Annotated in this window: 37 protein-coding genes; 29 read left to right on the top strand and 8 right to left on the bottom strand. The window is 55.1% G+C overall.

Going from position 1 to position 42,766, the window contains the following annotated elements:
* Nucleotides 1-99: 99 nt before the first annotated feature.
* Nucleotides 100-1,002 (bottom strand): 1,4-dihydroxy-2-naphthoate polyprenyltransferase, encoded by a 903-nt coding sequence (locus AAC01S_RS10570; protein ID WP_067621835.1) that lies wholly within the window; start codon nt 1,000-1,002, stop codon nt 100-102.
* A gap of 188 nt (nt 1,003-1,190) precedes the next feature.
* On the opposite strand from AAC01S_RS10570, the gene menB reads away from it, so the two are divergent.
* The 13 genes from menB to AAC01S_RS10635 all read left to right on the top strand — a co-directional run bounded on the left by menB (nt 1,191) and on the right by AAC01S_RS10635 (nt 15,889).
* Complete coding sequence (gene menB / locus AAC01S_RS10575; protein ID WP_067621770.1) at nt 1,191-2,009, top strand: 1,4-dihydroxy-2-naphthoyl-CoA synthase; 819 nt, start codon at nt 1,191-1,193, stop codon at nt 2,007-2,009.
* Nucleotides 2,010-2,045: 36 nt separating this feature from the next.
* Nucleotides 2,046-3,590, top strand: a complete 1,545-nt coding sequence (gene menE / locus AAC01S_RS10580; protein ID WP_067621772.1) for an o-succinylbenzoate--CoA ligase — start codon at nt 2,046-2,048, stop codon at nt 3,588-3,590.
* A complete protein-coding gene (locus AAC01S_RS10585) occupies nt 3,587-4,990 on the top strand; it encodes an isochorismate synthase (RefSeq protein ID WP_067621774.1) in 1,404 nt (467 codons plus the stop codon). The genes menE and AAC01S_RS10585 overlap by 4 nt, the downstream gene beginning before the upstream one ends.
* Nucleotides 4,991-5,002: 12 nt before the next feature.
* Complete coding sequence (menD, locus tag AAC01S_RS10590) at nt 5,003-6,721, top strand: 2-succinyl-5-enolpyruvyl-6-hydroxy-3-cyclohexene-1-carboxylic-acid synthase (protein ID WP_067621776.1); 1,719 nt, start codon at nt 5,003-5,005, stop codon at nt 6,719-6,721.
* Nucleotides 6,718-7,560, top strand: a complete 843-nt coding sequence (menH, locus tag AAC01S_RS10595; RefSeq protein WP_067621778.1) for a 2-succinyl-6-hydroxy-2,4-cyclohexadiene-1-carboxylate synthase — start codon at nt 6,718-6,720, stop codon at nt 7,558-7,560. The genes menD and menH overlap by 4 nt, the downstream gene beginning before the upstream one ends.
* Nucleotides 7,561-7,595: 35 nt before the next feature.
* A complete protein-coding gene (locus AAC01S_RS10600) occupies nt 7,596-8,831 on the top strand; it encodes a cation:proton antiporter (protein WP_245630176.1) in 1,236 nt (411 codons plus the stop codon).
* A 176-nt stretch (nt 8,832-9,007) separates the two neighbouring features.
* Nucleotides 9,008-10,156, top strand: coding sequence for a phosphate ABC transporter substrate-binding protein PstS (gene pstS, locus AAC01S_RS10605; protein ID WP_067621782.1), 1,149 nt, complete (start codon nt 9,008-9,010; stop codon nt 10,154-10,156).
* Between the two features lie 26 nt (nt 10,157-10,182).
* On the top strand, nt 10,183-11,187 hold the full coding sequence (pstC, locus tag AAC01S_RS10610; RefSeq protein WP_067621784.1) for a phosphate ABC transporter permease subunit PstC: 1,005 nt from the start codon (nt 10,183-10,185) through the stop codon (nt 11,185-11,187).
* Entirely contained in the window at nt 11,184-12,038 is an 855-nt protein-coding gene (gene pstA / locus AAC01S_RS10615) for a phosphate ABC transporter permease PstA (RefSeq protein ID WP_067621786.1), read from the top strand. The genes pstC and pstA overlap by 4 nt, the downstream gene beginning before the upstream one ends.
* Nucleotides 12,039-12,234: 196 nt before the next feature.
* Entirely contained in the window at nt 12,235-13,407 is a 1,173-nt protein-coding gene (locus AAC01S_RS10620) for an MGDG synthase family glycosyltransferase (protein ID WP_067621788.1), read from the top strand.
* Nucleotides 13,408-13,421: 14 nt separating this feature from the next.
* The gene (locus AAC01S_RS10625) at nt 13,422-14,123 is read left to right on the top strand and encodes a polysaccharide deacetylase family protein (protein ID WP_067621790.1); all 702 of its coding nucleotides are present in this window, start codon (nt 13,422-13,424) and stop codon (nt 14,121-14,123) included.
* A gap of 12 nt (nt 14,124-14,135) precedes the next feature.
* Nucleotides 14,136-14,774 carry a YkoP family protein gene (locus AAC01S_RS10630; RefSeq protein WP_067621792.1) on the top strand — a complete coding sequence of 213 codons (639 nt, stop codon included), beginning with the start codon at nt 14,136-14,138 and terminating at the stop codon, nt 14,772-14,774.
* A gap of 44 nt (nt 14,775-14,818) precedes the next feature.
* A complete protein-coding gene (locus tag AAC01S_RS10635; RefSeq protein WP_245630177.1) occupies nt 14,819-15,889 on the top strand; it encodes an MGDG synthase family glycosyltransferase in 1,071 nt (356 codons plus the stop codon).
* A gap of 57 nt (nt 15,890-15,946) precedes the next feature.
* Here the strand turns inward: AAC01S_RS10635 and AAC01S_RS10640 are convergent, their stop codons facing one another.
* A complete protein-coding gene (locus tag AAC01S_RS10640; RefSeq protein ID WP_067621796.1) occupies nt 15,947-16,429 on the bottom strand; it encodes a flavin reductase family protein in 483 nt (160 codons plus the stop codon).
* Nucleotides 16,430-16,661: 232 nt separating this feature from the next.
* Between AAC01S_RS10640 and AAC01S_RS10645 the strand changes: the two genes are divergently transcribed.
* Nucleotides 16,662-17,507 (top strand): C40 family peptidase, encoded by an 846-nt coding sequence (locus tag AAC01S_RS10645; protein ID WP_067621798.1) that lies wholly within the window; start codon nt 16,662-16,664, stop codon nt 17,505-17,507.
* Nucleotides 17,508-17,656: 149 nt separating this feature from the next.
* Here AAC01S_RS10645 and AAC01S_RS19265 read toward each other — a convergent pair whose 3' ends face one another.
* The 3 genes from AAC01S_RS19265 to pstB form a co-directional block, all read right to left on the bottom strand.
* Nucleotides 17,657-17,809, bottom strand: coding sequence for a hypothetical protein (locus AAC01S_RS19265; RefSeq protein ID WP_157071134.1), 153 nt, complete (start codon nt 17,807-17,809; stop codon nt 17,657-17,659).
* A 198-nt stretch (nt 17,810-18,007) separates the two neighbouring features.
* Nucleotides 18,008-18,664 carry a phosphate signaling complex protein PhoU gene (phoU, locus tag AAC01S_RS10650; RefSeq protein WP_067621800.1) on the bottom strand — a complete coding sequence of 219 codons (657 nt, stop codon included), beginning with the start codon at nt 18,662-18,664 and terminating at the stop codon, nt 18,008-18,010.
* A 25-nt stretch (nt 18,665-18,689) separates the two neighbouring features.
* Complete coding sequence (pstB, locus tag AAC01S_RS10655) at nt 18,690-19,442, bottom strand: phosphate ABC transporter ATP-binding protein PstB (RefSeq protein WP_067621802.1); 753 nt, start codon at nt 19,440-19,442, stop codon at nt 18,690-18,692.
* A gap of 676 nt (nt 19,443-20,118) precedes the next feature.
* On the opposite strand from pstB, the gene AAC01S_RS10660 reads away from it, so the two are divergent.
* Both AAC01S_RS10660 and AAC01S_RS10665 read left to right on the top strand, forming a co-directional pair.
* Nucleotides 20,119-20,355 (top strand): ferredoxin family protein, encoded by a 237-nt coding sequence (locus AAC01S_RS10660; protein WP_067621804.1) that lies wholly within the window; start codon nt 20,119-20,121, stop codon nt 20,353-20,355.
* Nucleotides 20,356-20,555: 200 nt separating this feature from the next.
* Nucleotides 20,556-20,975, top strand: a complete 420-nt coding sequence (locus AAC01S_RS10665; protein ID WP_067621806.1) for a hypothetical protein — start codon at nt 20,556-20,558, stop codon at nt 20,973-20,975.
* 74 nt (nt 20,976-21,049) lie between these two features.
* Here the strand turns inward: AAC01S_RS10665 and AAC01S_RS10670 are convergent, their stop codons facing one another.
* A complete protein-coding gene (locus AAC01S_RS10670; RefSeq protein WP_067621808.1) occupies nt 21,050-23,593 on the bottom strand; it encodes a beta-mannosidase in 2,544 nt (847 codons plus the stop codon).
* Between the two features lie 534 nt (nt 23,594-24,127).
* Here AAC01S_RS10670 and AAC01S_RS10675 point away from each other — a divergent pair.
* The 6 genes from AAC01S_RS10675 to AAC01S_RS10700 all read left to right on the top strand — a co-directional run bounded on the left by AAC01S_RS10675 (nt 24,128) and on the right by AAC01S_RS10700 (nt 31,288).
* Nucleotides 24,128-25,849, top strand: coding sequence for an ABC transporter substrate-binding protein (locus AAC01S_RS10675; protein WP_157071135.1), 1,722 nt, complete (start codon nt 24,128-24,130; stop codon nt 25,847-25,849).
* A gap of 109 nt (nt 25,850-25,958) precedes the next feature.
* Entirely contained in the window at nt 25,959-26,948 is a 990-nt protein-coding gene (locus AAC01S_RS10680) for an ABC transporter permease (RefSeq protein ID WP_067621812.1), read from the top strand.
* A complete protein-coding gene (locus AAC01S_RS10685; RefSeq protein ID WP_067621813.1) occupies nt 26,945-27,901 on the top strand; it encodes an ABC transporter permease in 957 nt (318 codons plus the stop codon). The genes AAC01S_RS10680 and AAC01S_RS10685 overlap by 4 nt, the downstream gene beginning before the upstream one ends.
* The gene (locus AAC01S_RS10690; protein ID WP_067621814.1) at nt 27,901-28,896 is read left to right on the top strand and encodes an ABC transporter ATP-binding protein; all 996 of its coding nucleotides are present in this window, start codon (nt 27,901-27,903) and stop codon (nt 28,894-28,896) included. The genes AAC01S_RS10685 and AAC01S_RS10690 overlap by 1 nt, the downstream gene beginning before the upstream one ends.
* Nucleotides 28,889-29,842 (top strand): ABC transporter ATP-binding protein, encoded by a 954-nt coding sequence (locus AAC01S_RS10695; protein WP_067621815.1) that lies wholly within the window; start codon nt 28,889-28,891, stop codon nt 29,840-29,842. The genes AAC01S_RS10690 and AAC01S_RS10695 overlap by 8 nt, the downstream gene beginning before the upstream one ends.
* A 96-nt stretch (nt 29,843-29,938) precedes the next feature.
* Complete coding sequence (locus tag AAC01S_RS10700) at nt 29,939-31,288, top strand: GH1 family beta-glucosidase (protein WP_067621817.1); 1,350 nt, start codon at nt 29,939-29,941, stop codon at nt 31,286-31,288.
* Nucleotides 31,289-31,388: 100 nt separating this feature from the next.
* Here AAC01S_RS10700 and AAC01S_RS10705 read toward each other — a convergent pair whose 3' ends face one another.
* Both AAC01S_RS10705 and AAC01S_RS10710 read right to left on the bottom strand, forming a co-directional pair.
* Nucleotides 31,389-32,414 (bottom strand): MFS transporter, encoded by a 1,026-nt coding sequence (locus tag AAC01S_RS10705; protein ID WP_067621819.1) that lies wholly within the window; start codon nt 32,412-32,414, stop codon nt 31,389-31,391.
* 218 nt (nt 32,415-32,632) lie between these two features.
* Nucleotides 32,633-33,529 carry a phytanoyl-CoA dioxygenase family protein gene (locus AAC01S_RS10710; protein ID WP_067621821.1) on the bottom strand — a complete coding sequence of 299 codons (897 nt, stop codon included), beginning with the start codon at nt 33,527-33,529 and terminating at the stop codon, nt 32,633-32,635.
* A 173-nt stretch (nt 33,530-33,702) separates the two neighbouring features.
* On the opposite strand from AAC01S_RS10710, the gene AAC01S_RS10715 reads away from it, so the two are divergent.
* From AAC01S_RS10715 to AAC01S_RS19720, 7 genes are all read left to right on the top strand, one after another.
* A complete protein-coding gene (locus AAC01S_RS10715; protein ID WP_067621823.1) occupies nt 33,703-34,536 on the top strand; it encodes an AraC family transcriptional regulator in 834 nt (277 codons plus the stop codon).
* A 253-nt stretch (nt 34,537-34,789) separates the two neighbouring features.
* A complete protein-coding gene (locus tag AAC01S_RS10720; RefSeq protein ID WP_245630178.1) occupies nt 34,790-35,788 on the top strand; it encodes a LacI family DNA-binding transcriptional regulator in 999 nt (332 codons plus the stop codon).
* A 192-nt stretch (nt 35,789-35,980) separates the two neighbouring features.
* On the top strand, nt 35,981-37,393 hold the full coding sequence (locus tag AAC01S_RS10725) for a sugar porter family MFS transporter (protein ID WP_067621825.1): 1,413 nt from the start codon (nt 35,981-35,983) through the stop codon (nt 37,391-37,393).
* Nucleotides 37,394-37,551: 158 nt separating this feature from the next.
* Nucleotides 37,552-39,054 carry a UxaA family hydrolase gene (locus AAC01S_RS10730; RefSeq protein WP_157071136.1) on the top strand — a complete coding sequence of 501 codons (1,503 nt, stop codon included), beginning with the start codon at nt 37,552-37,554 and terminating at the stop codon, nt 39,052-39,054.
* Nucleotides 39,051-40,547 carry a tagaturonate reductase gene (locus AAC01S_RS10735; RefSeq protein WP_067621829.1) on the top strand — a complete coding sequence of 499 codons (1,497 nt, stop codon included), beginning with the start codon at nt 39,051-39,053 and terminating at the stop codon, nt 40,545-40,547. The genes AAC01S_RS10730 and AAC01S_RS10735 overlap by 4 nt, the downstream gene beginning before the upstream one ends.
* Before the next feature lie 134 nt (nt 40,548-40,681).
* On the top strand, nt 40,682-42,085 hold the full coding sequence (uxaC, locus tag AAC01S_RS10740; RefSeq protein WP_067621832.1) for a glucuronate isomerase: 1,404 nt from the start codon (nt 40,682-40,684) through the stop codon (nt 42,083-42,085).
* A gap of 499 nt (nt 42,086-42,584) precedes the next feature.
* The coding region (locus AAC01S_RS19720; protein ID WP_217997829.1) for a hypothetical protein at nt 42,585-42,766 on the top strand (182 nt) is incomplete at its 3' end.

Genomic DNA, 42,766 nt, shown 5'->3' on the forward strand with positions numbered 1-42,766 from the left:
TTTTCATATCCAGACCACCTGTGGGAAGTGTCCGACAGCCCATCTGGCAAGGCGTCGTGATCGGACAACCAGAATCGGACACCTGTCATAGTTGGCATGTCAGCCAAATTTGATCGTCGAAACGAGCATTGCGCAGAACATCAGAATGCCGAAGCGAAAGAGCAGATTGGACGTCCCTTTCACCGCGGCGTGCAGCTTGGCTGGCTCAGTGTGCTCGTAATACAGCCGCGTGACGTAGACGGCCGTCGGGATCGTCGCGAGCACCGCCAAGGCCCAAAACGTCAGCAAGTGGAACACCACCAAGACGACGACCAGCAAATAGGTCGTGGCAAAGACGCTGCCGAAGAGAATGCGGCCGCGTTCCCGTCCGAGCAGGATCGCAATGGTTCTGCGGCCTCCTTCTTTATCCTGGACCATGTCGCGGATGTTGTTGGCGAGCAGAATGGCTCCGATGAGGAGGCCAATCGGAATGGACAACACCGCCGCGTGCCATGTCACGACGCCGCTCTGCAAATAGAACGATATAAGTACGATCACGGGGCCCATCGCCGTGGCAGCCGCCAGTTCGCCAAACGGCGTGTAAGCCAACGGCCACGGTCCGCCTGAGTAAAGATAACCAATGCTCATCGACACGATACCGATGACGGCAAGCCACCAACTGGTTGTGGCGCAGAGATAGACGCCAAGCGCCAAGGAGATGGCAATCGAGAGCCAACCGAGCCCCAGGACCACGGAGGGACGCACACCGTCGCGAACGATGGTGCCGGCGATCCCGACCATGCGCTCGTCGTCAAGGCCGCGCTTATAATCGAAGTATTCGTTAAACATGTTGGTAGCCGATTGGATCAGCATGGATGCGAAGAGCATCGCGATGAATCGCCACACGTGAAAAGGGTAATATGGAACTGCGATGCCTGCGCCCACGAGGACGGGCACGATGCTCGCAGTCAATGTGAACGGGCGAAACAGCCGCCACCATACCCCGAATTTCGTCGTTGTCATCTTGTCACCTCGATCTCCATCGTCAGATGGCGATGATTCTATCATTCTAGGAATCCACCCGTAATCCTAGCATGCGACGGCGGCCGGGGCAATTCGGATTGTAGTGGGATTTTTGGCTCCTCCTTTTTTGATTCTCTATTGGACACGCTCTATAATTGAATTCGAACTTATGTGAAGGAGATGGTCGGATGACATTGCAATGGGAACGTGTCAAGGAATATACCGACATTATTTACGAGCGAGCGGAAGGAATTGCCCGCGTTACGATAAATCGCCCGGAAGTGCGCAATGCCTTCAGGCCGGAAACGGTCAGTGAGATGATCGACGCTTTCCAACATATTCGCGACGACTCCTCGACCGGCGTGGTACTGTTCCGCGGGGCTGGCGACCTAGCGTTTTGCTCAGGCGGCGACCAGCGCGTGCGCGGACATGGCGGGTATGTCGGCGGCGACCAGGTCCCACGTCTCAATGTGCTCGATCTTCAACGGCTCATTCGCACCTTGCCAAAACCGGTGATTGCAGTCGTCGCGGGTTACGCCATTGGCGGCGGCCATGTCCTGCATGTCTGCTGTGATCTCACGATTGCCGCGGACAACGCCGTCTTCGGCCAGACCGGGCCAAAGGTGGGCAGCTTTGACGCTGGTTACGGCATCGCGCTGCTCTCCCGGCTGGTGGGGCAAAAGAAAGCGAAGGAGATTTGGTTCCTCTGCCGCCAGTACAATGCGCAAGAGGCTTTGGACATGGGACTCGTCAATGCCGTTGTGCCTTTGGAACAACTGGAAGAAGAAAGCATCAAATGGGCGAAAGAGATTCTCGAAAAGAGCCCAATCGCAATCCGGTTCCTCAAAGCTGCGTTCAACGCGGACACGGACGGCGCGGCTGGTTTGCAGCAGTTGGCCGGTGACGCGACGATGCTGTTCTATATGACCGACGAAGCAAAAGAGGGCAAAAACGCGTTCCTCGAACGCCGCAAACCTGACTTCAGCAAGTTTGAACGATTGCCGTAAGCCGAAGCGTTGTTCGTGTGATTGGGGTTGTGTTTGATGTTGACAACTGAATCGAATTTTGCCATCGCCTTGCCAGATTGGCTCCAATCTCAGGCGAATCGGCGTCCACATCAACAGGCCATCGTGTCCCCCGATGGTGCGATGACGTATGACGAACTGATGCATGCCGCGTCCAATTGCGCGGCATCGCTTTATGATCGGGGCATTCGCGCAGGCCACCGCGTGGCCGTCGCGGCAAAGTCGTCGCTGCTTCATACGCTGGCGCTGCACGCGCTGATCCAGTTGGGTGCCGTGATCGTCCCGCTCAATTGGCGGCTCAGTCCAGAAGAATTGGCATTTCAACTCGGCGATTCGCAGGCTCGTGCACTGATGTACGACGATGGCGCGCGAGAGCTTGCGGATCGGATCATCAAGGCCTTCGGTCGGGATATCGGCGCGATCGCGATCGACGAACATCGGCGCTCCCAGACGACCGCCCTGGCGTCCGGCCCACTGGCTTCGGCGCCTTGGCGGCGCGAGTCGATACAACTCTCCGAGACCCATGCCATCGTTTACACGAGCGGCACGACAGGCAGGCCGAAAGGCGCGATGATTACCTATGGGAATCACTGGTTCAGCGCCATGGCGTCGGTTTTGCAGCTGGGGTTTGATTTGGAGGAGCGGTGGCTCGTCCCGATGCCGCTGTTCCACGTGGGCGGCATGGGTGTGTTGATGCGGAGTCTCATCTATGGAACGACGGTCGTCGCGCACAACGGATTTGACGTCGAACGGGTGAATCGAGCCTTGGACGAGGACGGAATTACCATCGCGTCGCTTGTGCCTGCGATGCTCAGCCGGCTGCTCGAACATCGCGAGGTCCCCTATCCAAAGACGTTGCGGTCCATTCTCCTTGGCGGCAGCGCTGCGCCGCGAGGCTTGCTGGAACGGGCGCTAACGCTTGGCGTGCCTGTCAATCAGAGTTACGGGATGACGGAAACCAACACGCAGGTCGTCACGTTGATGTCTCACGACGCATTGCGCAAGCTCGGCAGTTCCGGTAAGCCATTGGCCAATGTGTCCATCGCGATCGCGGACAAGGATGGTGTTCCAACGACGGAACCGGACATCGAAGGGGAGATTCTGGTCAGGGGCCCCAGCGTGATCGCAGGATACTTGAATCGGCCGGACGCGAATGAGCAGGCATTCCGGGGAGGCTGGTTCCACACGGGGGACATTGGCCGCCTGGACGACGAGGGCTATCTCTATGTGTTGGATCGCCGGAGCGACCTGATTGTTTCGGGGGGAGAGAATATCTACCCTGCCGAAGTCGAATCCGCCATAGGGAAACTTGAGGCGGTTGTCGAAGCCGCCGTTGTCGCGCGCGATGACGACACATGGGGGCAGGTGCCCGTGGCGTTTGTGGTGATTCGGGGGGATCGACCGCTGGATCTCGACGCGTTAAAGATGTCGTGGACGAAACAATTGCGGGAGAGACTGGCACACTACAAAGTGCCAAAGGCGTTTTTCATTGTCGACGAGTTGCCGCGAAACGCTTCGGGTAAGCTGTTGCGACGGGAACTGAGGGAGTTGGTGAAGCGTTGACTACGCTGCAAACGAGACACGCGGCCGTAAGAGACATCGAAGAAGCCGTCGCGTCGGAGTGGGCTGGCTCGGATGGGCGGCGGTTCAGTGGATACCGGCTCGTTCATGGCCAGGTTGCCTTCCCGCAGCGATTGTGCGAACTGTTGCGGTGGGAGACAACCCAGACCACCGTCTATTCGGCACTGCCGGACTCGGACGAGGAGACGTTTGGCGTTGGGGAGTTTCAGTTGGTGACAGCTCCGTTCGGAGAGCCGTGGGACAAGGTGAAATCAGAGATGATGGAGTGCCCGCTCCCGGAACCTCTGCGCTGGTTCGGCGCGTTCGCCTTCGGTGACAACGCCGCGCCCGGCGTGTGGTCGGAGTGGCCGCGGGCGTTCTGGTTTGTGCCTGCATTGACCTTGATCAAAACGACGGGCAGCGATGTCGCGGATGTATACTACGTGGCTGCGGAAACGGACTCTGAAGCGGATTGCAGGCAGGAACTCCGGCATCTCTTGGCCGGACTGGACGGGATCGAAAGAAATTCCGAATTTCAAGGCGGCTTGCCGCAGTCCGGTTCAGCCAGTGTGCGGCGTTTTGACACGCGCATCGGCGATGTCGACGACGAAGCGGCTTGGTCTGCCAAGGTCGATTCCATTTTGGACGCGATTGGAAAAGGCGGCGTGAGCAAGATTGTCCTCGCTCGCCAAGCTCTCGAACAGGTCGAACTGCCGTTGTCCGAAGCGGTGGAACGGTTGTCGCAGCGCTACGCGTCGAGTCACGTCTTCGCGTTGTTTCGGGGGAGTACCTGGTTTTTGGCGGCAAGTCCGGAACAACTGGTGCAGACGAAACAAGGGCGTGTGTATGTCGATTGCCTCGCCGGGACCACGCTGCGCGGCGATACGAGGGAAGAAGACGAGGCGTACGCCGCGGAACTGTTCGAGAGTCCTAAGAATAGGCGGGAGCACAAAGCCGTCGTGGATTTCGTGCGGGAACGGCTGGAGACCATCGCGGATCAACTGACGATTCCCGCCGAGCCCATCGTCAAACGCCTGCAAAATGTTCAACATTTATACACGCCTGTCGAGGGAACGCTCAAAGCAGGTTGTCACCTGTTCGACGCGGCGATGCTTTTACACCCGACGCCGGCTGTGGCCGGAGTGCCTAGAGATGTGGCTATCCAATGGATTGAAGCGACCGAAGGCTGGAACCGCGGGTATTACGCTGGCGCGTTTGGATCCGTGGACGCAAACGGCGATGGGCGGCTGCACGTGTCGCTGCGTTCCGCCTGCATCGCTTATCCAGACGCGGTCCTGTTTGCCGGGTGCGGGATTGTCGAGGGGTCTGATCCTCGGCAGGAGTGGGAAGAAAGTGAACTGAAACTGAAGCCGATGCGTTGGGCTATCCGCCGTCGGAGCTAGAGAGGGATATTTGTGAACCAAGACCTTTGGATTGTTCACGCCTTCGTCGACGGCCTGGTGGCATCCGGTGTTCGAAAAGCGGTGGTGTCGCCGGGATCGCGCAACACACCGCTGACGATCGCGCTGGCCGAACATCCTGATATCGCAGTGTATTCGCACTTGGACGAGCGTTCCGCCGCGTTCTTCGCGCTTGGCTTGGCGAAAGCGTCGGGGGAACCCGTCGCCATTGAATGCACATCGGGCACGGCCGCCGGCAATTACGTTCCGGCTGTCATTGAAGCTTACGAATCTCGCGTGCCCCTTCTGGTGATCACGGCGGATCGGCCGCATCAGCTGCGGGGCATTGGGGCGAATCAGGCGATTCAGCAACCAGGCATGTACGGCGAACACGTGAAGCGGGCGATTGAGCTTCCGGTGCCGGATGGGACGCCGCAAGGCGCGCGGTACGCGGTGAGCATGGCGGTGCGCGCCGTGTCGTTGGCCTGCGCTGAGCCTGCAGGTCCTGTACATATCAACTATCCGTTCGTCGAACCGCTGCTGCCGCCGCCTCGAAACGCGAGCGGGTTGAGGGATTCGGTGAAGATCGCGGATGTCCATATGCCCATGAAGCAAATTGCTTCACCAGCGGCGCGCGCAGTGCTCAAAGAGGCGTTGGAGCGCGCGCGACGGCCGGCCATTGTGATGGGGCCGCTTCGGGATGCGCAGTTCGCGCAGGCGATCGTCTCGTTCGCCGACAGGCACGGCATACCTGTGTTCGCGGACATTCTTTCGCAGGCTCGCGGGGTACAGGCACCATCGGTCGTCGCCCACTACGATCTCGTGCTGTCCGCGGCGCAAGATTTGGTTCCAAAGCTTGATCTGGTGATTCGATTCGGCGCAGAGCCCACGTCGAGGGCGCTGTCGGGCATGTTGGCGAACCTGGGGCCAGGGGTGTCGGTGTTCACGGTCGACGACACGTCCTGGTATCGCGACGCTTCTTCGTCGACGACGAGCGTGATCGTCGGCGATCTCGCCGATTGGCTGGCGACGGCGGAATTGAGCGCGCAGTGGATCGACGGATCGTACACAGCTTGGTGGCGCGACTCGGAGGCATCTGCGGCTGCGCTGGTGAACGAGTTCACCGACGAGCACTGGTTCGAGGGAGCGGCTGTTCGAGCGGCTGTGGAAGCCGTTCCATCGCACGGGCAGTGCTTTCTCGGCAACAGCCGCCCGATTCGCGACGCGGACGCCTTGGCGGTGCCGGCGGTGGGCGTGTTCGTCGACGCGAATCGGGGGGCCAGCGGAATTGACGGCGTGACGTCCACCGCGTTCGGGGAAGTGTGCGCCCAGCCGGATCGACCCACGGTGCTGTGCATCGGTGACGTTTCGTTTTATCACGATCTGAATGGGCTCTTGGCCGCGGATCGATTCGGCGCGTCGCTGACAGTCGTCCTGATTCACAACGAAGGCGGCGGTATCTTTCAGCACCTGTCGCAGGCTTCCCGCCAAGACGTTTTGCACTGGTTCACGACGCCGCACCACATGGCGTTTGAACCTATCGTGCAGGGCTATGGCGGACGGTATGTTCGCGTCGAAGGCTTGTCGGCGCTGCGGGAAGAGATTGGGAAATCCGTCGCGCGGAAAGGGCTTACGGTGATTGAGGCCCACTTCGGCAACGATGCGAGTGTCGCGGTGTACGCGCGGTTGCGGGAGAGACTCGGCGAGCGACTGCGAACGGGGGAACCGCGATGAAGGTATGGAAGGATATTCGCGGCGTGCGATACGCCGTCGCGTTGCACGGATCTGCTTCGGACGAGCCGCTGCTCGTCCTTCATGGTTTTACGGGGGCAAGTGAAAGTTGGGCGGAGTTCGCCGAGGCTGCTTCTCCGTCCTTCTATGTGATGGCACCTGATTTGTTGGGTCACGGCGATACGGATGCGCCTCTGGATCCCAATCGGTACGACATGGAGCAGGTCACGGCCGATCTCGCGGAGCTCATAGCCGCATGCGGTGTATCGAGGGCGCACGTGCTGGGATATTCGATGGGCGGACGTGTGGCGCTCGCCTTCGCTGTCTGCTATCCAGACGCCGTGAAGTCGCTGGTGCTCGAAAGCGCTTCGCCGGGCCTGGAAACGGAGGCGGAGCGGCGGGATCGAAGGGAGTCGGACGAGCGGTTGGCCAGTTCCATCGAACACGACGGCGTGCCTTCGTTTGCCGAGAAATGGGCGGATTTGCCGCTCTTTGCGTCGCAACGCCGACTGCCTGATTCGATCCGCCAAAGGCAGCAATCCATTCGGCTGCGCGGCACCGCGCAAGGCTACGCCAACAGTTTGCGAGGTCTCGGAACCGGGCGGCAGCCGTCGTATTGGCCATGTCTCCCGTCAGTGCGGATGCCGACGCTGCTCGTGACAGGATCGCTCGACGAGAAATTCTGCGCCATCAATCGCCGAATGCGCCTTCATTTGCCTGCGTCGAAGCACGTCGTGATCGACGATGCAGGACATACGCCGCATATGGAACAGCCGAAGGCGTTTGAGTCGCATGTGTTCGCTTTCCTTCATGACTGCCAAGGCCGCAATTCGGTACAATAGGGAAGTGTGATGAGAGGAGGAGCACCGTGCTGGGAATGGCTCAGTGGCAAAGCGCGTTAGCTGTCATTTGCATTGTGGTTGGCCTTGGCGTCGTCGTCAGCAAATTGACCGAGCGGCCGCGAATTCCAGATGTCGCGGCGTTTCTCGTTTTGGGAATCATTCTTGGTCCGTCTGTTTTACATATCGTACATACCAGCAGCCAATCGTCCGTGAATCAATTCATCATTTACCTGGGCGCCACACTGATTCTGTTCGACGGCGGCCGATCCGTCCGATTTGACGTGCTTCGTCAGGTGTATATCAGCATTTCGCTGCTGGTTACCGTAGGCGTCGTCGTGTCTGCGTGTATCGTTGGTGTCGGCGTTCACCTGCTGCTTCATCAGTCGTGGATCTGGTCGCTGCTGCTTGCCTCCATACTCGCGTCGACGGATCCGGCGACACTGATTCCAGTGTTTAAGCGCGTTCCAATCGTTGAACGCTTGCAGCAAACGATGGAGACTGAGAGCGCCTTCAACGACGCAACCGCATCCGTTCTCGTCCTTACACTCATGTCGACGGTGTTGACCGGATCGAATCTGTCCATCGGCCCCGCTGTTGGCACGTTTTTTCAGCAGTCGCTGGTTGGACTCGCCGTTGGCGCCGTGCTCGGCATGGTCGGGTTGTGGCTGATTTCTCCAAAGGCATGGGGAGTCCTGCACGATTTTTCCTCGATTGTCATGATTGTCTTGGCTATCACTTCTTACGTGATCTCCGCGCATCTGGGCGCAAGTGGGTTCATGGCCGCGTTCGCCGCTGGCGTGATCGTCGGCAACGCCGAATCGTTTGGCTGGGAACTGCCCGAACGTACCGCGATGCATCTCGATCACGCCGGCAACCTGATGACCACCATCATGCGGATCCTCATCTTTGTGTTTCTCGGCACACAGGTCGACTTTACCGTCGTCTACCATGATTTGTGGATAGGTCTCGCGCTTGTGGGAATTTTAATGTTTGTGGCGCGTCCGCTCAGCGTCCTGTCGACAGTGGTTGAAGATCGGAAGGCTCGCTGGCAATGGCGGGAAATTGTGTTCATGATGTGGGTTCGGGAAACGGGGGTTATTCCCGCGGCGTTGGCGTCGACCGCCGTTGCCGATCACGTTTCCGGCGCGGATATCATCATGGCGGTAACCTTTCTGGCCATCCTCGGCACCATTCTAGTGCAGGCGACGACGACAGGCACTGTCGCAAAGCGTCTGTCCTTGGCCCGCGAATCCGCGGAATGGGACTTGTGATCAAGTGATCCTGGATTATCTGTCCGGAGGTTCGTCTCTGGAATTTCGTCGAAACGTGTCTACAGTTTACAGATCCTTTACAAATACCATACGAAAATTAAACAAAGGGTTGCTATCCTTTCAGGCGGCAGGACAAACGACAACATGTGTCTACTAACGAGAAGGGGAGAACATTCTTGCGATATAACAAATTGCTTGCAGGTGTAACGGCACTTGTCGCCGTGGCTACTGTCGCCGGTTGCGGAACAAACAACACTTCCAATACGGCGAACACGTCCAATGCAACCACGAACACCAACAACGTGTCAGGAAATACCTCTGGCAATGCGAGTACGACTGCCAACGTGCAATTGGCTGAGACTGGGTCGTCGCTGTTGTATCCACTGTTTAACAGTCAATGGGTTCCCGCTTATCACAAGGTTGCGCCAAACGTCCAGTTGACGGCGGCTTCAACAGGAAGTGGTACGGGTATTTCTGATGCGACTTCGGGCACGGCCGATATCGGCGCCTCAGACGCCTATATGGCAGACGCGCAGATTGCGCAAACGCCGGATATGTTGAATATTCCGGTCGCCATTTCCGCGCAACAGATTATGTATAACATTCCAGGTGTGACTGGGCATCTGAAATTGACTGGCCCGGTTTTGGCCGACATCTACGAAGGAAAGATCAAATACTGGGACGACCAGGCGATTACGTCGCTCAATCCAGGAACGAAACTTCCACACTTGCAGATTGTCCCTGTTCACCGCTCGGACAGTTCCGGTGACACGTTCTTGTTTACGCAATTCCTCAGCGATACGGACAGCAACTGGAGCAAGACGATATCGTATAGCACGAGTGTATCGTGGCCAGGTGTTCAAACGGCGATTGGAGCGAAGGGCAACGACGGCGTCGTTGCGGCTCTCAGTTCGACCAAGGGTTCGATTGGTTACGTCGGTATCAGTTGGTTGGCGAAAGGTACGCAAGCAGGTCTGGGGTATGCGCAATTGAAGAACAAGGCAGGAAACTTCGTGTTGCCGACGACTGCGAACATTAAGGCGGCTGCGACACAGGGCGCCAAGCACGTACCTTCGGACGAACGGGTATCATTGATCGACGAGCCCGGAGCCAATTCGTACCCAATCATCAATTTCGAGTATCTGATCGTCAAGGACGACCAACCGTCTGCGGCAAAAGCGACGGCTCTGAAGAACTTTATGAAGTGGGCTATCGATCCGAGCAAGGGTAATTCGAGCAAGTACATGACGCCTGTCAACTTCTTGCCGTTGCCATCCAATGTGTATGCGAAGAGTGAAGTGCAGATTCAAAAGATTCACGGCTAATTCAGAACCATTCGGAGGCTGAGCATATGCGTCGAGTTTCCGGCGCCTCCAAGGCAGCGGATCGAATATTCCAAGTGGCTACCGCGATTTGCGCTGGTAGCCCCGTGGTATTTTTAGTGGCCATCGCGGGGATTGTCGTTTATCAATCGATCCCGACCATTCAATTCATGGGGTTGCACTTCGTCAGCGGCACCCAGTGGAATCTAGGCAGTTTGTATGGAGCTGTGACAAAGGTTCACGGTCACGAGGTTCCGGCGGGTGCGTCGTATGGAGCTCTGGTGTTCATCGCGGGCACGATGCTGACGTCTATCATCGCTCTTATAATCGCTGTGCCGATTTCCATTTTGACAGCCATGATTTTGGCGTACCAAGTGCGGGGAGCCCTTGGCTTCGTCTTGAGCATCCTCGTCGAGCTGTTGGCAGGTATACCTAGTGTCGTCGTCGGCCTGTGGGGTATTCTCGTTGTCGCGCCGTGGGTAAGCCATCATTTTGGAATTTTCATCAAAGATATTCTTGGCTTTATTCCGTTCTTTGGCGGCAACGTGGGCAGCGGCTACGGATTGTTGACGAGTGGAATTGTGCTGGCCATGATGATTGTGCCCATCATTACCTCGACCACGCGCGATCTCTTTTTACAAGTTCCCTTGCTCGCGCGCGAAGGCGGTCTGGGCATTGGCATGACGACCTGGGAAACGGTGCGCTACATCTCTATTCCGTACATACGGGACGGTTTTGTCGGGGCGGTTGCCCTTGGCTGGGGACGCGCTATGGGAGAAACCATGGCGGTCCTGATGGTGAGCGGAAACGCAATGAACATTCTTCCGCAGAACCTGTACAGCCCCATTTCGACGATGGCCGCGTTTATCGCCAATCAGCTCGACAGCGCGCAGACCGACGCGACAGGCATGGCGGTTCACGCATTGTCTGAATTGGCACTTGTCCTGCTCGTTATTACGCTGGCCACGAATCTGATTGCGCGCTGGCTCGTGCGTCCGCGCGGAGCACGGCGGAAAGTGGGTGTGTCCAGATGAGAAGAAGGAGACGCCGCAAGGTCTCATCCGTCGTTGGTTGGATTTTTGCCTGGCTGGCTGCAGGGCTGGTTCTCTTTGGCTTGTTTGATTTGCTTGCCACCGTGGTATGGAGGGGAGCCCGCGCGTTTCGCTTTTCGATGCTGGTGCAGCCGACGCACGGTATCGCTGGTGGTCTCGAGAACGCCATTATCGGTACATTCGAATTGGTGTTGATCGCGATTGTCTTCGCCGCTCCGCTCGGCATACTCGGCGGTGTGTATACCTCGGAATTCGCCGGGGCGAAAACAGCTTCTGTGATTCGTTTCCTTGCGGAAGTGTTGTCTGGGGTGCCTTCCATCGTCATCGGCTATTTTGGGTATCTGCTGATGGTTCTGGAATGGCATTGGGGATTTTCGGCCTTGGCGGGCGGCATCGCCTTGACCATCATGATGTTGCCGTATATTTTGCGAACGACCGAATCGAGTTTGCAGCAAGTGCCCTTAATGCAGCGAGAGGCTGCTTGGGCCTTGGGCATGACTCGTTTCCAGGCCATTTCGCGAGCGATTTGGCGGCCTGCGGCGGGCGGGATCGCGACAGGGTTGTTGTTGGCCATCGCCATTGGCTTGGGCGAGACTGCTCCACTGCTGTACACGGCAGGGTGGAACTCGAACAATCCGTCGTGGCAATTAACGCATTCGCAGGTCGGCTATCTCACGTATATCGCCTGGGATTACCTGGATCAACCGTATCCGGAGGCCAAGAACCTGGCTTACGCGGCTGCATTTGTTTTGCTCGTGATTATCCTCATCATTCAGCTTCTTGTTCGCGGTTTCGTCTGGCGTTCCTCCGGAAGAGGAGGCAATGGGCATTAAAGGGCCTTCAAAGCGCGTGGGTAGACGGACATGCAATTGAATAGTATATGCGGAGAGGGAATCGACACCTCTCCGTTTCTTACGTCTTAAGCCGCACTCCATTCCATGCAATCGTCGTGCCTTCACCCTGTATAGTTGTCCCGTGACCGCATCGAGTTTACAATATGAGATGTGTAAGATTGAGGGGGCGAGACCATTGCGTCGCGTTTTGTTATTGACCGCGTCCTTTGGTTCCGGACATAACCAAGCCGCGTATGCAGTACAAGAGGCATTGAGAGAGAGAGACGCGCAAGTCGAAGTGATCGATTATGTAGGCTTGTTGAATCCTGCGTTGAGGTCTTTTGCCAAGTTTAGTTTGATTCAAGGTGTACAAAAGGCGCCAAGTTTATACGGACTATTTTACAAATCGATGTCCAAAATTGAACCGGATTCCGCGTTGCAACGCTATGTCAACCACCTGGGCATCGAACGGATGGAGGATTATATCCGTTATTATCGCCCGGATGTGGTGGCAAGCACATTCCCGACGCCGATGGGCGTCGTGGGAGAACTGCGACGCACTGGCGGGATTGATCTGCCAAACGTCGCCATCGTCACGGATTACACTGCGCACCGTCAGTGGTATCACGATCACGCTGATCACTATTTTGTGGCGACCAACGAGGTGAAGCGAGATCTGGTGTCGTACGGCGTTTCGCCGGATGCCATCGATGTTGCGGGAATTCCGCTGCGCCGAAAGTTCAGTTCGGAGAATGTGCGGCAACTGCTCGCCAACCGCGAGCAACTGGCGCGTGAGATGGGGTTCTCGCAATCGAGTCCCATCGTGCTGCTGATGGGCGGCGGCAGCGGCATTCTCGCCGACGCGTCGGTGTGGGAATCGTTTATTCCCGACTCCGGCATGCAGTACATCATTATTTGCGGACAGAACCGCAGGATGCAGAGGCGGTTCGCGGCCCTGCAGAATGATCGGGTCAAAGTGTTTGGGTTCACCAGCGAGATCGACCGACTCATGGCGGTTGCCGACGTGATTGTGACCAAACCAGGCGGCCTGACCTTGACGGAATCCATGACGATGCAACTGCCGATGGTGCTGTATCGGCCGATTCCAGGGCAGGAAGAGGCCAACGCGGCGTTCGCGGCGAGAGCCGGCGTCGCCGTGTCGGTGAGAACTGCGCGGGAGGCGCAACAGTTCCTGTTGAACGCTCGCGAAGATCCCAGCATATTGTCCCGCATGCGCCAAGCGTCGGGCGCCTTGCCCACGTGCGGGGCCGCCGAGCGAATTGCAGAGAAAATCATGGTCATCGCTGAGGAAGGTAAGGTACGGCTCCCGCCGACGTATCCAAACTCGACGCAGGTACTGGTGACCTAAGGAGAGCGACGACTTTGTTGGGGTGGCTCCTTGCACTGCTCGTGTTTCTGGTATTGGTGGTCTACTGCGGGCTGCCCGTGCTTTGGACGCGGATATTTCACTTGAAGGCCTATCGGCGGCTGCGCGATCCGAAACGAGTCGCGTTGACTTTCGACGACGGCCCACATCCGGTCTATACGCCGAAACTGCTCGATGCACTGGCCGAACAACAGGTGAAGGCGACGTTTTTCATCGTTGTCCAGCGGGCTCTGAAGTGTCCTGACATCGTCAAGCGTATGAAGGATGAGGGACATGAGGTTCAAATTCACGGCGATCGACACTATTTTGTGCCGTTTTTGCCGCCGAGAGCTACGGCTCACCAGTGCATTGGGGCGCAGATGGCCATCGAACGAAAGTTTGGCATTCGCTCGGATGTGTACCGTCCGCCGTGGGGGGCATGCAATCTCGCGACACTGATGCTTATGCGCAGAGCTGGGTTGCGCATGTGTCTGTGGACCATCATGGTGGGGGACTGGCGTCGGACAGATCCGTCCACATTGGTGAGGCGGGTCGTAGATCGGTTGCATGGAGGCGCAATCATTGTGCTTCACGACAGCGATGTCTCGTTTGGAGCTGAAGAAGGTGCGCCGGAACATGTGATCGAGGCGATGCCAGACATGATTCGGTCCATTCGATCACGCGGGTACGAATTCAGTTTGGTCTCAGAGTGGTTGTAGGGAGGGAGAACGATGCCAAATCCAGCCTTGAGAGCCGTATTCGACATGTGGGAATCATTTTTTCATCATGCGTTCCGTCTTGAAGATTTGGAGCCGGGTGTCGAGCATCTGTTTTATATTGCGAAACGGCGGTATATGGGTCGGCCCTTTGAGGTCGATGGTGTCAAAGTGCGTTCCGGGGATAGAGTGGTGGAATTGCACGTTAACAACGACATGGTGGAGCGGGCGCTTCGCGAAGATTCGAATGTCGTTCGGGCCATGGTGCAGCTGCTGCGGCAGGCGAGGACGTCCATGCCGGCCCTCGCGCGAGCCATTCAGTCACCGCGCTATGCCGAGACTCAGGCTCTGTACGGCATTACGATGATCCATCGCGGAATTGAACGCTTTGGATTTCACACGTTGCCGCTCCCGGATGGGATCTCGAAATCGCTCACAACGTGGCATCTGACGAATGTATTGAGAATGCTCAATCCGGATGCAGATCATCTCATTCAGACACACCACGACGTGCTTCAACCGAAGCTTGTGGTTGCCTCCAAGGCGCGTATTATCGAATTGTTTTCGACACCTGGCCACCAGGTCAAAGACACTGATTCATCATCTGTCCGCGTGGCGCATTCGGACGACAGTCCTATTACACTGCAATCATGAGATGCCTTTTACTGTACGCGTCGTTTGGGGATGGTCACTTGCAGGTGGCGACGGCGCTCAAGGCCTCGCTGGAACAGGATTTCGGTCTTGATGTCGTCATGGTGGATCCATTTCGAACGACGAATCGCCACTTGGCTCACGCGAACGAGAAACTGTTTGAATGGACTACCGCGTCCGCGCCTTGGTTGTATGGACTGAGTTACTATTGGACGAGGAACTACTCGACGAATCACGTGTTGTGGAAACTGCTCGCAAAATTGTCGCGTCGAGCGGCTTGGCGCGCGTTGGTTGAATACAGCCCTGATATCGTGGTTCAACTGTTTCCCGATCACGCTTTGGCATCCCTGCCAGCAGGTGTTTCGCCGCTGATTTCAGTGGTATTGACCGATTATGCGGTTCATAGTCGTTGGTTTCATTCCGCAGTGGACTTATACGTATTTCCGACGGCGGCTGCCGAGTTGGACAGCCGCCGCTTTCGCTCTCTCCGCGCGGCCGCGCATGTGGCGGGTATACCGATTCGCGAGCAATTCTCTGTCCAAGAACCGCACAGCGTGGAAGCCAATCGATCCATCGTGATCTCGGCGGGTGGCAGGGGCGTCTTTCCTGATCTCGCAGACGTCGTGAGGATAGCGCTGTCACACTTTCCCGAGCATCGGGTGATTGTGCTGTGCGGTCGCAACGACGCGATGCGTTCGAGGGTCAGTGCTTTGTCTGCGAGCCTGGAGTCAGGCAATCGAGTCGAGGCCATTGGGTTTACACACGACGTGGCGCGCTACTTTCGACGCGCGACGTTGGTGATTGGCAAAGCGGGCGGCGTATCGACGGCAGAGTGCATGGCGTGCGGAACACCTGTCATCTTCTACAAACCGCTGCCTGGACAAGAATTGGAAAACGCCAGGTGCATTCAGCAGGAAGGTGCCGGGAGAGTGGTCCGAACGATTCAAGAACTTTCAAATACATTGGCGGCGTGGTCGCCGAGTGTTGATGAGCAAATGCGAGGGTGTGCCAAAATGCTGGCCCGACCGCATGCGGCCCGTGAAGCAGCCGGCGCGATCGTCGGCGCCTGGCAACGTCGAAACGCCTCACGGGGAGACGACCAAGGGAGTCGACAGTGACGACTGTCCGCGCGAGCGACAGGATGTGAGAGACAGCGCCAATCCTTGCTTATCGCACTATGTCAAGGCCTCAAACGACCCATATTGACTACTGTAGTAGAGTAGGGGGGTTTTCGCTTCGTCTACTTCCACGGCGTGAACTTCCCCGATGAGAATGAAATGATCTCCGCCATCGAATTCCTCCCGCAATACACACTCCAGATTCGCTTGAGTCCCATGTAAGATGGGGTTGCCCAATTGCCCGACACGGTGCGGAATTCCGGCCATTTTGTCTGGCTGCTTGCTGGCGAAATGGTTCGAGAGGTCGCGTTGATCGCTGGCGAGGATATTCACAGCGAACGACTTTCCACGGCGGATCAGACCCAGTGTGGAAGACGATTTATCAATGCACACCAACACGAGCGGCGGATTGAGCGAGAGAGAAGCAAAGGCGGAAACGGTAATACCGGATACTTCTTCTCCGAACGCCATGGTGACGACGGTAACGCCGCTTGCGAACCGTCCCAAAGCCCTGCGGAAATGAGCCGCATCGATGGTCATGCAGAGTCCTCTCCTTACTATCAATGATGCCAACATTTCTATTGTATCTGAACAGCTGTCGCCAGTACAACGCGGCGTCGATAGGCGATTTGGGCGGCAATAGACGACAAAAGCGACGGGGTTTCGCCGGAATTATCTGCAATCTACGAATTTATGATTGAACTCGACAAGATTTTCAGTTTATAATGACACCAGCGAAAAACATCACATCTTAGCAAAGGGGCTTAATCTAGTGCGCTCCAAGTTCCTCATCAGCCTTTCCATTGCCGCGACTATGTGCGTATCCGTAAGCACCGTTTACGCTGGAACCGTTGAATACACTGTTCGGAGCGGAGACAGCCTCTACGGTATCGCGCAGAAGTACCACACATCGGTAACATCGTTGATGGCACTCAATCACTTGTCGTCGAACGTGATACATCCAGGCGATAAAATTATCGTCGAGCAGACATCCTCGTCAAGTTCCTCATCCATACATACGGTATCGACCACGTCCAAGGCCACTTCTCAGAAGTACACGGTTCAGTCGGGCGACTCCCTGTGGACCATCAGCCAAAAATTCGGCGTATCGATTCAAGACATCGAGGCGTGGAATGGATTGTCCAGTTCCAGCGTCATTCATCCTGGAGAACGCCTCACAGTCCATTCGAACAGTCCAATCAAAATCCTCAGTAGCCGGTCCAGTACACCGGATCCTTCACTCGACGCAAGCGCGTTTGGTTTTACGGTTTCTGATTATGCGAAACAATTCCTCGGTGTGCCTTATGTGTGGGGGGGAACCAGTCCCTCTGGATTCGATTGTTCAGGATTTGTACAGTATGTGTTTGCGCATTTTGGCATTGCGTTGCCGAGAACCAGTTATGATCAGTTCAACGTCGGCACAGAGGTGTCTCAGGCGAATCTCCAGCCGGGAGATATCGTATTTTTCGACTCGTATGGCTCAGGCGCGTCTCACGATGGCGTATACATTGGTGACGGCGAATTCATAAATGCTGCAAGTTCCGATGTGGAGATCGATAATCTGACTTCCGGATATTGGGCTGAGCATTACATTGGAGCGCGGCGGGTCTCAAGTTGATGAATCGCTTGTCGCGAATGGATTGTTTATGAAAGTAATAAAACCTGTAGAAGGGTTGTCGACGGGGTCGTTTCGCGTGACCGTCAGGACAACCCTTCTTCGTTGTTTTACGGAATCTTTAAGTGAAAGGACACCTGACTGAGCTGAATTTACATACCAGGGGCAACAATCGTATGAATGGCGAGGTAGCTTGCCGTGCCAACCAAAAGGAGCACTGACATGGCTGTCGCGGTTCGTTCGATGACGGAGACCATGCGTTTCAGCGCAGGAATCGGATTGGTCACTGTTTTGGATTGATTCAAGTTGTGAACACTCCTCTACGATGAACTTATCGTACACGACGAGTGTAACACGAAATGAGCGGCGGAGAGGGCGAATATGACAGGCTGTTGTGACGCTTATGTCACAGAATTGACGTTTCACGTAATATTGCGTAGAACGATGTCGAGGAGGCTGAACGGGGCGATCTGGATCCCGATCGCCCTCTGGTTGGATATGTGTCAGTTCAAGTCCGAACGTTCACCTGAAATAATGTAAATGACGCTCTCGCCGATGTTGGTGGCGTGATCTCCGATACGCTCCAAATACCGTCCGCAAAAAGCGAGTGTCATCGCCTGTGTGGCGTGATTCGGATTGTTGGAGGTTGTCGCGAACAGACCTTCAACGAGTTTGCGATAACGGTGATCGACTTCGTCATCCAACGCCGCTAGACGTTGTGCCGCATCCACGTCGTTATTCACATATGCGTTGAGCGCCTCGGAAATCATTTCGTCGATCAATTTTGCCATGGCAGGGATTTCGTCAATTGGCAGCAACAACGTTTGGCCAGAGAGTCGAATGGTTGACTTGGCGATGTCCACGGCGAGATCGCCCATTCGTTCCAAGTCCATCGCAAGACGCAGCCCAGCGACGATTTTGCGCAAATCGCCAGCTACTGGCTGTTGGGTGGCGATCAAACGAATACACAGGTCCTCAATTTCATGGTCCTGCACATTGATCTTCCTGTCGTTTTGGACAACTTGCGTCGCGAGGTCGGCGTCTTGCGCTTCAAAAGCCGAAACGGACAAACGGATGGCCTCCTGAATGTCTCCACCTAGTCGCAGAAGCTTCAACTTCAACTCTTTGAGCGCGATATCAAACGACTGACGTTGCTGCATGTGTAATCCCCCCTAGACAACTGTGTCACCCGAATCGTCCGGTGATATAATCCTCTGTTCGGCTGTCGCTCGGTTTGGTGAAGATTTTTGTCGTCTCCCCAAATTCAACCAATTCGCCCGACAGGAAAAATGCGGTTCTATCAGCGACCCGAGCCGCTTGTTGCATGTTATGCGTCACGATCACGACGGTATAATCATTCTTCAGCTGTTCGACCAATTCCTCGACGCGCATCGTGGATATTGGATCAAGCGCAGATGCAGGCTCGTCCATCAACAATACGTCAGGCTCGACCGCGAGCGCCCTCGCGATGCACAAACGCTGCTGTTGACCGCCAGACAGGGCTGTCGCAGGGCGATTCAACCGATCTTTCACTTCGTTCCACAAAGCAGCCATTTGCAGCGCGCGTTCGACGCGTTCTCGAAGCTCCGATTGCTTGCGAATGCCTCCAAGCTTGAGGCCCATAGCCACATTGTCGAAGATGGACATGGTGGGGAAGGGATTCGGCTTCTGGAAGACCATGCCGACGACTCTGCGGACGTCGACGGGATCAAGGTCGAATAAGTTTTCATCGCCGAGCTTGACCTCACCGGTAACCTTTGCGTACGGCGCGGTTTCGTGCATGCGGTTGAGGCATCGAATGAACGTCGATTTGCCACAGCCGGATGGGCCGATAATGGCTGTAGCCATCTTTTCGTCCAGATCGATACTAATATCTTTTAACGTATGTTGCGGACCATACCAAGCGTTCAAATTTCGAACAGACATGGACTTTGCCATGCAGGTGCCACCTCAATTCAAAGAATCCGAAGGTAGTCGAAGGATCACGACGTACCAACGCTTTAGGCTGTCAACCGTCCTATAGTACAATACAAGTGAAATGTTAAGCGAATGTTAGTTTTGCATCAAGGTTATGTAAATACCATATCTCGCACAAATGGTTGAATACGACACAAAAGCCACGGCTTATGCAGCGTGGCTCTTGTGTAAGGCATATCACAATGAAATGACTTCCTATATAGAGTACACGAACCGTTGCCGAATGAACAACCGATTGTACTCTCGAATTGTGGCGAAATCATGAACGTCCGGCATGGCTGTCGAAGCGAACGGCGTCTTTAGTATTTTTCAACACGATATTCACGAAGCCTATACGGCTTCTTCACAATCGGATGCTATGATTCGTTTGTGCAGAAGCAAGGAACGCGTTTCATGCATGATTACCCCCTTAATATACTTGAAAGGCCACTTTCATGGTGGCCGCTTTTTTTGTAGTGTGGTAATCTTACAGACGATCGTTTAATGTATGCATATGCATCGATCTCTGTTGTCGCGGCGCGTGTTGTAGGAGACGAGCACGCTTGCCACAAAGATTTCGTTTGAGTTTATGCATGTGTTTGAGGTATACCTTTAACTAGGACATCATTCCTTATTCAAGTCGAGGAGGTCAACACGCATGCCGTTTGTCATCACATCTCCGTGTATCGGCGAAAAGGCCGCGGATTGTGTAGAAACCTGTCCAGTTGATGCGATTCACGAAGGTCCAGATCAGTACTATATCGATCCCGATCTTTGTATCGATTGCGCAGCCTGTGAACCCGTTTGCCCGGTCAGCGCCATTTTCCAAGAGGATTTCGTGCCTGAAGACGAGCAGGAGTTCATCCAGAAGAACGCCGATTTCTTTAAGAAATAATTGGTATATTGTCGTGATTGCATGCAAACGCCATGCGGAATCGATCGCCCCGCGAGCAGGTCAAGCTGCGAGCGGGGCAATCTTGATTTTCGCCGCTCAAACCTGTCTGGCTGCTTGACGCCATCCAGAGGACGGCGCGTTTCCGATGAAGGGGGATGGAGTAGCTGAGATCAATACGTGAGATTGTCGTTACCAGTGCAGTGGTGTTGGCATCCCTGGCGTGTGCAGGGTGCAGCGCCGCTTCGACGTCTGCGAACAATGTGTCTGCCAATACGTCTGCGAACCAGACCCAATCGTCGAATGCCGTTCAAACGTCTGTCGATCCTCACGTGTACTCGGTATGTCAACAAATATATGAAGGTGTTTCCAAATCCCTGAACGAGAACACGAATGTCAGTTTCGACAAGACGCTGAAAAGTATCACTGCGGTTGCTCAGAGCAGTCCGCCGAATTCGCCGAACAGTGTGCTCTATGAAGACGCAGAAACGGTCGTCACGATGGATGACGCCATCAATGGGGAAGGCGCGCCACCTTCGGCGTACACGAAGATTACCGCCGCGTTGAACCAATTGCAGGCGCATCTGCGGCGTTATCAGCACCTGGTTCATTCGCGCTCTTGATGACGGCCAGAGGCAAAGAAAACGGGTCTCCCTGATGGGATGACCCGTTTTCTTTGTTTTCGCGGTGGCGATTGTTAGGCCATTTGGACGAGATCGATCATCGAAGTCACGTGAACGTCGCCGGGATCGGCGTGAATGAATTCACCGTGTATCGAGACCTTGAATTCGATCTCCTTTGGCAGACCTGGAACGAGATCGAAATAGTTGTCGGAAAAGATACCGTCGACTTCCGACGAGAGAACGACGTGCTTGGCAAGTGTATCCGTCTCCAACACCAGCACCGCGGATCCGTCTTGGCGTTCGCGCTTGGTCACGACGATGGTTGGCTGCTTCAACTGGATGCGGTTGGCCGGCACGAAATAGTGTTCCTTCGAGTCGACGATGCTGCCGTTGTTTTCTTCGAATGTGGCGACCAGGACACTCGTTTGGGGCGTGCGGTTCTGCAGCCACTCCTGGGTCTTCAAGCTGCTTGCCACGATGGCTGAATTCGCCGGCACGGATACGGAATCGATTCGTTCCGCCAGCAGATTTCCTGAGAAGTCGAACAATCGACAGATCAAGCGGCCAGCAATCGGCTGCAACACATCGGAAACGAGATGAACCTCAGTGACATCGTCGTGTTCGTAGATGGAGACGGACACGTCTTGGAACGATCGCTTCGCGTAATATTGAAGCGCCTTCCATCGACCGTAATAGTCCATGCTGGACCAAGACGCGACGGGCCAGCAGTCGTTGATTTGCCAGTACAAGCTGCCCATGCAGAACGGTTTGCGGCGTCGGTGGGCTTCCATCGCCATTTTGATAGCCTCCGCCTGCAACACCTGACTCATGACAAGAAACGATTGAAAATCCTTCGGTTCGTTGTAATAGATGTCCATATATTCTTTGATCAGCCTGTTGCCATCGCCGCTCCGCTGGTGCCACTTCATAACGTCCGATTCGAGCGCCATGTCCTCTGGCTTCGCGTATGTTTGCACCGTTTTAAGTTCTGGAAATGATTGGAATCCGTACTCGCTCATGAAGTGGCCCAGATACACGTTGTAGTTTGAGAACGGCTCGACATTGTGCCAAACGCCCCAGTAGTGTATGTCGCCCCGTGTCGAATCGTTTTTGGCGTGCTGAGAAGCGTCGCCTGTCAAGGCTTGCATGGGCGAAGAAGGCCAATACTCCGCCTGCGGCGCGTATCGAGAGACGGCCTCCGGCAAAATATCGTGAAAGACAGCTTCGTAATCGGCCCAAATCCGCGCCCGCTGTTCTTGGGTATATTGCTGTTTCCATCCCCAGCCGGCGTTTTCGTCGTATTGCGACCATGCCGTGTCGATCTCGTTGTTTCCGCACCAAAGAGCGATGCACGGGTGATTTCGCAGGCGAATCAAATTGTCCTTCGCTTCTTGTCTGACACTTTCCAAAAACGCCTCGTCGCCTGGGTACATGCTGCAGGCAAACATAAAGTCCTGCCAGACGAGAATGCCGTGCTCGTCGCAGAGATCGTAAAAAATGTCGGCTTCGTACGTGCCGCCGCCCCAAACCCGAAGCATGTTCATATTCGCCTCAACCGCACTCATGATCTCGTGGCGGTAGCGCTCCTCATCGACGTCCGTCAGGAACGAGTCGTTTGGAATGTGGTTCGCGCCTTTGGCGAATACGGGAACACCATTGAGTTCAAAATAGAAAGTCGTGCCTGCGCTGTCGGTGTTGCGGACGAGTTTGATGGATCGTAGCCCGGTTCGTGTAGACGATTGATCGATCACGTCATCGCCCCGCAGCAGCGTAACGGCAAATGTGTAGAGGTACGATTCGCCAAGGCCGCGCGACCACCAGAGGCGAGGGTTGTCGATGGAGATGGGGACCTCCACCTGATTGGTCCCGGGGGACAATTCGACTTCGAGTGCGGCGTGGACGCCCTGAGACTCCACTTGCACGGTGCCGCTCCAGGCCGTATCCGATTCGATGGTGACCAGTACGGCAACTTCGGCCAGTGCGCGACTGATGCGGCGTTGATCGATGTAGACGTCCGTGATCCGTCCTTGAGACCACCCCACGAGATGGACCGGGCGCCATATGCCGCTGGTCACAAAGCGTGGACCCCAGTCCCAGCCGTAGTGGTAGGGGGCTTTGCGGCTGAATACACTCAGTTTCTGGTCGCCGAGGCCGCCGCGTTCCGACTGATCGTTTGGAGCGGGCAAGTTGTAGCCAAGCGCCGCGAGTTTTGGCAGATCCTCTTGAATCGGGGATCGGAAGATAACCCTCAATGAGTTTGGTCCTAATTGTAGATTGTCCTTTACATCGGCGCGCCATGTCCGAAACATATTGTTTGCCGACAATACGTGTGTGTCGTTGACGAATACCTCCGCATACGTATCGAGGCCGTTGAAAACGAGTTCAAGGTTGCGTTCACCAAGCGTGGCTTGGTCCACGTCAAACGTCGTTTCGTATTCCCAATCCTGCTTGTCGATCCACTGCAAATCACCTTCATTGGTTCCGACGAATGGGAGGGGAATCTTGCCGTTTGCAAGCAAATCCGTGTGCACGCATCCGGGTACAGTTGCTGGCAGCCATTCTTGTTCGCTCGGGGAGCGAAACATCCAATTTGTCGATAGCGGTTTATCCGTGGCCATGGTGCCCTCCTTGTGTCTCTGAGGTTAATCTCTCACGCACCGCCACATTATACGCGATCCGCAATATTCGTTGTCCAGAAGAACGATCCGGCTTGCAGGATCGATGATGTATCGGCAAAATTCTTCATGTTACCTCAAGCTCCGCAAGCGTTTTCGGTAGTTCGTTCAGTCTGCCATCTCTTTACTAGTAATAATTTCGAATGCACTACTTGAAAAGAGACAATAAATGATGCACAATAACAATGTTAGCAGAGGTGGTGAAATCGCCTTCATTCGAAAACGGTTTCGAACAAGGTTCGTCCATGGTGCGGCGAATTTGATCGACGGGTGTCGAAGGCGGGATGTTCGCCCGAGTCGTTCTGACACGCTTCCTCGGAAAGATTGAGGCTGTTCCGTCACCTTGGTTCGCTGGTGGCAGGAACAATTGTTTAGACATCGGGCGAAAGCGATTTCGTTGACCCGGGGTTTCGCGAAGGTTGTTGCGAAGGTTCCGGGTAATGGGATTCTGCACCGAACATCAAAGGGGGACTTCAAGTGTCCAAAAAGCATGTATTTCGTGTAGCGTCAACGGCTGCCGTAGTCGCATTGGGTTTAGCGGGATGCGGTACTGTCTCCAACACGGCCTCCAACACAGCAAGCGGTTCTTCGAGTTCCAACGTATCAACGACCGGAGCTGCTTCGACCAATGTGTCGAATGCCGTTTTGACAGTCGCGCCTAACGTGACAGGCAGTTTCGCCGACAACTTCAACCCGTTCTCGGGAACCAATAGTGTCGACGGTACGCTCGGCAACATTTATGAAACGTTGTTCTATTTCGACAATACGACTGGCAAACAGTTCAATCTGTTGGGCAAGAGCTTTACGTTCAGCAACGGCGGGAAAACGCTAACAGTGCATCTTCAGCCGAAGGCGAAGTGGACCGACGGCAAGGCGTTCACTGCACAGGATGTCGTGTTTACGTTCGACGACATCAAGAAATATCCGGATGCGGATACCAACGGCATCTGGCAACAGCTGACAAGTGTCAAGGCTCAAGGCAACGACACGGTGGTGTTCACGTTCAAGTCGTCGAACATTCCGTTCGCGGAGCAGTACGTATTGGCTGGAACCTATATCGTGCCGAAGCATTTGTGGAGTTCGCTAGGGGATCCTGCGAAGGCGAAAATTACGTACACGCAGGCGATTGGCACAGGGCCGTTTAAAATCTCGTATTTCTCGACACAGGATTACAAGTTTACGGCAAATGAACAGTATTACGGCGGAGCTCCGGCTGTGAAAACGTTGAATTACCCGGCGTACGCGAGCAACTCGAGTGCTGACCTGGCGCTTGCGAGCGGCGAGATTCAATACGCGGGCATCAACATTCCGAATATCGACAAGACGTTCGTGAAGGCAGATCCGCAGCACAATCACTATTACTTCCCGCCAAACAACCCGGTCGAGTTGTATCCGAACTTGACTAACCCATTGTTGGCGCAACTGCCTGTACGGCAAGCGATGAATTTGGCAATCGATCGCAACGAGTTGTCGGTCAAGGGTGAAACCGGCTACGAGTCTCCGGCGTCGCCGACGAGCCTCGTGCTTCCTCCGCAGAAGGCTTGGTTGGATCCGAATTTGCCGGCGTCTGACAAGTCTTTCACCGTGAACGACACAAAAGCGGAACAAATCCTTGAGAAGGCCGGTTTCAAGAAGGACTCCAAAGGTATTTTCGCCAAGGACGGCAAGGAATTATCGTTCACGCTGTTGACGGTCTCCGGGTGGAGCGACTGGGACGAAGATGCGCTGCTCATCAAGCAACAACTGCAGAAGATCGGCATCGCAATCAACGTGAGCCAGCAACAGTACTCGGCATACTACAACCAGGTTGATCCGGGTGCAGGCGTGAAACCGACCTACCAATTGGCCATTTCGTGGACCAATGCCGGACCGACGCCGTACACGACATATCACGACATGCTTGACTCGACGGGCGGCTTCAATATCGAAGGTTACAAGAATCCGTCGCTCGACAAGGTGTTCCAAGACTTTGCGTCGACCACCAACAAGTCGGAGCAATTGAAGGATATGTACGAGATCGAAAAGACGGCTGCCGAACAATTGCCTGTCATTCCGTTGCTCGACGGTGCGCTCTGGTACGAGTACAACGACTCGAATTTCACGGGCTTCCCGACCAAATCGAACCTGTGGATCGATCCGTCGCCGTACAACTATCAATCTGCAGCAATCGTCATGGACCGCCTGAAGCCGACAAAATAAGAACTGAAATCGCTTTACGGATAGCATAGGGATAGCATAGGATAGAAGTGATTTTGCGAGGAGATAGATTTTCCCACTCTCCTCGCTTCTTGAAAAAGGGGTGTGGTCCATGCGGTATTTTCTCAATCGCATCGGGTTCCTGATTTTGTCCTTGTGGGCCGCGGTAACGTTGAACTTTATCCTGCCCAGGCTCATGCCGGGCAATCCGGCTCAGGCGATGATTGCGAAACAAGCGGGAAACATCAATCCAACGGCGTTGAAAGCGATTGAGCAACAGTTGGGTCTCTCTCACGGTCCTTTGTATCAGCAGTATTTTCAGTACTTGGGCAATCTGCTGACGGGACACTGGGGCGATTCATTCCAATACTTTCCGACTCCTGTCGTTAGTATTATTGGAAGTAGCTTGCCTTGGACGATTATTCTTCTCGGAGCCGTCACCATTATCGCGGTCGTCGTCGGTACCTTGGTCGGTATCCTGATTGCTTGGCGGCGCGGCGGTGTGGCGGACAACGTGATCCCGGTCGCTACCATGTTTGGTCAAGCCATCCCAAGTTTCTGGCTCGGCCTCATCTGTATCTATTTCTTCGCGTTCATTCACCACTGGTTCCCGTTGGCGCACGGTTCTTCAGATTCGGTGAATCAAGGCTACAACTGGCCATTTATTTCAAGCGCCATCTACCACAGTTTGCTTCCGGCGTTTGTCGTCTTCGTTGGCAGCATCAGCGGCTGGATCATCGGCATGCGCAACAACATGATGACGACACTTGGCGAAGATTACGTCGTGTTCGCAGAAGCAAAGGGCGTATCGACGCGCCGCTTGATTTTCTCGTATGCGGCTCGCAACGCGCTGCTGCCACAGTTGACCTCGCTTGCCATCGCGTTGTCGCAGATTATCAGTGGTCAGATTTTGATTGAACAGGTCTTCTCGTATCCTGGTATCGGTTATGGATTGACCAATGCCGTATCGAGTGAAGACTATCCGCTGATCCAAGGCATGTTCCTGATTATCGCCGTGACCGCGCTGGTCATCAATTTCATCGTGGATATGCTGTATGGACGTTTGGATCCGCGGGTTAGAAGGAGAGGTGCAACGTCGTGAGCGCACAAACGACGATTTCAAACGCGCCAGTGGCCGCAGTCAGAAAGAAGCGCAAAACTTCCGCTTTGCGCACGTTTGTCAAAAATCCCAAGGCTTTAATCGGTGCGATTATCTTTTTGCTATTCGTAGTGGTTGCGGTATTTGCTCCGCTGATTGCGCCGTATAATCCGTCTGCAACCGATTTCAACATGTTGGCTCCGCCGAGTGCGGCGCACCCGTTTGGCACCACCAGCCTCGGGCAGGATGTTTTCTCGCAGTTTATCATGGGTACGCGCGTGACCATGATCGTGGGTATCGGCGCGGGATTGCTTAGCACAGTGATTGCGATCCTGATTGGTGTCACGGCAGGTTATCTTGGCGGAGTCGCCGACTCGATTCTCAATGCGATATGTAACATCTTCCTGGTTATGCCAGGGTTGGCCTTGCTCATCATCATCGAGTCGTACGTGAACAACTCGACTCCGTACATGAACGGTTTGATCATCGCCTTGACCGGTTGGGCGTGGGGCGCTCGCGTCATGCGTTCGATGGCCATGACCATCGCCAGCCGCGACTACATCGCTGCGGCCCGGTTGTCTGGCGCGTCGACGTTACGAATTATCGTCTTTGAGATTGTTCCAAACATGACGTCTGTTATCGCCTCGAACGTGATGTACGCTTGTCTGAGCGCTTTGTTGGCCGAATCTGGACTTGCGTACTTAGGATACGAAAATGTGGCTTCCACGAGTTGGGGCACCATGCTGTATTGGTCTTCGCAAAACGGTGCGATGATCAGCGGAGCATGGTGGTGGTTCGTACCTCCGGGTCTCGGCATCGCCCTGCTCGGCACGAGCTTCGCGCTGATGAACTTCGGCATCGACCAAGTGACGAACCCGCGCTTGCGCACATCCCGCAACAAGCGCGATATGAAGAAGCTGATGAAAGAGCTTAGCCAAAAGGGAGGTGTCGCATAATGGCCGATAACAACCAGCCAGTTCTCGAAATTGAGGATTTGTCGGTGGCATATGTTACCCCCAGCGGTTTGGTGAGCGCTGTGAACGATGTCAATCTGTCGATTTACCCAGGCGAGATCGTCGGCCTGATTGGCGAATCTGGTTCCGGGAAGTCGACGATGGCGTACACCATCATGCGACTGCTGAAAGGCGACGCGATTGTGACGAAAGGTCGAGTGAAAATCCTTGGCCAAGACATCTATAAGATGTCGAGGAAGGAACTGCGGGAGTTTCGCTGGGACAAAATGTCGATGGTGTTTCAAAGCGCGATGAGCGCGTTGAACCCAGTCATGACCGTCGAGACCCAGATTGTCGACGCGTTGCAGGCTCACCGGAAAGGGATGTCCTACCGGGAGGCCGTCGCTCGAGCTGAGGAATTGATGGATCTCGTTCGGATCGACCGGAAGCATCTGAAGAGCTACCCTCATGAACTGTCCGGCGGCATGCGCCAACGCGTGGTTATCGCCATCGCGATCGCGCTCGAACCGTCCTTGGTCATCATGGACGAGCCGACGACGGCGCTCGACGTCGTGGTGCAGCGGTCCATTCTCGACGAGATCAAGAAGATCCAGGAGCAAGTTGGATTTGCCATTATGTTCGTAAGCCACGACTTCAGCTTGGTTGCGGAGCTTGCGTCGCGTGTTGCCATCATGTACGCGGGACGTCTCATCGAGATAACCCCGAGTGAGCTCTTGCATCTGGGCGAGAAGCACCATCCATACACGGAAGGTCTGCTGAGAGCGATTCCAGAGCTGACCGCAGACGAAGTAACGATTCAAGGTATTCCCGGTTATCCGCCAGACCTTCAGGATCTGCCGTCGGGGTGCGCATTCCATCCTCGCTGTCCGTACGCGACGGATATTTGCCGCCAAGTTCGTCCGCAGAAGCTGAAAGTCGAAGAGAAGCTCATCGAGTGCCACTTGTTTAGCGAAAAGGAGGCGGTCGAACATGTCTAAGGGGCCGCTTTTGGAAGTCAAGGATCTCGTCGTTCATTTTCCGATTGGCAAGGGACAATTTGTCCGCCCGGTCGATCACGTCAGTTTCTCCATCAACGAGGGTGAAGTGCTTTCGTTGGTGGGCGAGTCGGGCAGTGGGAAGTCGACGATTGGCAAGGCTCTGGTACGGATGATTGAGCCGGCTGAGGGTTCGATTCTTGTTGGCGATCGCGACGTCGCTCACATTCGCGGCCGCGAGATTATGGCATACCGCCGCGATGCGCAGATGGTCTTTCAGGATCCGTTCGGCTCGCTGAACCCCACGCGTACGATTGAGCAACATTTGGCGTTTCCGATCCGGAAGCACCGGACGAATCGGAGCGTCAGCGTCGATAAGCAAATCGACGAACTGCTTGAAAAGGTCGGGTTGACGCCAGTTTCCGAGACTCGTCGAAAGTTTCCGCACGAGTTGTCGGGCGGGCAGCGGCAGCGTGTCGCAATCGCGCGGGCGCTTGCTGTCAATCCGAAATTCATCGTTGCGGACGAGCCGATTTCGATGCTGGACGTGTCGATTCGAGCAGGCATTTTGCGGTTGATGAACGATCTTCGCCGTGATTTGAATATCGGATTCCTCTACATCACGCACGATTTGGCGTCCGCCCGTTACATCGGCAACCGAATCATGGTGCTGTATGGCGGTAAGGTGATGGAGACGGCGGAATCCGGCGAACTGATTAAGTATCCTACACATCCGTATACACGCCTGCTGTTGACGGCGACACCTGGCAATCGCCAGCGTGGACCACTGCCGGAGACAAGCAACAGTGCGCCAAATTTGCTCGAGGGCCGTGTTGGTTGCCCATTTGCCAATCGCTGTCCGCTGGTTTCGGACGTGTGCCGTACGCAGGATCCGCCATTGGTCGAAACGAGCGCAGGGCATTCGGTCGCGTGTCACCATCCAGCGTGACAGGCATTGGGGACAGCTGGAGATAGGGATCAAGCCGTCGGGATGTCCACACAGTTCGACGTTCAGATATGTTGACGGCCTAAGGGGGATTCTGTGATGACGGGAAAGCGTCAATTTCCGGACGATTTTATTTGGGGAGCTGCCACTGCTTCCTACCAAATTGAAGGTGCGGCGAACGAAGGTGGCCGTGGTCCTTCCATATGGGACACGTTCTCGAAGACACCTGGCAAGGTTCTTCTCGGTCATACGGGCGATGTAGCGTGCGATCACTTTCATCGTTACGAATCGGATGTCAAGCTGATGGCCGATTTGGGTATCAAGTCGTACCGCTTTTCTCTGGCATGGCCTCGTGTGATGCCTGAAAAGGGACGTTATCTCGAGAGCGGTTTTGATTTCTACAAGCGACTGATTGAGCAGCTTCACAAACACGGAATTACCCCGGCGGCGACCATCTACCACTGGGACCTGCCGCAGTGGATCGAGGACGAGGGCGGTTGGTCGAACCGTGCTGTCGTCGATTACTACAAGGAATTCGCCGAACAAGCGTTCAAGGCCTTGGGCGACGACGTTCCATTCTGGATTACGCACAATGAACCATGGTGCGCGTCGCTGCTTAGCTACGGCATTGGCGAACACGCGCCGGGTCTGAAGGATTGGCGTCGAGCGTACCGCGCCGCCCACCACATTTTGCTGTCGCACGGCGAAGCCGTGAAGCTTTATCGGGAGTTGGGATTGAAAGGACAGATTGGCATCACGCTCAATCTGACCCCGGCGTATCCGGCGAGCGATTCGCCAGAAGACATCGCGGCACAGCAGCGACAGGATGCGTTCTCGAATCGCTGGTTCCTGGATCCCATCTTTAAAGGTGAGTACCCAGCTGATTTCATGCCGCGCGTGGAACGGTTTTGCGGCGATTTGAACGTCATTCAGCCAGGGGATATGGAGACCATATCCGTCCCTCAGGACTTCTTGGGTATCAATTTCTACACGCGATCCGTCGTGAAAGACGATCCTGCCGATGACTCGTTGATTTCTGTGCACGGTGTGCCGACAGACAATCCCGTCACAGACATGGGCTGGGAGATCTATCCCGACGCCTTGTACGACCTGTTGCATCGACTGAAGAACGAATACACCGATCTGCCAATCTATATCACGGAAAACGGCGCAGCGAACGCCGACGCCATCGTGAATGGGGAAGTAGAGGATACGCCGCGGATCGATTATGTTCGCCAGCACTTGGACGCAGCGCACCGCTTCATTCAAGAGGGTGGAAATTTGAAAGGGTACTACTTGTGGTCTCTGATGGACAACTTCGAGTGGGCTTTCGGGTACACCAAGCGGTTTGGCATTATCTACGTCGACTACGAAACACAGGTAAGGACGCCGAAGGCCAGTTTCCACTGGTATCGGCAAGTGATTGAGAACAACGGTTTGACCGACTGAACCTAAAAGCGAGGATAAACGCACCAAGGTGCGCCATCCTCGCTATTTTGTCTTACGACGGCAATCAGCCTTCCTACGCATGCCCGGCAGCCGAGTTCGCTTACATGGCCATTCGCTCTTCTCGGAAGTAGCCAAGCGACATTAACGCGTTGACGACCGACTCCGTCATTTCGGTGAGCTTTTCGTCGGGGATGCCAAGTGATTTGAGCCGAAGTTCGAGATAGATTTTATACTCGTCCAGGTCACTGTTCGACATCTCACCCAACCCCCTATAGTCTAGTTCGATCATACCCTCGGATGAGCTCGAATGCCGTCGAATGGTGTATGTCACACATGTTTCACAAAGTCCGGCGGCGATGATCGAACCCCGAAACGCCATCACCCGCCCTCGCATCGAATCTGGCACGAGCCGTTGGACGACGGTGCGCGCCAACGGTCCGTAGCCTGCAAACACAGCGCCCGCAGATGCCAGGGAGAGATATGCGGCGACTCGGCCGTGGAACCAGAGGAGCGAAGCGTCTCCTGACAATTGTCTGTGCGCATAGATTGGCAATGATATTTCGAGTTGGCCGCAGGCTGCATTCAACGCGAACGCAGCGACCGTGATCACCCACACCGGTTTGCATCGATAGAGCGTCAGCAAGGCCGTTCGAACGTCCAGCCACAAAGCGGCAAGGCTGCGACGATCCGAATCCACACGCACCTCGATGTATGTGCTCCAGGTGCAGGGACCGGATGCAAAGCGACGAGACCCAAAATGTCGCGGCGTCCATTGCGGCGGTTGAGGCAAACCCCCACTTGGCCATGCAGAAGCCGCTGCAGATTGGGGCGCCGAGCGACGCCCCTGCCAAATGGTCTCCATCAAGGCATTGGCCTGGCCCAGGGCCTGGTTCGGCACGACGCGCGGCAACAGGACCATGGAGCCGATTGTGGTGAACGGTGTCAGGCATCCAATGACACAGACCATCCCAAAGAGCGTCGACTTGGACAATAGGTGCAGCAGGCTGAGCGCGGCAAGCCGCGTGAAGGCGGTACCAAGCCCGCATGCCGCGAGCCAGAGCAACGTTTTGGGAGGATGCCGATCAAACAGCGAGCCTGCGCCGGAGCCGACGATGACATTCGACAAACCGTAGACGAGACTGACCGTCCCAACAGCGGACGGCGTTGGGAAATGAATCGTCGCAAACCAAAGCAGGCCAATTTAGCCAACTTGGTCACCGAAGGCGGATATGCCGCAAGTTGGACTATATGCGGCCATCGCCGATCCTCCTCTTGGAATTGGATCCTGACATATACAGTTCGACGACATTGTGGTATGTCCTTTTTCTGTGACACGCGGCACGCTTACAGGCCCCACATTCTACGCGCGTCCTCCATTGACTTGCCAGGTGTCTTCCCCCAGGCGTAATGTCCCTTTGGGCGCCGTCCAATCCAACGTTCGTCGACTGGCTCCGCCGCCAGTTGGTAGCGTGTGTCTGAACTGATTCGATAGCGGTTGGTCGTGTTGATCAAGGAAGCGTGAAGCATGAACATCCCGAAGATGATCACATCGCCCGCGGAAAAATTCGTCGTAGCCCACTTGCCGCCAAATTTCTCGACAATGTCAACCGGGTCTTTGGAAAGCCAGCCGTCGATCACGTTGTCGCGATCGACATCCAGCTGCCCGTAGGTCGCTTTGACTTTTGCAAAATGCTGCGATCCCAAACACATCGCCAAAGTTCCTTGCTCCATTGGAATATCGTCCATTGGCGTCCACATGGTATAGACGTTCTTCGTACCTCTGCCCATGTACACGATGTCGTAGTGGGCGCCTGTGCTGCCGCCGTGCCCGACAGCACGCGGCCACTTGTAGTCGTAGGTCAGCACGGGGCCGCCCAATAAACGGGTGAAGAAATCCATGACCCGGTCAGAGTTCACGACTTGAAGAAACGCGGGGAAGCGATCTTGAAGTTCCTCTGCGCCGCCGCCCCACATGGCGGATTTGTTGCTTTGGCCAATCACGCCCTGCTCCACTGGAAAAGCGGGATCCAATCTGCCCATCTCGTGGAGGGCTTGCAAGAATTCGGCTTTCGCGTTGAGGACCAGGTCGCGATCGTGAAAGTTTCGTATCAACAGATACCCGTCTTCCTGAAGCCGGCCTCGAAGCGCCGTCCAGTCGTCGATCACGTCGTTTGAATCGCGTAGTTCGGTAAGGTATTTTCCGCCCATTTCAAGCTGATGCTCTCCAAATTGCACATTCACGCTTGTCACCGTCCTTGGAATGTTGTGGTTTGTGCCGATGCATGGATCGTAGTTCGCGAACCTTCTTGGAGGAATGAATAGGAATCCCAGGTCATGTACCTGCGTACATTTCATCCGAAGCGTTACGGTGTTGCATATGGCTTTATGAACATGGCCAACGAGGGGGGATGACGTTGGACTATTTGAATATTCCATACGAGTTGCCCGATCCATTTGAGCTTCCGCTGACTAGGTTGATTTCGATATGGAAAGTGGAAGCGAACGACTCGTACCAGTGTTCGCAGACGAAAGGTTTCGCGACGCCTGGGATGTTCTTGACGTTTGCCGGTCGCGGTGAGTTTTTTCTCAGGCGGGATCGACAGAGGCACGTGTTGGAAGAGGGGAGCTGCTTCATCGTTGAGGCGAATGAACCATGCAGTTATGGTTGCCCAAAGGACAGCGGCTGGAGCTTCTATTTTATCCACATGAGTGACTTGGACATGGTTGGGCATTTGTCGATTCCAATCCACGAGGTCGCGCGAATGTCGAATCAAGTGCGCATCAAGCGTTTGTGTGAACGGCTGATCTGCGCGCTTATGGTGCGAACGAGAGCGAACATGTATGAAAGTATGCGACTGCTCCACGCCATCCTGATCGCCTTGTCGACAGAACACGCCGCGTGGAAGCCCATCCAAATTCAGCATCACGACATCACACCAGCCTTGCTGTGGATGCATCAGAACATCGAACAACCATTGAATGTGAACGATTTGATTCGGCTGTGCCGCGTGTCACGAACAACTTTTTACCAGTCGTTCAGAGCGGTGACTGGGGACACTCCGTCGCGGTACTTTTACAAATTGAAACTTGAATCCGCACGCATGTCACTGTTGAATAGTCAACAATCTCTCAGGCAGATTGCATCGCGGTTGAACTTCAGCGACGAATTCCACCTATCCGTACAATTCAAGAAAACCTACGGCGTGAGTCCAAGCAGGTATCGCAACGTGGGCATGGCTTGGGAATGATGCTCGGCGAAAGACCCGCAATACCGCGACGGAAACAAACCATGCATGATAGAAACAAACCATATGTACATCGCTGTCCAGCCGGTCCTTCCATTTGCTTCATCCCTTTCGTATCTCCACATCTGTAAGTGTGCCTGATGGAGCAAGCATATCTTTTGATGCATGCCGGAGATGTCTACAGTAACACGTTTGTGTTAAAATTAACACGATTCATGATGAGGATTGCGACAGGATGGTGCTCGGCTTGGCGACGATGGCAGATGTGGCGAAATTGGCTGGTGTTTCCGTGATGACGGTTTCGAGAATTATCAGCGGGAGCGGGAAAGTGAAAGAATCGACGCGCAAAAAAGTTCTGCGCGCCATGGAACAGGTGAATTACATTCCGAAAGGCTACACGAGGCAGATCATTCAACATGAAATCAGCACGCTGGTACTGATTGTGCCTGATATCACGAATCCGTTTTTCACGTTCATCGCCCGCGGGATGGAAGACGTGGCAAAGAAACACGATTATCGAGTGTTTTTGGCGAATACCGACGAAAATCTCAACAAGGAAAAGCAGTACATTCAGATGAGTATTGAGTTTCACGCTGATGGCGTGCTGATTGCTCCAGTAGGGGACGACTCGAAGTCAAACCTGGAGTTGTTGGAGAAAGAGGAAATCCCATTTGTGCTGCTCGATCGAGACGTAGAAGGCATCCATGTTGACTTGGTGAAAAGCGACATTGTTGGATCGTCGAAAGCGTTGGTTGAACACCTCATCTCGCTTGGACATCGGCGTATCGCCATTGTGACGGGACCTTCGAATAACGCCGCCAGTCGGGAGCGCCTTGAAGGTTATCGTCAGGCCATGGCACTGCACAACTGCCCATATTCGGAGGCGTGGATCCAGCATTCGTCCATGACGCGGGACAGTGATCCAAAATTTATCGATGAACTCCTGAAACTCGACGAGCCGCCCACCGCACTGTTCGTCGCCAACATGTTTCAATATGCGCACGCAATCAACCGCTTAACGGAGCTGGGGTTGCGGGTTCCTGAGGACATGAGCATCGTGGGCTTTGGCAACTCGGATTACCTCGCCGCGGTGGATTCGGCTTTTACATGTGCCGTTCAACCGACGTACAGCTTCGGATCGCTCGGGACACAAATGCTCATCGAAAGAATTGAGGGGCTTCGGGAGGGACCGCGCCGGATTGTGTTGGAAGCGAATCGGGTCATTCGCCGTTCGACAGCGCCGCTTCGTTCATAAATTCGAAGTCATCAATGTTTAAATTAACATTGACACATGAAACGAATTAACTTCATACTATGTTATATAGTTCATATGAAAGCGCTTTTATTTGTTTCGAGAGAGGAGTGAGTGTCTTCTCCGGTATACATGGATGCGCTGTCATCATGCTGAAGAGAAATCATCATTCGAGACGGAAAGGTGGAAAAGGGCATGACTGAGACAAGTGCCGCAGTGTCTGACGCCGCAGATTCGAAACCAGGCGCCGGGTACATTACGGTCGTTGTCATCATCGCTTCACTCGGAGGCTTGTTGTTTGGTTACGACACGGGCGTCATTTCGGGCGCAAATGGTTTTTTGCAAACGGAGTTTCACATGTCGACTGCGATGACGGGGCTGGTTTCGAGCAGTATCGACCTTGGTGCGATGCTCGGTGTTCTGATTGCCGGCTTGTTGGGGGATAAATTAGGGCGCAAGAAAGCCCTGTTGATCGCTGGGCTGACATTCATCTTGTGCAGTATGCTCACGGCGTTTGCCAACGGTGTATGGGTGCTCGTCATCGGAAGGTTTTGCGGAGGGATTGGTATTGGTCTGGCTTCTTTGTTGTCTCCGCTCTACATCGCCGAGATTGCGCCTGCTAAGATTCGAGGTCGTCTGGTGGCCTCCAACCAATTAGCGATTGTTAGCGGCATTTTTATTGTCTACTTCGTCAACGCGGCCATCGTCAGCACGCATACTGCGGCCTGGAACCAGACGACGGGCTGGCGCTGGATGTTTGGTATGGGTATCATCCCAGGTCTCATTTTCTTCTTCTTGCTCTTTTTCGTACCCGAAAGTCCAAGGTATCTGGTGACCCGGGGCAACGAGCAGGGAGCGCTGTCGATTCTCAATCGCGTCAGAGACCGGAAGTCTGCCCAAACCGAATTGCAGGATATCCGTGCATCGATTCAGGAGGTGCCGGATTCGTTCTGGAAAGAGGTTTTCAGTCCCGGCATCCGCAAGGCCCTCTTCATTGGCGTCCTGCTTGCCGTTTTCCAACAATTCACCGGGACCAACGCCGTTGGCTACTATGCACCGATGATCTTTAAAGCAGCAGGGGCCGGAGCGAACGCTTCTTTCTACGATACGGTCATTGTGGGCGCCATCAAAGTGGTGTTTGTCATTGTCCTGATGCTGATTGTCGATCGCATTGGTAGAAAGCGCTTACTGGTGTGGAATGGCTGGTTCATGGCCCTCTTCCTGGTCGTGCTTGGCATTGCGTTCGCCATGCCGCATATGCTCACGTGGCTGGTTCTGGCACTTGTCTTCCTTCACACCATTGCGTATGAGCTGTCTTGGGGCGGCGGGGTCTGGATTGTTCTCTCCGAAATTTATCCGACCAGCATTCGCGGCAGGGCCATGTCGATCGCGTCGTTTGCGCTTTGGTTTGCGACCTACTTAGTTGCGCAGTTTTTCCCCATCCTGCTCAAGGCAATTGGCGGGACCTGGACGTTCTGGATCTTCGCGGTGTTCTGCATCGTGATGGCTGTCTTCATGCAGAGGGTGGCGCCGGAAACGAGCAAGAAGACCATGGAACGGATTCAGGCGGACTGGCTGCACCAAAGTGACGCCTCCATTGGCAAATAACATCCGTGGAAGATGTTTCTGCAGAAACATCGGGGACATGCGGCCGCAAAACAGGTGGCCGCATTTCTTAACAGCAGAATGTTTGTATAATGAATTGATTATCGTATCTATAGTGTTATATTTAACAGTGAGACCTGCAGATGAGATGGGATGAGATCATGGGGACAGTAAGAGCGCTGCGCATTCATGAAAGCGATAACGTGCTGATTGCCGTGGAATCTGTCGCTGCTGGCGACACCGTCGTGTTTGCGGGCGGAGCCATACAGGCGCTGGAGGCGGTTCCGCGTGGGCACAAAATCAGTCTTACAGACCTGGCCGAAGGAGAACCGGTCATCAAGTACGGGTATCCGATTGGACACGCCACAGCGTCGATTGCCAAGGGTAGCTGGGTGCACACGCATAATGTGAGGACCAATCTAAGTGGAAAGGAAATCTACCGCTACGAGCCCGTGGCGAGGCGTGCCCTGGTCGGGAATCCGGATCTGCCAACGTCGTTTGAGGGCTATGTGCGTGAGAACGGCGAGGTCGGGATTCGGAACGAAATTTGGATTCTGAACACCGTCGGTTGTGTGAATAAAACAGCGGAAACGCTGGCGAGGATGGCAGACACAGAATTCCGCGGCGACGGGATTGACGGCGTCTATCATTTTGCGCACCCCTATGGCTGCTCTCAACTGGGCGATGATTTGAAGTATACGCAGCAGGCGTTGGCTGGACTGGCACGGCATCCGAATGCTGCTGGCGTCCTCGTGATTGGGCTTGGGTGTGAGAACAACCGAATTCAGGCGTTTCGTGCCTGCCTGGAAGGGATACCTGAAGAAAAAATTCGTTTCCTGTCGCTTCAGGAAGTGGAGGATGAGTACGAGGAAGGCATGCGGCTGCTTCGTGAACTGGCCGCCTATGCGCGGACCTTTGTACGGGAGTCGGTCCCGCTGGCCCGGCTCAAAGTCGGATTGAAGTGCGGCGGATCCGATGGATTCTCCGGGATTACGGCCAACCCGTTGGTCGGAGCCGTGTCCGATTTGGTGGTGGCGAATGGAGGCACTTCACTCCTGACCGAGGTGCCGGAGATGTTTGGCGCGGAAACGATTCTTATGAACCGCGCGGCGAATGAAGCTGTATTTGGCAAGGTTGTGTCGTTGATCGACGACTTTAAGGACTACTACACGCGTCACGGTCAAGTCATTTACGAGAACCCTTCACCAGGCAATAAGGACGGCGGTATCACGACGCTGGAAGAAAAGTCGCTGGGGTGCATTCAAAAGGGGGGCACTGCGGCGGTGGTCGACGTGTTGCCCTATGGGGCCCCATCGACCCAACCTGGACTCAGCCTCGTACAATCGCCAGGCAATGACATGGTATCGGTGACCGCGTTGACGGCCGCAGGGGCGCACCTGATTCTATTTACCACCGGGCGAGGTACGCCGATGGGTGCGGCCGTCCCGACCCTGAAAATTTCGACGAACACGAGCCTGTTCGAGAAGAAGAAGAACTGGATTGATTTCAATGCCGGCGGTTTGGTTGAGGGTGAAGACAAAGCTGAGCTCGCAGTCTCGCTGTATCGAATGGTCATTGATGTCGCTTCCGGCCGCATGAAAACCAGAAATGAACAGAATGGGTTTCGTGAAATCGCGATCTTCAAGGACGGTGTGACGCTGTGACTGTCCTGCTGACGCGAGACCACTGTCCAGATCAAGCGCTGTTGCAATTGCCGGATCGGGTGATTCAGATTGGCGAGGGGAATTTTCTCCGCGGTTTTGTCGACTGGATGATCCACCAACTGAACAAACACCAGCTGTTTTGCGGTCGGATTGTGGTGGTTGCGCCACGGCCCACCGGACGAGCGAATATTGAGCGCTTGAATGCGCAGGACGGCTTGTTTACCGTTTGGCTCCGCGGCGTTCGGGAAGGCGTCAAGGTCGATGAGCGGGACATCGTGTCGTCTGTGAGCCGCGGGATCGACCCGTATCAACAATGGGACGAATTTCTCGCCTGTGCGGAGAATCCAACCATCGAAATTGTCGTGTCCAATACGACGGAATCGGGGATCCAATACATCCGTGAGGACTATCAGGAAGGCGTGCCTCTGCAGTCTTTTCCGGGCAAGTTAACCGCCTACTTGCTCCACAGATACAACCACTTCCAAGGGGCGGCAACGGCTGGCATGACCATCGTGCCTTGTGAACTGCTGGACGATAACGGGGATCGGCTGCGTGACGTGGTGTTGCAGCATGCGCGGGACTGGGGACTGCCAGCCGCGTTTCGCGAGTGGGTTCAGCAGCACAACCACTTCTGCAATACCTTGGTCGATCGCATTGTGACTGGCTTCCCTACGGGTGACGACGCACACGAATTGCTGGCGCAACTGCCGTATCGCGATGCGCTTGTCACGGTGGGAGAACCGTTTCACCTGTGGGTGGTTGAAGCCGATGAACGCCTGCGCACGCTTTGGCCGTTCGAGCAAATCGGGTTGAATGTGGCTTATGTCTCGGATATTCGGCCCTATCGCACCCAGAAAGTCCGGATCTTAAACGGCTTGCATACGGCGATGTGTGCAGCCGGTATGTTACTGGGCGTACAGACGGTCAGGGAGGCCGTGAACCATCCGGTCGTCGGACCGTTTGTCCACAGAATGCTGGACGAAGAAATTGTTCCAACCTTACTGGCCAGTCGGGTCGTGTCTGACCGAAGCGGGATCGAACAGTTCGCGGCGGCTGTCTTTGACCGGTTCGAGAACCCGTTTATCCGTCACGAGCTGAAATCCATCGCTTTGAATGGTCTGTCGAAAATCCGGGTGCGCCTGTTGCCCACCGTCACGGAGTTCCACAGGCATTCTGGCCGCATCCCTGTCCTTTTGACGGCCGCCTTTGCGACACAGCTTCTTTTTTACCGTGAAGCGGCCGGAGCGCAGGAAGTACAGGACGACCCAGCGCTGCTTGAAAGGGTTTCAGCGATTTGGCGCAGTGAACCGGACATCGGCCTGCGGCCAGTTGTCGAAAAGCTGCTTGGCGATCCCGCCCTGTGGGGGGAGGACCTGAATCAAATCGACGGGTTTTGCGAAGCCGTCGTCGACTTCATGATGCAAACTCGGGCACACGGACTGGAAACCGCGTTGGAGTCTCTGGTGTCTACCGTGAGGCAGACGTCAACATGACGGCCACGCGTGCTTCGGATCGATCTCCATTCCGCGTCGAGCCGGTTCTGAAACATGTCGAGGATGCGCAAGCAGCCAAGAGATCATCTGGTTGAATGCAGTACGAAAAACCTATGACAGGGAGGAGCATTCATATGAAAACATTTCTCGACCATGACTTTCTGTTGTCCAATGCGACGGCCGCAGCGCTGTATGAGCAGTACGCGAAGGATATGCCGATCATCGACTACCACTGTCATATCAGTCCCGAGCAAATCTATCGGAACACACCGTTTCGCAATATCACAGATGTCTGGCTTGGCGGAGACCACTACAAGTGGCGCCTGATGCGCGCCAATGGCGTCGATGAAGCCTTCATCACGGGCGATGCCAGTGACTACGATAAGTTCATGGCGTGGGCCAAGACGGTGCCGATGACCATCGGCAACCCGCTGTATCACTGGTCGCACATGGAACTGCGCCGGTTTTTCGGAATCGACACCCTGCTTGACGAAACCACTGCGCCGGAGATTTGGGAAAAGACCAATGCAATGCTACAGTCAGACGGGTTCCGTCCCCGGGACTTCATCACCAAATCCAACGTCGAAGTCGTCTGCACCACCGACGATCCAGCCGACACGCTGGAGTATCACGTGAAACTCAAAGATGATAAGACGTTTCCCGTTAAGGTCGTCCCTGCGTTCCGTCCCGACAAAGCCCTGCGCATCACCGCAGACACCTTCGTTCCTTGGCTTCGCCAGATGGAGGAGACCAGCGGTCGTTCGATCACGGATTATGCCGCGTTGTTGGACGCACTTACAGCGCGGGCCGAGTTCTTCCATGAAGTAGGCTGTCGCACGTCCGATCACGCGCTGGACACGGTTCCGTATGAACCAACGACGTTTGAAGAAGCGGCAGCGATCTTTCAGAAGGCCATCAGGCACGAGCCCATCAGCTTGTTCGAAGAGAACAAGTATCGGACGTATACGCTTGTCTTTCTCGGCAAATTGTACGCTCGGCTCGGCTGGGTGATGCAATTGCACATGCACGCCGCTCGCAATAACAACACCCGCATGTTCCAAAGCCTCGGTCCGGATACTGGCAATGATGCGATGTACGACGGTCAGTTGGCGTTGTCGTTGGGTCAGTTGCTGGATGCGCTGGAGCAGGAGGATGGGCTGCCAAAGACGATTCTGTATTCGTTGAACCCAAAAGACTTCCCGGTCCTTGCCGCATGGATGGGCAGCTTCCAAGGTGGCGGCATTCCAGGGAAAATGCAACTCGGTGCCGCCTGGTGGTTCAACGACACCAAGGCGGGCATGTTGAATCAAATGCAGGTCCTGGCGGACATCGGGCTCTTGAGCCGGTTCGTCGGTATGCTGACCGATTCGAGAAGCTTCCTGTCGTACCCGCGGCATGAGTACTTCAGGCGGCTGCTCTGTGACTTGTTCGGCCGTTGGGTCGAACAAGGCGAAGCGCCAAACGATATGGAGCTGTTGGGCCGAATCATTCAGGGCATTTGCTACGGCAACGCCAAAGCCTACTTCCAGTTCTCGTGATGCGCGAACGCGTTGCGGGGCCTTACGAGGTGAGTCGTGGGGCCCTTTTTCCGTTACGGCTGTTTGTCGTCAAGTAAAAATACCCGCTTTCATCATCGATATTATGTCTACACCATTTCGAGAAGGGGCAGGGCACTCTATACGGAGAGGCGGGCATGGTAGCCTGGTTGGCTGCCAAAACCCTTGTGGTGGCGGCACTTTGGCTAATCCGTGCCCGTAGAGGCTCCGTGTCAAGTGCCCGGTCATTTACCAGTTGATGACGATTATTCGGGGTAAGTCACCATGGCGAAAGTGGGGATTTTAGGGCGATTAAAAACATACGGCATGGCGGCGCCTGTCACGGCCGGGCGCTTCTGCGGGCGTAAGGGAACTTTTGTCCGCTATGAAGGGACGGCGGCGCCAGCGGCCGGGTGCTTTTGCCGGCATAGCGGAACTTTTGTCCGCTATGAAGGGGCGGCGGCGCCAGCGGCCGGGTGCTCGCGCGGGCGTAAGGGAACTTTTGTCCGCTATGGTGGGGTGGCGGCGCCAGCAGCCGGGCGTTCCCGCGGGCGTAGCGGAACTTTTGTCCGCTATGGTGGGGTGGCGGCGCCAGCGGCCGGGTGCTTTTGCCGGCATAGCGGAACTTTTGTCCGCTATGGTGGGGTGGCGGCGCCAGCGGCCGGGTGCTTTTGCCGGCATAGC

This window comes from Alicyclobacillus acidiphilus NBRC 100859, assembly GCF_001544355.1.
Lineage (GTDB): Bacteria > Bacillota > Bacilli > Alicyclobacillales > Alicyclobacillaceae > Alicyclobacillus > Alicyclobacillus acidiphilus.

Bases quoted from the DNA above. Each gene is read 5' to 3' on its own strand.
- AAC01S_RS10680 (WP_067621812.1), top strand. From the start codon at position 25,959: ATGCGGTATTTTCTCAATCGCATCGGGTTCCTGATTTTGTCCTTGTGG.
- pstC (WP_067621784.1), top strand. From the start codon at position 10,183: ATGCGTCGAGTTTCCGGCGCCTCCAAGGCAGCGGATCGAATATTCCAA.
- AAC01S_RS10725 (WP_067621825.1), top strand. From the start codon at position 35,981: ATGACTGAGACAAGTGCCGCAGTGTCTGACGCCGCAGATTCGAAACCA.
- AAC01S_RS10660 (WP_067621804.1), top strand. From the start codon at position 20,119: ATGCCGTTTGTCATCACATCTCCGTGTATCGGCGAAAAGGCCGCGGAT.
- AAC01S_RS10630 (WP_067621792.1), top strand. From the start codon at position 14,136: ATGCCAAATCCAGCCTTGAGAGCCGTATTCGACATGTGGGAATCATTT.
- pstB (WP_067621802.1), bottom strand. From the start codon at position 19,442: ATGGCAAAGTCCATGTCTGTTCGAAATTTGAACGCTTGGTATGGTCCG.
- AAC01S_RS10720 (WP_245630178.1), top strand. From the start codon at position 34,790: ATGGCAGATGTGGCGAAATTGGCTGGTGTTTCCGTGATGACGGTTTCG.
- AAC01S_RS10695 (WP_067621815.1), top strand. From the start codon at position 28,889: ATGTCTAAGGGGCCGCTTTTGGAAGTCAAGGATCTCGTCGTTCATTTT.
- uxaC (WP_067621832.1), top strand. From the start codon at position 40,682: ATGAAAACATTTCTCGACCATGACTTTCTGTTGTCCAATGCGACGGCC.
- AAC01S_RS10600 (WP_245630176.1), top strand. From the start codon at position 7,596: ATGGCTCAGTGGCAAAGCGCGTTAGCTGTCATTTGCATTGTGGTTGGC.
- menB (WP_067621770.1), top strand. From the start codon at position 1,191: ATGACATTGCAATGGGAACGTGTCAAGGAATATACCGACATTATTTAC.
- AAC01S_RS10690 (WP_067621814.1), top strand. From the start codon at position 27,901: ATGGCCGATAACAACCAGCCAGTTCTCGAAATTGAGGATTTGTCGGTG.
- pstA (WP_067621786.1), top strand. From the start codon at position 11,184: ATGAGAAGAAGGAGACGCCGCAAGGTCTCATCCGTCGTTGGTTGGATT.
- AAC01S_RS10640 (WP_067621796.1), bottom strand. From the start codon at position 16,429: ATGACCATCGATGCGGCTCATTTCCGCAGGGCTTTGGGACGGTTCGCA.
- phoU (WP_067621800.1), bottom strand. From the start codon at position 18,664: ATGCAGCAACGTCAGTCGTTTGATATCGCGCTCAAAGAGTTGAAGTTG.
- AAC01S_RS10700 (WP_067621817.1), top strand. From the start codon at position 29,939: ATGACGGGAAAGCGTCAATTTCCGGACGATTTTATTTGGGGAGCTGCC.
- AAC01S_RS10730 (WP_157071136.1), top strand. From the start codon at position 37,552: ATGGGGACAGTAAGAGCGCTGCGCATTCATGAAAGCGATAACGTGCTG.
- AAC01S_RS10570 (WP_067621835.1), bottom strand. From the start codon at position 1,002: ATGACAACGACGAAATTCGGGGTATGGTGGCGGCTGTTTCGCCCGTTC.
- menE (WP_067621772.1), top strand. From the start codon at position 2,046: ATGTTGACAACTGAATCGAATTTTGCCATCGCCTTGCCAGATTGGCTC.
- AAC01S_RS10670 (WP_067621808.1), bottom strand. From the start codon at position 23,593: ATGGCCACGGATAAACCGCTATCGACAAATTGGATGTTTCGCTCCCCG.
- menH (WP_067621778.1), top strand. From the start codon at position 6,718: ATGAAGGTATGGAAGGATATTCGCGGCGTGCGATACGCCGTCGCGTTG.